39 protein-coding genes and 1 pseudogene (1 of these 40 cut by a window edge) are annotated in these 45,345 nt (G+C 46.8%); 8 read left to right on the forward strand and 32 right to left on the reverse strand.

Features of this window, described 5'->3' with window-relative positions:
• The 10 genes from dnaG to LG211_RS09535 form a co-directional block, all read right to left on the reverse strand.
• Positions 1-1,239, reverse strand: partial view of a DNA primase gene (dnaG, locus tag LG211_RS09490; protein WP_269477381.1) — the 5' portion only. 510 nt of this gene lie to the left of the window's left edge; the window shows 1,239 of its 1,749 coding nt (coding positions 1-1,239); the start codon lies at positions 1,237-1,239; its stop codon lies beyond the left edge, outside the window.
• Positions 1,240-1,326: 87 nt separating this feature from the next.
• On the reverse strand, positions 1,327-2,337 hold the full coding sequence (locus LG211_RS09495) for a deoxyguanosinetriphosphate triphosphohydrolase (protein ID WP_148395065.1): 1,011 nt from the start codon (positions 2,335-2,337) through the stop codon (positions 1,327-1,329).
• An 8-nt stretch (positions 2,338-2,345) separates the two neighbouring features.
• On the reverse strand, positions 2,346-3,338 hold the full coding sequence (locus tag LG211_RS09500; RefSeq protein WP_148395063.1) for an inorganic phosphate transporter: 993 nt from the start codon (positions 3,336-3,338) through the stop codon (positions 2,346-2,348).
• Positions 3,331-3,954 carry a DUF47 domain-containing protein gene (locus LG211_RS09505; RefSeq protein ID WP_148395061.1) on the reverse strand — a complete coding sequence of 208 codons (624 nt, stop codon included), beginning with the start codon at positions 3,952-3,954 and terminating at the stop codon, positions 3,331-3,333. The genes LG211_RS09500 and LG211_RS09505 overlap by 8 nt, the downstream gene beginning before the upstream one ends.
• Positions 3,955-4,027: 73 nt before the next feature.
• Positions 4,028-4,216, reverse strand: coding sequence for a catalase-related domain-containing protein (locus LG211_RS09510; protein WP_148395060.1), 189 nt, complete (start codon positions 4,214-4,216; stop codon positions 4,028-4,030).
• Positions 4,213-5,262, reverse strand: a complete 1,050-nt coding sequence (locus LG211_RS09515; protein ID WP_269477382.1) for a catalase — start codon at positions 5,260-5,262, stop codon at positions 4,213-4,215. The genes LG211_RS09510 and LG211_RS09515 overlap by 4 nt, the downstream gene beginning before the upstream one ends.
• A gap of 58 nt (positions 5,263-5,320) precedes the next feature.
• Positions 5,321-5,749, reverse strand: a complete 429-nt coding sequence (dut, locus tag LG211_RS09520) for a dUTP diphosphatase (RefSeq protein WP_148395056.1) — start codon at positions 5,747-5,749, stop codon at positions 5,321-5,323.
• A gap of 4 nt (positions 5,750-5,753) precedes the next feature.
• Positions 5,754-7,004, reverse strand: coding sequence for a M16 family metallopeptidase (locus LG211_RS09525; RefSeq protein ID WP_148395054.1), 1,251 nt, complete (start codon positions 7,002-7,004; stop codon positions 5,754-5,756).
• 12 nt (positions 7,005-7,016) lie between these two features.
• A complete protein-coding gene (locus LG211_RS09530; protein ID WP_148395052.1) occupies positions 7,017-7,271 on the reverse strand; it encodes a hypothetical protein in 255 nt (84 codons plus the stop codon).
• Between the two features lie 57 nt (positions 7,272-7,328).
• Entirely contained in the window at positions 7,329-8,000 is a 672-nt protein-coding gene (locus LG211_RS09535; protein ID WP_227755205.1) for a Bax inhibitor-1 family protein, read from the reverse strand.
• Positions 8,001-8,140: 140 nt separating this feature from the next.
• Between LG211_RS09535 and LG211_RS09540 the strand changes: the two genes are divergently transcribed.
• Positions 8,141-9,235 (forward strand): hypothetical protein, encoded by a 1,095-nt coding sequence (locus LG211_RS09540; RefSeq protein ID WP_227755206.1) that lies wholly within the window; start codon positions 8,141-8,143, stop codon positions 9,233-9,235.
• A 478-nt stretch (positions 9,236-9,713) separates the two neighbouring features.
• Here the strand turns inward: LG211_RS09540 and LG211_RS09545 are convergent, their stop codons facing one another.
• The 9 genes and pseudogenes from LG211_RS09545 to LG211_RS09585 form a co-directional block, all read right to left on the reverse strand.
• On the reverse strand, positions 9,714-10,466 hold the full coding sequence (locus LG211_RS09545) for a hypothetical protein (protein WP_148395048.1): 753 nt from the start codon (positions 10,464-10,466) through the stop codon (positions 9,714-9,716).
• Positions 10,459-11,013 carry an RNA polymerase sigma factor gene (locus LG211_RS09550; RefSeq protein ID WP_269477383.1) on the reverse strand — a complete coding sequence of 185 codons (555 nt, stop codon included), beginning with the start codon at positions 11,011-11,013 and terminating at the stop codon, positions 10,459-10,461. Before LG211_RS09550 ends, LG211_RS09545 begins: the two co-directional genes overlap by 8 nt.
• Positions 11,014-11,223: 210 nt before the next feature.
• Positions 11,224-11,928, reverse strand: a complete 705-nt coding sequence (locus tag LG211_RS09555; RefSeq protein ID WP_269477384.1) for a hypothetical protein — start codon at positions 11,926-11,928, stop codon at positions 11,224-11,226.
• 324 nt (positions 11,929-12,252) lie between these two features.
• A complete protein-coding gene (locus LG211_RS09560; RefSeq protein WP_148395042.1) occupies positions 12,253-12,453 on the reverse strand; it encodes a hypothetical protein in 201 nt (66 codons plus the stop codon).
• 233 nt (positions 12,454-12,686) lie between these two features.
• Complete coding sequence (locus LG211_RS09565; protein ID WP_269477385.1) at positions 12,687-14,582, reverse strand: FtsX-like permease family protein; 1,896 nt, start codon at positions 14,580-14,582, stop codon at positions 12,687-12,689.
• Positions 14,579-14,785: a hypothetical protein gene (locus LG211_RS09570; protein ID WP_269477386.1), complete on the reverse strand. Its 207-nt coding sequence runs from the start codon at positions 14,783-14,785 to the stop codon at positions 14,579-14,581. Before LG211_RS09570 ends, LG211_RS09565 begins: the two co-directional genes overlap by 4 nt.
• Positions 14,764-14,958: an ATP-binding cassette domain-containing protein gene (locus LG211_RS09575; RefSeq protein ID WP_269477387.1), complete on the reverse strand. Its 195-nt coding sequence runs from the start codon at positions 14,956-14,958 to the stop codon at positions 14,764-14,766. Before LG211_RS09575 ends, LG211_RS09570 begins: the two co-directional genes overlap by 22 nt.
• 3 nt (positions 14,959-14,961) lie before the next feature.
• Entirely contained in the window at positions 14,962-16,680 is a 1,719-nt protein-coding gene (locus LG211_RS09580; protein WP_253019648.1) for an ABC transporter permease, read from the reverse strand.
• A 1-nt stretch (position 16,681) separates the two neighbouring features.
• Positions 16,682-17,450 (reverse strand): annotated as a pseudogene (locus LG211_RS09585) (ABC transporter ATP-binding protein).
• Positions 17,451-17,744: 294 nt separating this feature from the next.
• On the opposite strand from LG211_RS09585, the gene scfA reads away from it, so the two are divergent.
• The 3 genes from scfA (at position 17,745) to rsgA (ending at position 21,327) form a co-directional block, all read left to right on the forward strand.
• Positions 17,745-17,891 (forward strand): six-cysteine ranthipeptide SCIFF, encoded by a 147-nt coding sequence (gene scfA, locus LG211_RS09590; RefSeq protein WP_148395035.1) that lies wholly within the window; start codon positions 17,745-17,747, stop codon positions 17,889-17,891.
• Positions 17,892-17,994: 103 nt separating this feature from the next.
• Positions 17,995-19,368: a thioether cross-link-forming SCIFF peptide maturase gene (scfB, locus tag LG211_RS09595; RefSeq protein ID WP_253019646.1), complete on the forward strand. Its 1,374-nt coding sequence runs from the start codon at positions 17,995-17,997 to the stop codon at positions 19,366-19,368.
• A 339-nt stretch (positions 19,369-19,707) separates the two neighbouring features.
• Positions 19,708-21,327 carry a ribosome small subunit-dependent GTPase A gene (rsgA, locus tag LG211_RS09605; protein WP_336246051.1) on the forward strand — a complete coding sequence of 540 codons (1,620 nt, stop codon included), beginning with the start codon at positions 19,708-19,710 and terminating at the stop codon, positions 21,325-21,327.
• 5 nt (positions 21,328-21,332) lie between these two features.
• On the opposite strand, the gene recQ is transcribed toward rsgA, so the two are convergent.
• Positions 21,333-23,162, reverse strand: a complete 1,830-nt coding sequence (recQ, locus tag LG211_RS09610; protein WP_148395030.1) for a DNA helicase RecQ — start codon at positions 23,160-23,162, stop codon at positions 21,333-21,335.
• Between the two features lie 145 nt (positions 23,163-23,307).
• On the opposite strand from recQ, the gene LG211_RS09615 reads away from it, so the two are divergent.
• Entirely contained in the window at positions 23,308-24,081 is a 774-nt protein-coding gene (locus LG211_RS09615) for a CehA/McbA family metallohydrolase (RefSeq protein WP_253019645.1), read from the forward strand.
• Between the two features lie 79 nt (positions 24,082-24,160).
• On the opposite strand, the gene LG211_RS09620 is transcribed toward LG211_RS09615, so the two are convergent.
• The 7 genes from LG211_RS09620 to murI form a co-directional block, all read right to left on the reverse strand.
• The gene (locus LG211_RS09620) at positions 24,161-25,084 is read right to left on the reverse strand and encodes an MBL fold metallo-hydrolase (RefSeq protein ID WP_253019644.1); all 924 of its coding nucleotides are present in this window, start codon (positions 25,082-25,084) and stop codon (positions 24,161-24,163) included.
• A gap of 30 nt (positions 25,085-25,114) precedes the next feature.
• Positions 25,115-26,017, reverse strand: a complete 903-nt coding sequence (gene rarD, locus LG211_RS09625) for an EamA family transporter RarD (protein ID WP_269477389.1) — start codon at positions 26,015-26,017, stop codon at positions 25,115-25,117.
• 326 nt (positions 26,018-26,343) lie between these two features.
• Positions 26,344-28,794 carry an ABC transporter ATP-binding protein/permease gene (locus LG211_RS09630; protein WP_253019642.1) on the reverse strand — a complete coding sequence of 817 codons (2,451 nt, stop codon included), beginning with the start codon at positions 28,792-28,794 and terminating at the stop codon, positions 26,344-26,346.
• 2 nt (positions 28,795-28,796) lie between these two features.
• The gene (locus tag LG211_RS09635) at positions 28,797-31,019 is read right to left on the reverse strand and encodes an ABC transporter ATP-binding protein/permease (RefSeq protein WP_269477390.1); all 2,223 of its coding nucleotides are present in this window, start codon (positions 31,017-31,019) and stop codon (positions 28,797-28,799) included.
• 515 nt (positions 31,020-31,534) lie between these two features.
• Positions 31,535-31,720: a hypothetical protein gene (locus LG211_RS09640; RefSeq protein WP_148395018.1), complete on the reverse strand. Its 186-nt coding sequence runs from the start codon at positions 31,718-31,720 to the stop codon at positions 31,535-31,537.
• A gap of 62 nt (positions 31,721-31,782) precedes the next feature.
• Positions 31,783-32,409, reverse strand: a complete 627-nt coding sequence (locus tag LG211_RS09645) for a hypothetical protein (RefSeq protein ID WP_227755220.1) — start codon at positions 32,407-32,409, stop codon at positions 31,783-31,785.
• Positions 32,406-33,233: a glutamate racemase gene (murI, locus tag LG211_RS09650; protein ID WP_148395014.1), complete on the reverse strand. Its 828-nt coding sequence runs from the start codon at positions 33,231-33,233 to the stop codon at positions 32,406-32,408. Before murI ends, LG211_RS09645 begins: the two co-directional genes overlap by 4 nt.
• A 195-nt stretch (positions 33,234-33,428) precedes the next feature.
• On the opposite strand from murI, the gene pepF reads away from it, so the two are divergent.
• Genes pepF through LG211_RS09665 form a run of 3 tightly spaced genes read left to right on the forward strand, consistent with a single transcriptional unit; the run spans position 33,429 to position 36,957 of the window.
• Entirely contained in the window at positions 33,429-35,228 is a 1,800-nt protein-coding gene (gene pepF / locus LG211_RS09655) for an oligoendopeptidase F (RefSeq protein ID WP_148395012.1), read from the forward strand.
• A 2-nt stretch (positions 35,229-35,230) separates the two neighbouring features.
• Positions 35,231-36,040, forward strand: coding sequence for an NAD(+)/NADH kinase (locus tag LG211_RS09660; protein ID WP_148395010.1), 810 nt, complete (start codon positions 35,231-35,233; stop codon positions 36,038-36,040).
• Positions 36,041-36,054: 14 nt separating this feature from the next.
• Positions 36,055-36,957: an RluA family pseudouridine synthase gene (locus LG211_RS09665; RefSeq protein WP_148395008.1), complete on the forward strand. Its 903-nt coding sequence runs from the start codon at positions 36,055-36,057 to the stop codon at positions 36,955-36,957.
• A 78-nt stretch (positions 36,958-37,035) separates the two neighbouring features.
• Here the strand turns inward: LG211_RS09665 and LG211_RS09670 are convergent, their stop codons facing one another.
• The 5 genes from LG211_RS09670 to LG211_RS09690 form a co-directional block, all read right to left on the reverse strand.
• Positions 37,036-38,718 (reverse strand): APC family permease, encoded by a 1,683-nt coding sequence (locus LG211_RS09670; RefSeq protein ID WP_269477391.1) that lies wholly within the window; start codon positions 38,716-38,718, stop codon positions 37,036-37,038.
• 80 nt (positions 38,719-38,798) lie between these two features.
• The gene (locus LG211_RS09675) at positions 38,799-40,172 is read right to left on the reverse strand and encodes a sigma-54-dependent transcriptional regulator (protein WP_148395004.1); all 1,374 of its coding nucleotides are present in this window, start codon (positions 40,170-40,172) and stop codon (positions 38,799-38,801) included.
• Positions 40,165-42,135 (reverse strand): ATP-binding protein, encoded by a 1,971-nt coding sequence (locus tag LG211_RS09680; RefSeq protein ID WP_148395002.1) that lies wholly within the window; start codon positions 42,133-42,135, stop codon positions 40,165-40,167. The genes LG211_RS09675 and LG211_RS09680 overlap by 8 nt, the downstream gene beginning before the upstream one ends.
• Positions 42,136-43,557, reverse strand: a complete 1,422-nt coding sequence (locus LG211_RS09685) for an APC family permease (RefSeq protein WP_148395000.1) — start codon at positions 43,555-43,557, stop codon at positions 42,136-42,138.
• Positions 43,558-43,649: 92 nt separating this feature from the next.
• Positions 43,650-45,092 (reverse strand): APC family permease, encoded by a 1,443-nt coding sequence (locus LG211_RS09690; protein WP_148394998.1) that lies wholly within the window; start codon positions 45,090-45,092, stop codon positions 43,650-43,652.
• Positions 45,093-45,345 lie beyond the last annotated feature (253 nt).

Raw genomic sequence — 45,345 nt, forward strand, 5'->3', positions numbered from 1 at the left:
TCTTATAGCACCTTCTGATATTTTTGTTTCCGCTGCCAGTTTTTTTATGTAGATATCCGCTTCCACAGGACTGAGCATCCTAAGAATCTCCGCTGCTTTTTTTAAAAAATCTACTCGGCCTTCTGTGGAATCTAAATCGTATTCCTGCCGCAGAAGGCTCAGTTTATAGTCCGCATAAGGCAGCGCCTGCGCCACCAAATCCAGAAAGGCCGCTTTCCCATTCTTCTTTACGAATTCATCGGGATCCTTTCCGTCAGAGACGTGGAGGACCTTCACCCTGCAGTTTTCCCCATACAGGATGTCCAATCCCCGCAGAGCCGCCTTTATTCCAGCCTGGTCGGCATCGTAGGAAAGAACCACATTGTCCGTATAGCGTTTGAGCATCTTGGCTTGATTTTCAGTCAATGCCGTTCCCAGCGAGGCGGATACGTTCCGCACGCCGCTTTGGTACAGAGAAATCACATCCATATAGCCTTCCACCAGAATGGCACAGTCTTCCTTGCTGATTTCCTGCCTGGTTATATTCAGGCCGTAGAGATTGTTTTTCTTCAGAAAAACCGAAGATTCCTGGGAGTTGAGATATTTGGGACTTCCATCACCCACGATCCGGCCCCCGAATCCGATCACTTTGCCGCTGGTGTTCATGATCGGGAACATCACACGGTCTCTAAACTTATCATAATATTTACCCTTAGACTGGGAAATCAATCCCAATTCCAGGAGTTTTTCTTTTTTAAATCCCAGCCCGGTCAAGTACCGATACAGACTGTCCCACTTATCATCCGCGTAGCCAATGCCGAATTTGTTGAGCATTTCCGGTGTGATCCCCCGGTTCTTCATATACGCGTAGCCTGGATTGGCGCTCTGCCTGAGGGCTTTGAAAAAGAATTTGGCCGCTTCCCTGTTGATTTGATAGGATTCTTCCTTGTTTTCATTCTTGTGAAAGCCTCTCTGTATGGTAATGCCATATTCATCGGCCAGCTTTTCGATGGCCGGTATGAATTCCAGCTGATAATACTGCTGTACAAAACTGATCACATCGCCAGTAGCTCCGCAGCCAAAGCAGGTATAAATTTGCTTTGTTTCAGATACAACAAAAGAAGGTGTCTTTTCATTGTGGAACGGACAAACACCTTTATAGTTGCTGCCCGCCTTTTTCAAGGGGACTACGCGCCCGATAACATCGACAATATTACACCTGCTTTTTATTTCGTCAACTGTATTATTTCCTGCACCCACTTTTGCTCCTCATAAAAAACTTTAATTAACATAATCTTTTTCGACAAAAGTATGCAGCTTCCTTTTTTTCCATTAAAATTTTTTTATTTATTTCCACCCTTTGGGTACAAACAAATCTGTATAGAGGTTCATTGCATAACGGTCTGTCATTCCCGCAATATGATCCTTGGTAATTTCAGCTAGTCCGAATTCGGGAATCAATTCCTGCAGATCCTTGGGCAGCTGGCCCGGATTCTCCAGATAGTATCGATAAAGCGACTCCAAAATGTTCTTTACTTTTTCAAGATCCTCATCTTTTTTAACTCGATTGTTGTGATACACATTTTCAAACATGAAATCGCGCAGCAGATTCATATGTTTGAAACAAGACTCGCTCATGGAAATATGGTCCTGATCAAAACTGCTGTTGATTAAATCTGTAACCAAGGTGTTTATTCGAGCTCGATGGGTCTCCCCCAGCACTTGAATGCAATTCTTCGGCAAATCCTCGGCTGTGATGACTCCGCTGCGAAGCGCGTCATCGATGTCATGATTAATATAGGCCACCCGGTCGCTGATTTTGACGACCTGCCCTTCCAGCGTATATGGTATGCCTGGGCCGGTATGATTAAGAATACCGTCCCGAACCTCCTGCGTAAGGTTCATGCCCCGTCGGACGCCGTTGCTTTCCAAGACATCCACCACCCTCAGGCTCTGCACATTATGACGAAAACCGCCTTCGTACAACTCATTTAAAACCTTTTCCCCATTATGTCCAAAGGGCGTATGTCCTAAATCGTGTCCCATGGCTATAGCCTCGGTTAAATCTTCATTGAGTCCCAGGCTTCTGGCAATGGTTCTGGCAATCTGCGAAACTTCAATGGTGTGAGTCAGCCTGGTACGGAAATGATCTCCTTCCGGGGCTAAAAAAACCTGAGTTTTGTGCATCAATCTGCGAAAGGACTTGGAATGGATAATTCGATCCTTGTCTCTCTGATAATCCGTTCTGATTGCGCATTTTTCCTCAGGAGTCCTGCGTCCCCTTGTTTCCGCCACTTTGGCGGCAAAAGGGGACATTATCTCATATTCACGTTTTTCAATTGCTTCTCTCGTAATCATCTGATCTCCTATATAAAGAACTGAATGATCCAAACGGAAAGACCTCCTAAAATCATGGTAATCGGCAGCGTCACCACCCAGGCGATGAAAATGTTCTGCGCGATCCCCCATTTGACGGCAGAAATTCGTTTAGCGCTGCCCACACCCATGACGGCCGTAGTGATGACCTGGGTCGTACTGATGGGCGCTCCCATGAAGGACATGCTTTCAATAACAAGAGCGGATGCTGTCTGAGCCGCAAAACCGCTGGCAGGCTGAAGTTTGGTCACACCGCCGCCCATGGTTTTCATAATTTTCCAGCCGCCTAAAGAAGTTCCCAGAGCCATCATGAAGGCACAGGCACACTTCACCCACAAAGGCACACCGCTGCCCGGATCAAGAACACCTCCTGTGATCAGCGCCAAAGTGATGATTCCCATAGTTTTCTGAGCATCGTTGTTGCCATGGGAAAAGGAAACCAGTGCTGCCGAAAAGATTTGCAGTTTGGAAAATACACGGTTGGCTTTAGCCTGAGACCAGCTGGCAAATAATCGAAAAATCAATTTCATGAATCCAAATCCGATGAGGAGGCCGATAAACGGCGATGTAAACAACGGAATAATGACTTTTTGCATGACTCCTCCCCATAGAACATGATCCGTGCCCATAGTGAACACAATTGTAGCGCCAATCAGAGAGCCGATCAGCGCATGGGATGAACTGCTGGGAATTCCTTTCCACCAGGTAAATAGGTTCCATATAATCGCGCCGATCAGCGCGCCGAAGATCACGTATTGTTCCAGCGCCACATCCACAAGGCCGCTGGATATGGTCATCGCAACCTTTTCGCTGACCATAGCTCCCACCAAATTCATGACAGCCGCCAGCATGATCGCTTTCTTAGGCGTAAGAGCCCGGGTATATACGGAAGTCGCAATGGCATTTGCCGTATCGTGGAATCCATTAATAAATTCAAAGACTAATGCACACAAAACAACGCAGGCTAAGATTCCGCTAAGCATATTTCATTACCACTCCTTCAACTATGTTTGCTACATTTTCACATGAGTCAAGGCTCGTCTCCAGCTGCTCATAAAGATGCTTCCATTTGATTAGTTCAATTGGATTCACTTCTTTTCGAAACAGCTCGGTCAGTGCTTTTCGATATAAGAGGTCTCCCTCGTTTTCGATTCGGTTCACTTCAATGATCTGTTCGTGAACCACGCTGTTTTTCTTCACTTCCGACAGGTGTTTAAAGAGAACTTCCAGTTCCCGGATCGCCTGCATTATGTACGATGCCATTGTCAGGCATTCCGGTTTGAGCTTTTTTACATCGAATACGATAAACCGGTTTGCCACTTCCTCCAAAGAATCTACGATGTCATCCATTTCTTTGGTAATGTCATAGATGTCTTCTCTGTCAAAGGGAGTGATGAAGGAAGCGTTGAGCGCCGTCAGGATTTTGTGGGCCTGCATATCGCATTCTGTTTCCAGAACTTTAATTCCGGCAACTTTATCAGCCACGTCTTCGTAATTGGAAACTAGATCTAAAAATGACTCTCCGACTTTTACAATCTTGCTTGCAAAGTCGATTAGCAGCTGAAAAAATTCGTCTTCTTTTTTCTTAACACCGATCATTTATCATTCCTCTTTTCTCTTTCGTAAATAAGTCTATGAATTTATAATAACACTGCTTCTGTGTTAAAGTAAATTAAAAAGTGAATCTTTTTCTTAAAAATTTTTCCAATTCCGGGGAGGCATTTCCGAAATGTCCCAATACGGCCTCACGAACCAATTCATCAGTGAATAGAAGGCTTTCAGCGATATTATCTGCCAACGTTTCTCTCTCTTTTTCGCTCATTGCCTCAAACTGGCGGGCAGCCTGCTCGAATTCCGTCATTTCACCCCTCCTCTCTGCCGCCATCCATCTTTATGGGCATAATCCATAATCTCCAGAAACCGTTCATTGCCAAAAGCAATTCCAGAAACCAATGTTGAAGGCGCAAAGCAAAGGTTCTCATATTTTTCTTTGGGCAAAAGTCGATCCAGAACCATCTTACCGATCTTCGTATAGGGATAAATGTCTTCCGGCCAAAAAAGTGTTGTAGAGAGAAAATCAAAATCACAGTTACAAACCTCAGAATCATTCATCATCTGAATTTCCAACTCGTAGACCGGAAAATTCCTCTCCTCGATCGCAAGAGCCAGATCTCGAAGGCAGCAGTCCGGTGAAAATCCGGCCAGAAACTCCGCCTCCTGAGCTGAAATTCCCATACGTTTCTCATTGTCCTCCTCCTCACAGAGCGGATTCCATCGATAGCGAACGTACAGCTTCTCGCCATCACCGTTGATCCACTGATAGGTATTAACGCTATACCCTTCCATATATCGATAGGATTTTATGGTTCCTCTATTGGAATAAAGCCACATAATCAAGTTAATTGCTTCCGGGTTTTCCGCAAAGAACCCCCAAAAATCCACTTCTTCTCCGCATTCCATCTGAGTAGGAGAAAGCTTTCGAATCATGGAAGGAAATTTAGACGGATCATTGATATAATAAATCGGCGTACTGCCGCAGATCAGATCATAGTCACCATCATCCGTATCAAAACGGACCGCCATTCCCCTCATGTCTCTGAGCGAATCGCTGGCGCCCAGTTCTCCCATAGCCCGTGAAAAGCGTACAATTACCGGCGTTTCCTTTTCCGGATCCTGCAAAAAAGCGGCTTGCGTATAATCGGCAAGAGACATATAAGGGCTGAATCTGCCACAGGCGGCCACGCCCTTTTGATGAATCAATCTTGGTCTTGTAGTCTTGCTATTGAGCTCACTTATTTTTTCTAATAACGAGAAGGTCCCTTGCGCAGACTCTATCCCTGCGGAGGGCTTTGCCGTTATTTCGGGAACATCTAAGGGATATTCCCGGCCTAATAAAAAATCTGTCATCATATACCACCTCAAAGTAATATATGCGACAGATTCTTTTTTTGTTTCTCCAGTGTTTTCAGACACCCGTGTGTCCAAATCCTCCCTGTCCCCGCTCCGTGTCCTCCAAGTTATCAGAAACTTTCCAGGCAACCCGCTCATATTTGGCGACTACCATTTGGGCAATCCGATCCCCGTCCTTGATTACAAAGGGATCCTTTCCCAGATTGATCAAAGCTACTTTGATCTCTCCCCGGTAATCGCTGTCGATGGTGCCGACGCCGTTGACAAGACCGATACCCCGCTTGATTGCAAGGCCGCTTCTGGCACGTATCTGCGCTTCATACCCAAAAGGCAGCTCCAGATACAGCCCGGTAGGCACCAGCGTTCTTTCACCCGGCTCCAGAGAAACCGGCTCTTTTAATGCAGCTCGCAAGTCCATTCCTGCAGAGCCATCCGTTTCATAAGCCGGTAAGTAACCCCGTTCGCTTCGAATTTTGATCTCCATCGATCTACGCCTCCATAATTGCTTTCAAATCAAACTCTTCGTTTGTAACCGCAGCGCCGCAATAGGCGCTCATATCACAGATTTTATCCGCAGCCTTTCGCATGTCGTCCATCGTTACCCGATTGAATCCCTCGATCACTTCTTCCGGTGTATGGATTTTACCACAGATCACCATATTCTTGCCTATGGAAAACATCCTCCCTGTCACATTTTCCTGCCCGAAAATATAGCTGCTTTTCATCTGTTCTTTTGCTGTTGCCAGTTCCTCTTTTGTCACACCATCACGCTTTAGTATTTCCAGCTCTTCCTTAATGCCGGCGATGGCATCCTTAATCTTATTGTGAGCAACACCCGCATAAATGTTAAAATATCCGCTGCTGCTAAAGGAGCTCGCTACGGAATAAACCGAATAAGCCAGTCCTTTTTCTTCTCTGATGTTCTGAAATAGCCGCGAACTCATGCTTCCGCCCATAATGTTGCTCAGAAGTCCCATTGCGTAATAGGCTTCGTCTTCCAAGGCTACTCCTTGGGTGGCCAAACTGATATGACTTTGTTCAATATCCTTGGTTTTCACTTTATACCCCGGGCAATAAGGCTGAAGCATATGTCGTTTTTCTTCTTTGGCAGCTCCCAGCGATCCCAGCTTGTCCTGAAACAGCGTGCATATCGCCTCCTCATCAAAGTTGCCCGCTATCGCGATCACAATACTATCTCTGGTATATTCTCTGGACATGTAGTCTACTAAAACATCCCGATCAATGTTATCCAGAGAAGCCGGTGTGCCGATAATGGAATTTCCCAGAGGGTTACCTTTGAATACCAGCTCGCAGACCGTATCATGAACATCGTCGTCGGGCGTATCCTGAATCATCTTGATCTCCTCACAGATGACACGTTTTTCCTTTTTCATCTCGTCTTTATCCATCTTGGAATTGAGCAGCATATCCAGCAGAATCCCGGCAGCTTTATCCAAATTGCTGGAAAGTGTTTTTATATAGTAGCAGGTTGCCTCCTTGCCCGTGAAGGCATTGAACTGTCCGCCGATCCGATCCACGTCAGCAGCGATTTCCTTTGCGGACCTCTTCTCCGTCCCCTTGAACATCATATGCTCAATGTAATGGGAAACACCTGCGATCTCGGCAGGTTCATCCACCGAACCTGCCCGTACCCAGGCTCCCAGCGCTACAGATTGCAGATGCGGGATCTGCTCCATAATAACGGTGGTACCACAATCAAGTTTCCTCGTTTGAATCATTCTAATAACACCCTATTTCTTTCTCTTTATTTTCTCCATGATTTCTCTTCTGTACAGATAACCGGCAATAACCAGCGCAAGAACGATCAATGCCGCCGTGCCCGCAGTCTTTCCGAACTTCAATTCAAAAAAATAAGTGATACCTAGAACTCCTGCGAACAAAATCAGCACCAGCATAAAAATAGCAAGGCTGGCTCGTTTGGCCACGCCTTGTTTTTCTTCCGCATCTTTTTCCTGTTGTGATTTCACCGGGTCTTTTTGCTTCATAACTATCCGTACCTTTTCTTCAAGTAAATTATATTGTAACACAATTATCCCGCTCTGTCACCGATTCCTGTTCAATATCGCCAGAATGCGAATAAAGATATTGATAATATCCATATATAGATCGGTTGCGCTGTCGATGGCATTGTTTACTGTCCTCTGATACCGGTTGGCTTTTGCCCAATCATATCCAATGTAGGCAGAAAAGAGCAGTACCACCGCATAGTCAAAAATAGCAAAATCGGCTTTTAAGACAAATATACAAAACAGCTCGGCAATGCACACCACAACCAGCGTGAAAAAAAGCATCCTGCCCATTCCCAGGAAAACAGCGGGAAATAGCGTTCCGGCAGCCAGCATGAGCAGCGTAACAGCCCCCGTAATGACGATGGCCTCAAAGACCAGCTGTGATCCATAGTAAGGTAGCAGAATCGTCAGCATCACTCCCAGCGGTACAACAATAAAGTTGTACCCAAGAAAACTGACGCCTGCACTGTCGCTTCGCGTCAGCGCTGCCCCCACAAACACACACACCAAATATCCGATCAGCAGTACCCACTGGTTGATTCCATCGAACACACCTCGAAACAGCACCACCATAGCCGCATTTACAGCAAAGCCGTACAAAAGCGTCAAGCCGATCAACAGATTGTACGTCCGAACGCTTATTTCCTTCTCGCCAGGAGATAATGTAAATCGAAGATTTTTATTCACCAGACTTCCTTGTGACATTCCTATACACCCCTTTTCCTTTTTGAGTATTATACCATAGTTCTTCTCTTTGCCAATAAAATTTACTCCTGTAACACAAATTTGAAAACATTCATATACTATCCAAGAATACGTTATTGTGAAATAAAGGAGGTAACCATATGAGTTGTTTCGGCAACAGGCCAGCGCCGGACCTCTACGAGAATTGCTGCAATGCAGGCAATCTTTGCAAGTTTAACGGAAAGCTCGACGATGTAGTCAGCACTCCGATCTATGCCCAAAGTGTTTACGATGCTGTACTCTTTAATCTTCAGGGGATGAAGACTGTACAGGGACAAATGTTCACTCCGAACATTCCTTGCGGGCACACCATCAGCAGAGTTGTAGATATTCGCTGTAAGAGGTTTTTTAATCCATGTAATGTAGATGATCCCAGGAATCTGAATCTGGATGTTGACACCAGCATCTCCGGCGCCACGTTTTTACAGGATAGCCAGGGGAATCCGCTGGAGGTCGTAGGACCTGACGGAACCCTTTCGGAAAAGGTACTTTACGCCGATACGAAAGAATGTGATGATAAATGCATGGGAACGCCGATCTTCGGTACTCAGAACGTAAGCATCACAGGAAACGTTTTAGTATACATCGACCTGCTGTTATGCGACAGATGCAATAATGAAAGTGTCTTTACAGTATGTGCGGAAGTAAACGTTGCGACGGCTTCCCATCCGCTGATTCTGACCAATTTCTTTGAAATCTGTATGCCAAGTACGGTGGACAGTGCATTCCTTCCCAGGTTTACTGAGTTCAGTAATGTTGCGTGCGAAACCCGTCTTGCCACCAATAATTGCGGCAGAGATTTGACTGTAGGTCCTGAAGGAGAAGTATGCGGCAACCTGATTATTGCTTTATGCGTAAGTTGTGAGAAAAAAGTAACCGTACCGGTTCAGCTGTGCGTTCTTTCCACCGGGTTCGCGGAAATTCCGGCACAGACCAATCCGATCTGCACCACCTTCCCGACCCTGTTCCCCAACAGAATCAGCCCGCAGGATACAGCGGAAAACTGCGGCGACCCATGCTGCGATCCCTGCGACCCGTGTGATCCGTGCGCTCCGCCGCCTGCCAATACGGCCTGCGGATGTGACAGCAACGGCACGCCCATCGCCAACGACTGCGGCTGTAATGAATGTGCTCCGCCCAAACCTGAACCTTGCGATTGCGATCCATGCAGACCGCAGCCGCGCCACAGAAGATAGGCAGACTGTAAAGATCGTTTTTTACAGACAAAGAGACCGTTCTCCCTTCTTGGGGGGATGGTCTCTTGTTGTTGGTTTTGTTCGCGGCCGCAGCTGCCGGATTTCAAGGTTGTAAGGCTCGGTTCACTGACCGGGCGCTGATTGACAGGTTGACGGCCGGAGGGGCAGCTGACAGATTTTCGGTGGGATGATGTGCAGCCGGACGGGCAACTGAGAGCTTTTAGGCAAAATCATCGCTGATGCGGCTAATCTTGGTCATCCGCGATGATTTTAGGCGTTTTCACCCGCAAATCAGGCATGATCCTTGGGTAAATTATCCCTTTGTTGGTGTTTTTCTCCATTCAGCGATTAAAAATTATCGTGATGCCTTTCTGTAAACCGGAATAGCGATGATTTTCCTCATGGTGGTGTTCAGTAAGCCGCCTCACACCGCTTTCTTGCATCGGAAAGAAGAAACACTGCCCTGCTCAAAGCCTGGTTATTTTGACGGTTCTACGCCCTCAATAACCTTGACATTTTCTTCATTGGAAATGGTACTTACCACCCGAATGTAAATAGATTCATCAACATAAGTGGCGGTATATTCACCATCCGTTTTTTCCACGTATATTTCTTTATCTGAGTATGGCGATTTATATTCCTCACCACTAAGGTAAATATCCGTGCTGCCATTGTAAGTATCAACAGTAACCAGTAATGTTTCTTCTCCTTTTGTAAATTCATAGAAGTTCGAAGCGATTCCTTCTGATTTAAAAAAAGTACACTTTGAAAACGTATAATCCTTTGGGATATATTGAGGGATATACAAAGTTGGCACGACATTTTTTCCCTCGTCCAACTTCTCCCAGTCCGTAACTTCCAGGGAGAGAGACCCTTGTTCATTCATAGATGGTTCTTCCTGGGGTGATATATAGTGTTTTATGTTTTGGAAAACGCCTTTTACACCATAGGATGCATCCGAATTCATAAAAACAGCCATTCCGCTGCTTGTTACTAAAATTGCAAGCAATATCGCGGCCACTTTTGCGACTTTTGATATATGCCGCTTATGTTTCTTTTCCCCTGACAAGAAATCCAGGTTCATTTCCTGTGGGTCTATGACTTTGGAACTTCCATCTTGCAAAAAAGCTAGATCAGGGGCAGGAACGTTGATATCTTCCGCATCTGGTTCATAGCTTTGCCATGCCTGCTGCATTCTTTTTTGCAGTTCTTCATGGACATCTTTACTCATCCTTGCATCCCCCTTTCTCTACCTTTTCGAATTCTTTCTTTAAACTTTCAATTCCCCTTTTGTAACGGGTTTTAACTGTATTATATTTGATCTTGCGTTTCTCAGCGATCAAGGTGAATGGGATTTCATACACTAAATGGTCCCGGATAATATCCTGATAGATGGTTTCCAGTCTCAAAAGTGCTTTTATCACATTATACTGCGATTCCTCCCTAGTGAGCTTTTCCAGGATATCAGCTTCTAAATCCTGCAGCTGTTCAATGATGTCCAAACCATCATCCGGTTGAAGGTCGATGGTGTTCTTCCTATATTTTTCTATTTTCCGAAAGTATGCGTTGATTTCATTTGCTGTGATTTTCATGACCCAGGATTTAAGCGCCTCTGTGTTTTTAAGCGTGTGCATCTTGGATATGACAATTTCCATGACATTTTGTGCGATATCCTGCGCCGCATCCTTGTCCTTTATCTTACGAAAAGCAAATCTAAAAACTTCTTCATACAATTGTATCGCTTTTGAGATCATGTCCTTTTGCTGCGTTCTGCCCATTATGTATTACCACCTTAACCATTGCAACGACGTTAATTAAGTATAACACATAAATTCAGCTGCTCTCATAACTTTCAATGGATTTTTTCCTATAACTTGCGAGCCGTGTCGAGCAAGATTGCAGAACAAAAATTGGACACTCCGCTGCCGAAGTCAATTCTGATAGAGTCCAAGGCCGGCCGTGAACGATAGTTTTATTTATCAAACCTTTTACTTCCAAGTCAAATATTTTTCGTAAATTTCTTTGCCGTCTATGTCTTTTGATCTTTGTATCATAATATACAAATGATTTACAATCGAGCAAATCTCTCTTATATAAGGAATCTCATCGACTTGGCTCAATTCATATTGAGAAACAAAAAGCCCTGGTTGTATTATACAATTTCTTTTGCTATAAAGAACATATTGAAAGAAAGGATCTTCTTGTAATGATTGAAGATTTAAATGAATTGAACCATCACTTAGGTATTCATATAATGCGATCTGATTACAATCACAAGCCTTTGCACCTGAATAAAACGTATAGATCCATTTATTTAGTCGTTGTTCATTATAGGCTTGTACAAACATTCTAATCGCATTTGGTGTTGGTTGGGATACTTGACATGCAATTTTATTTTTAAATTCGTCCACAATTACATATACCGACTTAAAACTCATCCATAATTCTTCCAGCTGCGAATCAATGCATTTATCCTCTTCCAAAGATATAAATGCGACCATATCGTTAATATTTTCCGCATCATTTGTTATCAGCAATATCTCCGACATTGCAATTTGAACGCCTATATTGTTATCGATTACTTCATACACGTTTTTGAGAGATACCTTTTTGTTGTTTTTGTTTGTTATAACAAATTCTGTATCTATGCCAGTTTCATTCATACATTCATCCAGGTCAACTTTTTTTAACATGAATTTATCCACCTCTTAATTATTTTCCATAATATCAAATCTGGCTTTGAACCGGCCAGCTGCATAATACTTGCTTACACTATATTAGATGGAGTAAGGCTAAAAAAGTTTCAAAAAAAGAATCATTTTTTGAAAAGACCAAGCAGCAAGATAACCGAAGTCAGACTGCATGCAAAGACTGATCTCTTTGATTGCAACAAAATATGCTCCTCATGATACAGATTCCACCGCTTCGGTGTTCTGTGTTCACAAGGAGCATATCCTGCTGATTTCCGGAAGTATTACCATTTTTTTCACCTGTTATTTTTCATGCCTTTCTGTGCTCTATTCTGCGGCCTCCATATATTGATCCCCATAGTCCTCCTCTTTACGAGCCTTTTCCATTTCATATTCCATCTTCTCATCTTCCGTAAGATCCATCGCTTTGTAATCGATCATTTCCGGTTCTTCTTCATCTTTTACATTTTCCAGATATTCTGGGAAATCCGCTTCGTTTTGCAGATTCATCTTTTCTTTCATATCCATGTCGTATCTCCTTTCTCAATGTTTCTTTTTATGTTTTTATTATATACCCAAAGAATAGCAGGCTCAAGCGTTATTTTTTTAATTATCAAAAAATTCAAATAAATCAAAAAGTTGCAAGAGCGCTAATGGTGTTGTCGTTTTGACCTCCCTTTTGATTTCCATTCTATCCTTTCCACTCTTTAGCAGACATCCTGATTATACCATACACGCACTGCATTTCACTCAAGATCTTTTTATAGAAAACGCCTTCGGCAATAGCCCATATAGAAACGGCACAAAAGCATCTGGACACCGATAACCAGGCTCCCGATCACAAGAACGCCAAAGAGATATCTCTGCGCTGCGCCCGAAAGAAGAAAGAGCGCACTGCCGTACAGCGCCGCTCCAAGCAGGGCGATCACCGCCGGGGTTAAAAACATCAGTTTGATTTCCTTACCCATAAACCAATCAAGGTCTCCGCTGGCTGCCCCTATTTTTTTCAGGCTCTCATATTTTTTCCGGTCCCCTTCTAAATGAATGGCAATCCTGAAATGGAGCATGACCAGCGCGGACAAATACAGCATGAAATCCATCACAGAAAACACAAACAGCATAAAAGAATTGGTCTGATTGTCCTCCGTGATTGTATCGGATTTCGTATACAAGCTGTAATGGTCAGCGTCCTCTTCTGACTCATTGGAAACAGCAAAATAAACCTTTAAAGCATCGCCCAGTCTTTGCGATTCCTTCTGCGATCTGCAGTCCAGCAGCCTGATTGACCCGGCATAGCAGCCGTCAGCCTGGCTTTTTATCCGATCGTAATCCTTTTCATGAAGCAGCATGACGCCATCCGATAAGGCCATTAGATCGCCTGTCAAAACGTCGGTCACTTCTCCAGCGGGAGCATAATAGGCGTGCTCCCCATTGGCAAGATCAACGCCAAGCCCCCGTCCTGCAGGCAGCCGGTGGGCCCTTCCGTCCTCTTTGGGGTACTGAAAGACAGTCACTGCCGTTCCTTCTTCAACCTGATAATCCTTATGAAACAGCTGATTGATCTCCTCCGCAGAAAAAATCGAATTGCTCTCAAAGAATAAAAATTCAATCTGCCGATCCTTAATGATTTTGGCATGGTTCTCTTCTGCTAGTTCATGTAAATTCTGTTCAGAAATACGATTCATGCCGTCGATGACAGGGTACGCGATCTGATAAGGGTGCATAATCTCCACGTCACGCTTTGTGATCTGGTCAGCCGCAAAGGGCCAGGCTTGAAAAAAGATGGCCAAACCTAAAAGCACCGCTGTTAACGGAATGATTTTTTTCGTGCTGCCAAAACGATGGGCAAGGTCGGTAAAGAAAAACAGATTCTTATAATAAAACCTGGGCAGCCGTGTTTTTAAAAAGTCCACTGCAGCCATAAAATGAAAGATAATCAGCAGCATACCGATCGTACCAATGGCAAAACAAATGGCCAGATTGTTATTGTGATCCGCATCATACCAGAAAAACAGGTATGCAATCACGGCCGCCTCTAAAACCCATCCCAAAAGAAAAATCAATTTACTGGAGCTCATTCCTTTTCTTGCTCTTATGGATTCCTTCAGCAGTGCCGCAATCGTTTGTCGAAAATCCGCATATGCGCCCCATGCAATGGAGCCTGCATATAGGAGGATGAACCAGCCTGCCGTTACGGCATAACTCGCCGGATTGAAACCCATATGAAGGCCGTCCACATGGAGCACGTGAATGATATAAAAATAAAATCCATATGACAGCAATCCGCCCGCAGCAAGTCCTGCCGCAAGAGATGCCGCCGCGATGAGGGCATTTTCTCCGATCATGCTCCGGTTCAAGGTCCTGGCGTCCAGCCCCAGGGACAAAAAGACAGCGTAGTCTTTCTTCAACTGTCGATTAAAGCATCCGTGGGAATAAGGAATGAAAAAGAGGGACAGCAGCGCCGCGATTGCGCTGGGAGCATAGATATCCGAGGATATGTAGGACGTTACAATTTCCGGGTTCATGAACTCCGAATTCATGAAAATGCCAGCGAAAACTTGAAATCCCGCAATCATGCAGCCGCAGCAGATGAAATACAGCAGATAGCTTTTATAATGATAGCGGAAGATCTTCCAGCGCATTTCTCCATAAGTCATGCTCCCAACCTCCTGAAGGCGGATAGCTCTCCTAAAATCTGCTGATAAAACTCATCATTCTCCGCTTCTTTTTTGATTTCTTTTATCACTTTTCCGTCTTTCAAAAACACCACTCTGCCGCAGAAACTCGCAGCAGACGCATCATGGGTCACCATAAGAATCGTCCGCTTCTGCTCCTGGTTTAGCTGGAGAAAGCAGTCCATGATATTGGCTGCGGCGGCCGAATCCAGGTTTTCCCGCAGCCAGAAGGACCCATAATCGCGACGAACTCCCCGGCTTCCACTTTAAAAGACACGCCCTTCAGCGCCTCAGTCCCTGCGGACCTGGAGCTTTGTCGGTAAACCTTTTTTAGATGTTTTACAGTCAACAAATCCATTTTTTACCCCTCATTTTCCTTCATGACACACAACAATCTTTTCCCCCAGGCAATCCTGCGGATTTCCGGTATGAGCAGCAGACACAAAAGGACCATGAATCCAATGGCCGGCAGGAGCATGACCATCGCCCCAAACCCGATATGCATCAGCGCCAAAAATCCCGCCCCGAGGACAGCGCCGATCAAGATGCCTGAAAGCAAATAGACAGCAATCTGATAAACCATGATCTTCACCACCCGCAGGGGCACGAATCCCAAAACATGAAGCATATTATAATCCGCTTCCCGGCTTTTGATCATGCTGCTTAAAGAATTGATCCAGCCGATCCCGGCAATCACCACCAGACACCAGACTGTCATAAAAAACAATCCGCCCCGCTCCCGGCCCAGCTGCTTCTCATAATCAAGACGCTGATTCAAAGTCGACCAGGTCAGCTCCGGGAACTGCTCTTTTAATTCTGACAGTTTCTCTTCCGCAGCCGCCGTATCACCTGAAATATAGAGCGTGTCCAGAAAATCAGGGCCTGGCGGAACCAGATTCGGGTTATCCTTATCAACCAGGATATCCGCCCAATACCGGTTTTGAGCAGGAAAGATTTCTTGAATCAGCAGCTCTTTTTCATGGCCGCCAGCCTCGACGGTCAGATTATCGCCGGTTTTCAAATTATGCTCTTTGGCAAAATTGGAGCTGACCAGCACTCCGCTGCCGGTTATGTCATGGGAAATCAATCCCTGCTCAAAAAGAGCGTTCAGGTCTCCCCGTTGGTAAAACACTTCCTCCCGTTCCCCTCCATCTTTTATCGTGATCTCATTTGCCATGAACATCACCGCAGTTTCAAACTGGGAGCAGCTTTTTAGTTCCTGCTCGATACGATCGACGGACTGCTCGTTAAGCCCAGAACTGTCTTCCGTTTCCATAGCCACCAGATCGGAGATGTATACCCGTTTCAAATATTCGCTTCCATTATCGGACAGCATCTGAAACATGGAAGATCCGAAAATGATCATCACGGTCAATATGGCAATTGTAGCAATAATTAAGCGAGTTTCTCTGATTTTGGGCGCCAGCAGCTGCATGGAAAAGGTAAAGTCATTGTCAAACCGAAAGGAATGCGCTTTCCTGCGGCCAGACTCGTTCTGCCCGATCTTTTGGCCGCGGATCACATCCACGGGCAGCATCTTCCCCTGCTTTACAACCAGGGATAACAGAACGGCTCTGATCAGCAGACAAATGAATATGCCTGCGGCTAAAGACCAGATAACATGAAACCGCAGCGCCCCATAATCAGAAAGGCGTGCCAGGCTGGTTAGACGAGGCAGTCCCCATTGATAAAAGCACCAGCATCCCGGCAGACTGATGGCAAAGCTGATAATCAGCAGAATATGGATCTGCCTCTCCAAAATACCCCGCACTTGCTGCTGCCCGCCGCCTAAGACCCGGAGCACTGCCATATCAGTATGATACTTTCTCAAATAGCTTCCAAAGACAGCCGCTGTAAACAGACTGCTGACACATAGCACCATCGCCGCCAGTATGGCGACAATCAGAATCAGCGATTGGGCTTCCTTTGTTCCCACCCCTTCCATCATCAGCGAATTGACAGCGAAATTGACCATAAGCATGATGGAAAAAAGAGCAAAAGTCAGGCTGAATAGGCAGGAAAGGGTCAAACTCTTGGAACGGATCAAAAGTGTTTCCGCTAAATGCTTTAACTCACGCAAATCACTCAACTCCTTTTTCGTCATCTACAGAAAGACTGCGAATCATTGTCAAAATCTCCGAAAGGTTATCCCGTCCAGGTTGATTCACATGCTCACCCCGGAGCTGGCCGTTATGGAGAAAAACGACTTGATCCGCCCTGGCAGCGACCAGCGGGTCGTGGGTGACCAGAATCATGCTCGCCTCGCTGTCCTTACAGACCCTGCACAGAAGATCCAGAACATCCTTTGCAGTCTGATAGTCCAGCGCTCCTGTCGGTTCATCCGCCAGTATAATCTTGGGATTGGTGATGATAGCCCGTCCAATGGCGGCTCGCTGCTGCTGCCCGCCGGAAAGCTGGGCCGGTTTATTCAAAAGCTTTCCCGTAAGGCCCAGCTGCTGTGCCGTTTTGCTTACTCTGAGCCTGATCGTTTGCGGATCCGCTTTCTCGACCAAGAGGGGAATGGATAAGTTTTCTTTCACAGTCAAATCCTGCATCAAATGAAATTGCTGGAAAACAAATCCAATATATCGCTTTCGATAGAGGGTGACTTCTGGCTCTTTGTAAGTAATCGGCGTCTTTTCCCCCCTGAAGAAAAACCTGCCCGCTGTCGGGAGCCTCAAGCCCTCCCAGAATATGGAGCAGAGTGCTCTTGCCCGAACCGCTGCTACCCATGACCGCCAGAATGGTCCCTTCTTTCAGATTGAGCGAAACATCCTTAAGCGCCTCCGTAGTAACGCCGCCCGCCTGGTATCGCTTGCTGATGTTTACTGTCCGCAAAATAGTTTCCATCTCGCTTCACCTTCCTCATATACACACAAAAACGGCAGACGCAAACAGGCCGTAAGAGGCCCGCTGACAGCTGCCGTATAATCGCTTAACGTTATCATAAACCATAATGCTTTCCCTTTTTATTGCTTACACAAATACACGCCCCTATTTTATCACAAAAATTCCAATTCGTCATTTGCTGTTTTGGACAGATTGGTAGTTTTCCATCCCTTTACAACCGGGAAAAAATATGTTATCATTGCTCATGTTGAACCGATTTTTACGAGTATTTTGAACAGAAAGGTGGAATTCCAAGTGAAAAGAATCAAGACATTAGTTTCTCGCGATCTTGCAAAGTCTGCTAAGACCGGAGGATGCGGCGAATGCCAGACTTCCTGCCAGTCAGCGAGCAAGACATCCTGCAGCGTTGCTAACCAGCAGTGCGAACAGTGCAAGAACTAGTACATAGCCATTCGGCCCTGCCGAATCTGTAGAACGTTGCGATATTGCTGCATTTCCTTTCGAGGCGGATGCAGCTATTTTCTTGTTACGAAAGGACAAATTTATGATCCATCCATATAAAATGAACGGCTACAACATCGTGCTGGACGCAAACAGCGGCTGCATTCACACGGTGGATGATGTGGCCTACGATATCATCCAGCTCTACGGCAAAACGCCCATCCAGGAGCTCACATCCATCATCACCCGGCGCCACGGCATCACGGAAAACGAGGTGCAGGAAGTTATCGATGATTTGGAAACCTTAAAAAAAGAAAACAAGCTCTATACAGAAGACCTGTTTGCAGGAGAAGCCGATTTATTCAAGAAACGCCAATCCGTGGTCAAGGCTCTCTGCCTCCATGTGGCCCATGGCTGCAATATGACCTGCGGCTACTGCTTTGCTGGAAAGGGCGAATACCATGGAGAAAAGGCGCTGATGAGCTATGAGGTGGGAAAACGGGCTCTGGACTGGCTGATCGAACATTCCGGTTCCCGCCGCAATCTGGAAGTAGACTTTTTCGGCGGCGAGCCTTTGCTCAATTTTGATGTGGTAAAACAGCTGGTGGCTTACGGCCGCTCCCGTGAAAAAGAATGTGAAAAGACCTTCCGCTTTACCCTTACCACCAATGGGATCCTGCTGGACGATGACGTCATCGATTTCGCGGCCAAAGAAATGAGCAACGTGGTCATCAGCCTGGACGGCAGGAAGGATGTCAACGACAACATGCGCCGTACTCTGGACGAAGGCGGCACTTATGAAGCCATTCTGCCCGCTTTCAAAAAGCTGGCGGAAAGCCGGAATCAAAAGGACTATTATGTGCGCGGCACCTATACCCATTACAACACGGATTTTGCCAGCGACGTACTGCATATGGCGGATTTGGGTTTTAAGGAGCTATCCATCGAGCCGGTGGTGGCGCCGCCGGATGCGCCTTATGCGCTGACCCAGTCCGACCTGCCGAAGCTGCTCAGCGAATATGAACGGCTGGCCTGCGAAATGCTGGAGCGCAAGCGGGAAGGCAAAGGACGGGATTTTAACTTTTATCACTATATGATCGACCTGACCGGCGGCCCATGCATCGTAAAACGAATCTCAGGCTGCGGCGTAGGAACCGAATACATGGCGGTAACCCCTTCCGGCGACTTCTATCCATGTCATCAATTTGTCGGCGACGAGAAGTTTCTGTTGGGGAACATTTACGATGGGATCACGAATCATACCGTTTGTGATGAATTCCAGGGCTGCAATGTTTATTCCCATGAAGAATGCAGCGATTGCTTCGCCAAGTTATATTGCAGCGGAGGCTGTGCGGCCAATGCCTATCATACAACGGGAAAAATCACCGGCATCTATGAAATGGGCTGCCAGCTCCATAAAAAGCGCATCGAATGCGCCATTATGCTGAAGGTCGCTGAGATGTGCGAAGAACTTTAGACTAAGCCGGAGCCGAAGGAAATCAGTTTTTTCCAGTTGACCCGGCTGCCTGGCGATGCTATGATAAAGAAAAGTAATGCAAATGAAAGGTGGTGTCTTTGTGGCTATTGTTCTGTAAGGAACACGAATTGCAGACGATTTTAGGGAAGCGGTCTTTTGATCCGTTTAGTTGTCGTGCAGAGTTTCGGACAGAGCTATGACCATATTCACACCTTGAAAATTAAGGTTTTGAATGATTTGGACATAGTCTTGAGCTATGTCTTTTTCTTTTTCCGAAATCCGTGTTCCGCCTTTTCACTCCCGCAGTTATTTTATAAATGAAGAAAAGGAGAAACGAACATGCTTCTAATTCGAAAAGAAGAACCAAAAGATTACCTGAATGTATATAAGCTCATTAAAAAAGCCTTTAAAACCGCCTCACATAGCAGCGGCGACGAGCAAAACCTGGTGGAACGGCTGCGCCGAAGTGAGGCTTTCATTCCCCAGCTTTCTCTGGTAGCAGAAGAAAACAAGCAGATCGTAGGCCATATCCTCTTTACAAAAGCGGGCCTCAGCGACATACCAGCCCTAGTCCTTGCCCCTCTATCGGTCCTGCCGGGCTGTCAGCGCCAGGGGATCGGCACGGCTCTTATTGAAGAAGGTCACCGGATTGCCAGAGAGATGGGGTATCAAATCTGCCTTTTAGTCGGCCATGAAACCTATTACCCCAAATTTGGCTACAGGCCGGCGGCCCAATGGGGAATTCATTCTCCCATTGCGGTTCCGCCGGAAAATTTTATGGCAGTACCTCTGGACGAAACACAAAAACAGGTCCCCGCTTTCATCAACGCTGTGGTCCAGTACGCGCCGGAGTTCTTCCCCCAGACACAGGAAGATACTCACAAACCGGAAAACCCGCTGGCCGAATATGGAGCTGCTCCGCGCTTCCTGGATCAAGCGGCTCTCTACCCGGAATTAACTCTGGCCCGCGTCATTTCCCAGTATCGAGAGCTGTACGGGCTCATAGGTCCCTGTGGTGAAATGCTGGCTCAAACCTCCGGGAAATTTCGATATGATAGAAGCTGTACCGCAGACTTTCCCGCTGTAGGAGATTTTGTCATGGTTGACCGCAGGGACGATCATCAGGGTTATGGAATCATTCATCACATCCTGAGCCGAAAAAGCGTCCTTACCCGCAGCGCCGCCGGCAGCAGCGGACAGAGCCAGATCATCGCCGCCAACATTGATACGGTATTCATCTGCATGTCCCTCAATCAAGACTATAACCTCAATCGTCTGGAACGATATTTATCCATTGCATCCGGCAGCGGGGCTTCATCGGTCATTCTCCTGACAAAAGCCGACCTGTGCGCGGATCAGAAAACCATCCTCAGAGAAGTAAAGGCGGCTGCCTTTGATGCTGACATTCTGGCCGTTTCCAGTCAGAATCCGGATTCCTGGCAGCAGCTAAGCGCCTATCTGCGCCCGGGCATTACCACGGCCTTTATCGGTTCATCCGGTGTGGGTAAATCTACCTTAATCAACAGATTGGCCGGACAAGAACTTCTGACAACCTCAGAAATCCGTTCCGGCGACGGCAAAGGCCGCCACACCAGTACTCGCAGAGAGCTGCTGTTATTGCCCCAGGGCGGTATGGTTATCGATACCCCGGGCATGCGTGAACTGGGAATTGATACGGCCAGCCTCTCCCTGCCCTTTGCTGATATTGAAGCTCTGAGCAGGCATTGCCGTTTCCGGGACTGTTCCCATACCAGGGAGCCGGGCTGTGCGGTCCGGCAGGCCCTGGCAGAAGGCAGTCTGGACAGACGTCACTTTGAAAATTATTGCAAGCTGAAACGGGAATCCGCTTATGACGGACTTTCCAGCAAAGAGATTGAAACCAAAAAGCTCAATATAATGTTCGAAGAAGTCGGCGGCATGAAAAAGGCGCGCGATTTTGCCAAAAAGAAACGAAGATAAGTTTCTTATCGATATGCCCGGATCACTTCCAAAAACGCCTCGCCGTACTTCTTATACTTGGACTCGCCCACACCTGAGACTTGGAGCATCTGCTCCTTGTTCTCTGGCATTACGGCGCACATCTCCTTCAGCGATTTATCGGTGAATACCACATATGGCGGTACGCTCTGGGTTCTGGCGAATTTCATGCGCAGCTCCCGCAGGGCTTGAAACAGCTCTGGATTTTTCACATCATAATCGATTTTCTTGGACTTGGCCTGCTTCTGCGCAGGTTCTCTGTCCTTGGCCACTTTCATCGTGACCGTTTCTTCCCGGGCCAAAATGGATCCGGCTTTCGGACCCAGGCGCAAAACGCTGTAGCGGTCGTCCGTCTGCACCAAATAATCGTTCAGCAGCAGGTGATCCGCCACTTGCCGCAGATAATGGACGGATTTATCCGATTCCAAGCCGTAGTAATCGTTTTCATCCAGAAAATAGCGGCGGATCTTCTCTGTGTTATTTCCATGAACCGCATCGATAATCACATTGAGGCCATACCTTTGGCCGCAGCTATCCACACATCCAATCAAACGCCTTGCGGTCCTGGTCACATCCTGCTCTTCGAACTGAGTCAGACAGTTTCCGCAATTGCCGCAGTAGCCGGGGGCCTTTTCTCCGAAATAGCTGAGAATGTAGCCTCGGAGACAATCGTTGGTATGACAATAAAAGGTCATCTTTTTCAAACGCATCCGATCCCTTTCCCGGATCAGCGCCCTTTCCTCCTCATCGATCTCCTCATTTTCATTGTCCTTTTCGATAAAAAACTGATTGGTTATGACATCCTTTCCCCCGTAAAGAAGGATGCAGTCTGCCCTTTCACCGTCACGGCCTGCCCGGCCCGCTTCCTGATAGTAACTTTCAATGTTTTTCGGCATATTATAATGAATGACGAAATTGACATTGGACTTATCGATGCCCATGCCGAAAGCATTGGTGGCAACCATGATCGGCTTTACATCATAAATAAAATCATCCTGGTTCTGACGCCGTTCCTCATCGCTCAGGCCCGCATGGTAACGTGTAACCGCCGCGCCTTCGGCCGCAAGGCGCTGGCAAACCTCTTCCACCAATTTACGGGTCAGGCAGTAGATAATGCCGCTTTTCCCAGGATGGGTATCCAGATAGTTTTTAAGAACACTGTACTTATTGCCAGGTTTTTGCACAGAGAAAAAGAGATTTTTCCGATCAAAACCAGTGGTCAGCACAGTCGGCTCCTCCAGCCTTAGAATCCGAACCACATCTTCCCGCACTTGCTTAGTTGCAGTCGCGGTAAAAGCGCTGATAATGGGCCGCTGAGAAAGGTGCTCCACAAATTCCAGGATCTTCAGATAACTGGGGCGGAAATCCTGGCCCCATTGTGAAACGCAGTGGGCCTCATCCACCGTTACCATGGCGATTTTCACCGATTGGGCAAAATCCAAAAATTCCCGGTTCATCAGCCGCTCCGGCGCAACATAAACGATTTTATAGGTACCCTGCTTCGCCAGAGCCAGCGCTTTGCGGTATTGGCCCGGTGTCAGAGAGCTGTTGAAATAGGCGCCCCTGATGCCTGCTTCTTTCAAAGCCGCCACTTGATCCTTCATCAGCGAGATCAACGGAGTTATGACCAGAGTAATCCCCTCCATCATAATTCCCGGCAGCTGATAGCAAATCGATTTGCCCGCTCCGGTGGGCATGATGCCAAAGGTGTCCTTTCCATCCAGAATGCTGCTGATCAAGGTCTCCTGCCCCTCGCGGAAGGAGTCGTAGCCAAAATATTTTTTCAACAAAATCACTGCTTCGTTTTTTATGTCCATATAGTCCCCTTGTCAATTTCCATTTTATTCCATGATACACGAATATTTCTTGCTTCGCAAGAAAAAAATAATGCAAACTTAATTGAAATTCGCAAAAAATAGGTTTATAGTTAAATTAGTTAGAAAAGAAAGCTGGTGTTGCACATTGAAATTCGATTTACATTGCCACACAAAAGAAGGCTCCATCGATTCCAAGGTTACGTTGGAGCGCTATGTCGAATTGCTGAAAGAACAGGATTTCGACGGATTTATGATTACAGACCACAATTCCTACAAAGGCTGCAGAGCCTGGGACAGAATAAAGCATCGGCCGGAATTCGCAGATTTCGTGGTTCTCCGGGGCGTTGAATACGACACCAAGGATGCCGGGCATGTGCTGGTTATCATGCCCGATAACCTCTATTTGCCAATTTTAAATATCCGCGGTATGACACTGCGGCGGCTCTTAAAAATCGTCCATCGCTTCGGCGGAATATTGGGCCCCGCCCACCCCTTTGGAGTCAGAAGCTCCAGCGCTATGTATTTTAAAAACATGAAGATGGATCTCTTCGAGCGCTTTGACTTCGTTGAAACCTTTAATACATGTGAATCTCCCAGGTCCAACGAACTGGCCCTCCAACTGGCGGAAAAATATGATCTGCCCACTTTCGGAGGTTCGGATGCCCATGAGGAACGCTATGTAGGAATGGCTGAGACCGTGACCCATGATGAAATCACGTGCAACAACGATCTGATCCATGCAGTGAAAGCAGCCCATCCCTTTTATGCCGGCGGCATTATTCGCGAGTATACGGCCAAAGCCAAATACAAGGACCATTGGACCGGAGTCTGGGGTTACAAAATCTATAACCGCGGCCTTTCCAAGCTGATTTCGCCCTATCGGAAATACCATCATATGAAACTGCCGTTCCGTTCGTAATCAAAGCCAACATTTCGCCTGCGCCTGTCCATTCCCGGATTTGTTCCGGCAGAGACAGCCCGGCGGAAGGTTGGTTTTTTTAAAGACTTTTGAGCAATGTTTTAACAATGCTTTTTGAATTAATCATGAAGGCCTCATAGGGCTGCTCCTGCTCTTTGATGGGGTCCCAATATTTGGCTGCGTAAAGCTCAAAGATTTCCGTCTCTGTTAGCCCTTCCCCAACCAGACCGCGCAAATAGGTCCGCTTGTTTTCCACTTCCTTTTCAAAAAAGTCCCAATAGGTTTCGTTAAAATCTTCCGGCAGCAGACCAAAATGAGGCAGAACGAGGAATCTGGCTCCATAAGCTTTGCACTTTTCATAGGATTCCATCGCATCCTCATAGCTTTTCAGAATCGGTGTATGTACATAATCGATCTTTTCCAATATTCCGGTGCTTTCACTGGCAAACATCATGCTCAGGGGCTCCAGCACAAAGGTCAGGGAGCAGTCCGTATGCCCTTTGGTTTCCATCACGATCAAGGTCTCATCGCCCAAAGAAATCTCATCGCCCTCCCCGATCACCACATCGACTGTCAGGCCGTCGGTGATGATTTCTTTTGTTGATCCCGGTTTATATTGATCACGGGCCGTCTGCCCCAGATCTTTCATCAGCTGCCTGGCTCCCGGCCGGATCAGGATCGATTGGGCTTTCGCTGCTCCGTATACGACAGCGTCAGGGTAAGCCTGTTTCACATAGGGCAGAGCGCCGATATGGTCGTAGTGGCTGTGGCTCAGCAAAATCAAATCCAGCGGCCGGCCATCCAGAGTCTGCCGCAGATTTTCCACCAGAGCATCGCCGCAATAAGCCATGCCGCAGTCCAGCAGCACTGTTTTTTCACTGCCGCAAATCAAGATCGCTTCTCCGCCATGCCCCGCTGTCACGCGGTGGATTCCATCGGGAAATCCAAATCGGTCATGACCATTTCCAAAGACATCTCCAAATTCTGCTTCTTGTTTTTTCATCAATTTATCATCCTCACAAATTTATTCTCATCATTGCTGGATCTCTGCGTTTTTATTCTCCCGATATTCCCCCAGTGTAAAAACAATCAGACCGACCCAGATCACGGCAAAGGCCAAAAACTGGATCAAATCAAAGGGTTCTTTGAGCAGAAAAATACCGATCACAAGCGAAATGGACGGAGAAATATACTCTAAAATTCCCAAGGTCACAAGGGGAATCTTATTGGCTGCGGCAGCGAACAACCCCAAGGGAACAGCCGTAACACATCCCACTAAAAGCAGCATGACATATTGATAGGGCTGTCCAACTCCCAGGGCTCCCCGTCCGGTCACTTCCAAATATATGACAACGGCCAGAGCTGCCGGCGATAAAAACATGGTTTCATAAAGCAGCGACAGCAGCGCAGGTACTTCCACGCTCTTTTTAATGGCCGCGTAAACCGCGAAGGTTGTTGCCAGTCCCAGCGCAATGAAGGGAACTTCCATAAAATGAAGAAGTACAATCACCACTCCGGTGCAGGCCAGAAGAAAGGCGGCCAGCTTGTGTTTAGTCAGCTTTTCCTTGAAAAAAAGGATGCCGAATACGCAAACCATCAGCGGTTCTATGTAATATCCGATGCAGGTCTGGATCACGTGGTCCGCGTTTACGGCCCAGATATACAGGCTCCAGTTGGCTGTGATCAAAACGCCGGCAATGAAATATTTCAGCTTTGCACCCTTGACTCTCAGCGGCTTTTTGATCGCTTCCATGCCGAACAGTTTTAAGGCAGCAAAAAAACAGACCACCCCTACCAGAAAAATCCGGTAGAATATGATCACAGACGATTCGATGGGCCGCAGCGCCTGCCAGTAAACAGGCAAAACGCCCCATAAAACGGAGCAGGACAAGGCACATACAAGTCCGGTCCGGTATTTCTTTTTTTCCTGATCCATAGGTCTGATCTCCCTGCAGTTTTTAAGAGGCTGGTTCAACAATCGAGGAAAACAACTCATTTGTTGAGCTAAAACACAGGCTTGTAGGCTGCCAAAATGGAAATACCCTTGTATATCAAAGCCTTTGTCAGGTATTGCAGCCTGTAGGCGTTGGAAAAGTCTCAACAACAAGCAAAAATAATACATTTTTGACCACGTCGAGTATCTTTCACTTATTCTGTACCTCTCGACGAAGCCGCACCAATCTGATCAAAATAGTATACCATTTTGAAAAAACAAAAGCAAGCGCAAGGCTTGCTTTTGCATCTTTTCGATCTCTGTTAAGATCAGTTGATATCCGTTCTGCTGAGAATTGCCGCAGGCCGCTTTCTCATGGTTCGGAATACCGGCAGCAATCCGAAAATGAGATTAAATCCGTACAGAAGAATCAAACACAGTCCCAAAACGGCCGGCGTCACCTGAAACAGGTTGGCAAATATGGCAAAACCGGTGAGCTTTTTCAATATATACGCCATAAACAGGAATCCAGGTACACTGGCCATGGTGGTGATTGCCAATATTTCTCCCAAAAACATCTTGTAAATATCGCCTTTTTTCACACCGATTGCCCGATATACGCCTACCTCTTTGACCCTGGAAAGGAAGGACGCACGGATAATGAGGAATATTTCAATAAAGGAAATCGCCAGCACCACGCCCGCCATAATCAGCGCAGAACGAACGGACGACCAGTTTTCTTTCTCATAGGCCTTCTTGCTGTCCGCGTAGATATCTTTCACATTGACCTGTTCTTCCTGGAGAGCGGTCATGGCCTCTTTTTTATCCTTGGGGCAAACCGTAATATTGGATTTCGTTTTAATCAAGTTGTACTTGATGGTATTGTTATTGACGAGCAGAAGGTCGCTGTTTTCTTTGTCCTTATAATAGCCTACCACTTTCAGCTTCTGGTCGTTGACTTTCTGCGCGATTTCTTTGTTAAGGGGCATTTCTTCTTTATTGTTTTCGTTTACGACCACCTCATAGTCCTTCGTCGGCCAGCTGCCTTTTTTCAGCTCCACTGATTTATTCTTCAGCTTGTAATCCAGCAGGCTGGTGTCGCCGCCCTCTTCTGTATCTGCCATCCCCATATCGCCGCCTTCCATGCCTTCTTCTGATTCTGCATTGGCCAGCAGATTGACAAAAATCGCCTGATCCGCATAAACGCACGGACTCTTAAGATCGATGATGCCAACGATGGTCATGTCGGCCATCTGAGGAACGGTCACCTTCTGATTCAAAAAATCCTTTGCTTTGCCGAAACCGGCCATTTGGGTCTGTTGCTCATCGATTACGGTCTTGAGGATCATTTTATCCACTGCAATTTCTTTTTTGTTTTCTGGCAAACGTCCGTAAGCCAGATTTTTCTCTGTCAGCTTCCCGGAATCGGAAAGAGAACCGCTTATGAAAGCTGAGTTGTCCTGAAGCTGGAAGTATTGATCGTAGGGCATGGTGAGGGATATTTTGGAATCCCCGGGCATGATATATTGGAATCGATCATCCTTTTCGTAGCTTCGATAACTTTTCACACTGACGTTCTTACCCACAATCGTCAGGTAAGATTTATCGGCAGTAACGAATTCATCATCAGTGACGTGGAGCACGCCGAAAATATGGCTGACCCCATAGGTAATGAACATGGCTGCGATTAAAAAGCCCAAAAGCAGAATTTTTTTCAATACCGGGTAGTTGAATACCGTTTGAAAACCGCGTTTAATCATGGTGAATGGATTGAGTATGGACGTGTATCTGCGTCTTCCCCTGGGCGCCAGTTTCTCCAGATCGAAGTTGTTTTCCAGGGACTCTTCCTTGGTCATTTCCTTATAATGTTCATCTACCAGTTCAATGCTGGAATTATCGTCGATAACCTCCAGCCGGTCCTTTCCTTCTTCGGTACGAATATAGATATTTCCGTTTCTCACCACAATATCCAGTTTGACCGGATTTTTGCTGTCATTATAAAAATCAATCTTGTACAAATCGGTGTTCAGCCGCTTGTGATCGGGGATATCTTTGAGATAGATTTTATGCTCCAGCCGGTAATCCAAATTGTTGGCGTGCTGGTTTTCTTCATCGGATACCACTTCACCGTCGCGGATACGAATGATCCTCGAAGCGTAGAAATCCGCCAGCTTTTCCTCGTGGGTCACCAGAATAACCAGTCGGTCCTGGGAAATGGAGCGGATGATGTTCATAACCTCGATGGTGTTCTTGCTGTCCAGATTACCGGTAGGCTCGTCAGCAATGATGATCGCCGGATTTTTGACGATCGCTCTGGCAATGCCCACTCTCTGTCGTTCACCGCCGGAGAGCATATCCGCGTAACGGTTACGGTACCGGTACATATCCACCTTTTCCAGAACATAGTTTACTTTTTCTTCAATCTCCTTTTTATCCTTAACGCCCACCATCTTCAGGGCGATAGCTACATTATCGAAAACCGTCATGTTGTCCACCAGGTTGTAATTCTGGAAGATATAGCCCACATTGAGGTTTCGGATCTGATCCACCTTCCCCGACCGTCTGCGGGTGATTCTTTGACCGTTGATAAAGATCCGTCCGCCGTTTACCTTATCAAGGCCGCCAATGGCGTTGAGCAGCGTGGTTTTTCCGCAGCCGCTGGGACCCAGCAGCGCCACAAGACCCGTCTGCTCCATTTCCAGAGATGTGTTATTGATAACGTGGATTTCATTCTTTTTCCGTTTATTAAAATATTTATTTACCTGTTCCAGTTTTATCATGACTACGCCTCCTCTCTAAATGAACCCATTGCCGTCTTTTTGAATAAGCTTCGGGCAAATTTGCCGGAAATCAAGTAGGACATGACAAAGAGGACCGCGTAAAGGATCACGTAGTCAGTGACTTTCAAATATTCGATCAGGGTTTTCAGATATTCAACTTGAATAACGTTGTAATTGACCAAAAGCACGACGATCAAAAACAGGACGAAGGCAATGTTGACGATAGCAAAAAGTTCGATATCCAGAATTCTGCGGATATTCTTTTTCGCCAGTCCCAGCATTCTGAGGATGCTGAAATAGGACACCCGGGACCGAAGAATCAGGCGGATGACAAAATAGGAAATAAAGAATACCGCCACCAGTAAAATGACCGCGATCGGCACCTGAACGATCGACGTTAGATCTTCCGACATATTGTATATGGTATCTTTAATAGCCAGCGTCTCGTAACCCATCTTTTTTAGAGCGGAAACCGTGCTGTCAATTTCTTTTGTATCCTTGACGTAGACCGTACTCTGATAATTCCCACCCTGGAAAAGCTTATTATAATCGGTTTTATTGATGTAGATGGCGCCGTCATTGTCTTCAAAATCCTTGAGATCAGTCTTGGCCGTGAAGTTCTTTTTATTGTAAGTATCCTTTATCTTTAATTTAATTGATTTGTTGTAAAAAATATTTCTAGCGGCAATGGTGATTTCCTGATCCACCGCTTTGCCCTTTTCATAGAATCCGTTGAATTCTTCCGAGACAAGGCACGTACCCTTTTCCACCTTGCTGCTGGCCATTGGCCGGTAAAGCATGCCTCCGCCCTCATATTGGAGGGCATTGCCGCCCGCCGTTGTCGTGACCTTGCTTCTGTAACCGTAAGTTTCTCGTAATAGCTTTTCAATACGGCTGTCCTGCATATAAATATTGCCGCTGTAAAAGAACATATTATCGGCAGGTTCTTCATAAGAAACCCCGACCACTTTTACTTTCATGGTGGTTTCTGTCGGCGTTGCGACGGTAAAAGTATGGTCGAGTATTTCCGCTACATTGTCTGCTTGCAAATAATAATCCTCTGAGGAACCTGCTATGATGACCTCGTTTTCTTTTTCCGGCATTCTGCCTTCTGCAATCTTTCCTTTGAAATCGTTCATGGATCTGGGGAACGCATCGTAATAAAAGTCGCCGCTTTCAATGTAAATGGTATTGTCCAGCAGGATATCTTCATGGATTACGGATTTTACGTTGGCCGTTGTCTGCAGCTGCTGATAATCAGCGTCTGTGAATGGCTTTCCGTCCGCCTTTTTGAGAATGATTCGATCCTGGCTGTAGTTTTGGAAAAAGTCGTTGTAGCCCATCTTTGCCGCTTCGTCATCGCTCTGTTTAAAGGTCGTGTATTCAGAGGTGACCGCAAGCACAACAAAAAGAAATACAACTAACAGAAGTAAAAACTTGGGAATAATGTTAAAGGTATTGCGCAGTCCCAGCCTTACCTTGCTCCCTGCGGAAAGATTTCCTACCGCCGGTTCCGCCTGCTGGCTCTGGGGCTGGGCGCTGTGGCGCGGTGTGATTTGTTCGTCTTCCACCACCTTTCCGTCATGCATCTTGATCTTTCGGGTTGCGTATGACGCGAACTGATCGTAGTTGTGGGTAACGACGATGACCAGTTTGTCCTTTGAGATTTCGCTAAGAAGCTGGACAATCCCTTCCGCTGATTTGCTGTCCAGGTTTCCCGTGGGCTCATCGGCCACCACCACGGAGGTGTCCTTGGCAAGCGCTCTGGCGATGGAAACTCTCTGTTTCTGTCCCCCTGAGAGCTTGGAGACTTTTGTTTTTGTATATTCGGTGAGTCCTACCCGCTCGATAATCGCTGGGACCTTCTCTTTGATCTGGCTCTTTTTATACCCGTTGATCCGCAGAATCAACTCCACGTTCTGATAGACGGTATAGCTGTTGATCAGATTGAAATTCTGGAAGATGTTGCCGATATATTTTTTTCGGTACTCTTCAAAATCAGCGGCCAGATAATGACTGGTTTCGCGGCCGTTTATGTAAAGCTCCCCTTCTTCGTAGGAGTCCAGACCGGAAATTACATTGAGCAGAGTCGTCTTGCCGCTTCCCGACTCGCCTGTGATCACAACGAATTCTCCTACTTCAAATTCAAGATTCACCTTGGAAAATCCGCTGGCGATCATGCCTTTGCTGTAGTAAAATTTCGATACGTTTTTTAATCGGATCAAAAAATTCACCAACCTTTCTTTTATTCATACACAGAGCTACACTATTCTATTACTTTACCACAATGCACCAGTCTTGTCACTGGTTCTTTTTTGTTGCCGGTACTAATTTCACGCGAAATATCTCGTTTTCATTATGGTAAACCACTGAGCCGCTATTATGCACAGCTGCCACCTCATTTCAGATTTCTAAAAAGGCAGTAATTCGGTCACGTCCCCATGAGGGGGCGAAGAAGGGGCGGATCTGGCACTGGCGGACGGCGCGACCCGGATTTTCCTCAACACTCAAGGGGCCAACCCTGCGCAAGTGACTCCGGAGGCGATCGCAGAATACTTGCTGAAGAATGCAGCACAAGTGAAACGGATCTATCAATATATGGAAGAACATCGCCAGCTGGACACAAAAGCGATTCACGAAAAATTGCTGGCAAGTGATCACGATTAAATCCGATGATCGGCAGTATCCCAACAAAAAGAGACTGGGCACCTGCGCCCAGTCTCTTTTTTACCTGCCTGACTTAGAACAATCCGCCGAACAGACCGCCTCTGCCGTGTCCGTTGTTATTGTTGCAAAACAGTAAGTACAATACAATCAAAATCCAAATGATATTGCTGCCGTTGTTGTTATCACAGCAGCATTCTTCAAAGCATTTTTCTTTGCAGTCCCGCAAACATTCCCGTTCGCAGCATTCTCTTTCATCCATAAAAAAACCTCCATAATACAAATTGTTTAATTCATACTATGCAGGTTTGACGCAAACTGTGATTAATGGAGTTTGTCAGGAGAAAAAACATAGTCTGTATATTTCAGTTCCGGGTCTTCCTGATCTTGTTCCGTCTCTTCTTCCAGCTCCTGGGCGGCTTCTTCCGCCGCCAGATCCGCAAAGGACATGGTATACTGATCCATCTCAAAATTTAAAGCTTCATCAAAGATATATTCGAACTCTTCTCCGCCCAGCTTTTCAATACGGGATAAGGTCAAAGCATCCCGAAGCGGCATCCCCTTCTCACGGCTGCCGCTTTCGCCGATTTCCCGCACCCATACCGCTGAGTCCAGCGAGTACCAGTTGCGAAAACGGCAGAATTCATCTGATAAAAGCACCAGATCCTGTTCCTCCTCGATATTGCGCGACATGCCGATCAGCGCCATTTTTACCGACTCCAGGAGCGTATACATCTCAACGGAATCCTCCGGTACAGCCTTGAGCATTTCTTCAAAGTAATTCTCCATGAGCTCTGCCAAAATCTCCATCTCTATCCCTTCAAACAACTGATAAACAGCCTCCGGCAGAATTTCCGCATCCGCCTCTACCAGATCCGCCAGGTTTTCAAAATACTCGAATTCGTCCGCGCTCTCCAGCTCCAGGAATTCTAACAAAGTCTCAAAATTCATTTCTTCTCCTCCACTGACTCCAGTTCAAGATTTTTAAACTTTACCTTTATATCTTCATCATGGAAAATTCGGTCGATCATATTGACAAAATTCTCGGAAAGGTCGCTGGCATAAAATACGTTCTCAAAGTCAAAGTCCCCCGCCAGCATATCCCGCTCTCTCAGGATCCTCTCAATGCTGTGGATGATCTCTTCCGAAGGATTTATGATTCGAAGAGATGGATAAAGCCTTTTAATATTAGAACGAATCAGCGGGTAATGGGTACATCCCAGCACCACCGTATCCAGTCTGTTTTCCAGAATGAAGTCGTCCAGATAATATTTTATGGTCAAGTCCATGATATCGTTTTGGATGATACCTTCTTCGATCAAAGGTACAAAAGCCGGGCATGGCGTTTCATAAATATCCAGCTCGTCATTAAGTCTGTGTACCTGCTCTTTATAGGCGCCGCTTTGGATCGTTACCTTTGTCCCGATGATCCCAATCTTATTCATGGTGGAACAGCTCTTGGAGATGGTCTCAGCCGCCGGACGGATAATTCCCACCACCGGTACATCCGGGTACCGCTGCTGCAAGTCGAAAAGACAGGTAGCGCTGACCGTATTGCAGGCAATGACGATCATCTTTACGTTATTTCTGACAAGAAAGTCTGCAATTTGCAGAGAAAAACTTTTAATGGTCGAAGTTGCCTTTGACCCGTAAGGCGTCCTGGCCGTATCTCCGAAATAGATAATCCTTTCCTTGGGAAACGTTTTCATTAAGTTGGGGATACAAGTCAGGCCCCCAAGCCCTGAATCAAAAAAACCTATCGGTCGATTGTCCATCCTGGTGATTTTCCTTTCCTTTTTGTGGTATAATAAATCCATTATGTATAATACGCTTTATTATACGACAAAGTCAAGCGACTCGCAATGCGCACCCGGGTATTTTTTATCGACACGGGCGCTGAGGTAAAGAAAAGAGCGAAGAAATATATTCGCAGAAGCAAATAAACAGAACCAAAAAGGAGGCAAATGGATATGAGTGACAAATCATTGAAAACCAGAGATCAGATCGATCAAAGATACAAATGGAACATCGAGGACATGTTTCCCGATGAAACGGCCATTGACGCCACGATTGAAGAAGTTTTGGCCCAAACCAAGGACTATGGCCGTTTTGCCGGTCATCTGACGGAAAACGCGGCTATGCTGCTGGAAGCTTTTCGCGCGAGGGACGCCATCTGGCAAAAGCTGGAGAAGGTCTTTGTCTATGCCAGAATGCGCCGCGACGAGGACAATCGGGAAACCAAATATCAGGCAATGACGGATAAATGCCAGACCATCATCGCACAGGTATCGGCTTCCATGTCCTTTTTCACTCCGGAACTTTTAGATGCTCCGGAGGATACTCTTCTTTCTTATATTGAAGAGGAAGCCGGTCTAAAACAGTATGAGTTCGTCATCCGCGATGTGCTGCGGGAAAAGGAGCACGTCCTCACCAAGGCGGAAGAAAACATTCTTGCCCAAATGGGCGAAATTACCGGCGCCACCAACGACATCTTCACGATGCTCAACAATGCCGATATAAAGTTCGGGACCATTACAGACGAGGATGGCGATCAAGTGGAGCTGACCCACGGCAATTATATCACGTTCATGGAAAGCCATAACCGCAGCGTCAGAAAAGAAGCTTATGAGCATATGTACGCAGCTTACAAATCCATGATTAACACCATTGCCTCAGCCTATAACTACAATACCAAAACCGATGTCATCAGCGCGCGCATCCGCAAATACGGCTCTGCCCGCCAGGCCGCCCTTTCCGGCGACAATATCCCGGAGGAGGTCTACGACAATCTGATTAAAGTTGTAAACGAATATCTGCCCACGGTTCACCGTTATATGGAGATCCGCAAAAAACTGCTGGGTGTGGATCATCTGCAAATGTATGATATCTACGTTCCGCTGGTGGAGCTTCCAAAGAAAAAAATCTCTTATGAACAGGCTCTGGATATGATGCGTGAAGGTCTGGCGCCTTTGGGAAGAGAATATATTGAGAGAATGAACAAAGGGATCGAAGCCGGCTGGATCGATGTCTATGAAAACGAAGGAAAGACCAGCGGCGCATACAGCTTTGGAAGCTATGACAGCATGCCCTATATTCTGCTTAACTACACGGATACTTTGAAAGATGTTTTTACCATCGTTCACGAAATGGGACATTCCATGCACTCCAGCTACACTAGAGAGGCTCAGCCTTATATCTATGGCAGTCACTCTATCTTCACGGCAGAAGTAGCATCCACAGTCAACGAATCCCTGTTAATGCGCCATTTGCTGGATCAGGAACAGGATCCCCAAATGCGTAAATATCTGTTGAATCTGTATATTGAAGAATTCCGTACCACCCTTTTCCGTCAGACCATGTTCGCTGAATTTGAACATTTAACCCATAAGGCCATTGAAGACGGACAGGTATTGACCGCTCAGTGGATGTGTGAAGAATACCAGAAGCTCAATGATAAATACTTTGGCCCGGCTGTGGGAAAAGATGATACCATTCGTTATGAGTGGGCCAGGATTCCGCATTTTTACAATGCCTTCTACGTTTACAAGTACGCCACCGGTTATTCGGCGGCAGCCGCCATATCCGGCAAGATTCTGGACGAGGGCGCTCCTGCAAAAGATGCCTATATCGAATTTTTAAAGACTGGTGAAAGTAACTATCCTATCGAGCTGCTCAAGCTGGCGGGCGTGGATATGAGCACGCCAGAACCTATTAAACAGGCTATGAAGACTTTCGAAAGTCTGGTAGATGAATTTGAAAAACTGGTATAGCCATGAGAAACATCAACGTATTTACAAATGGCACCAGCCTGTCACAAGAGACAAAAGAAGTCCTGGTTCAAAAGTTTGAAGAAAACGGATTCACTGTTCGGGAAGAGTACGCCCCGGACAGTGAACTAATCGTATGTATCGGCGGAGATGGAGCCTTTCTCCAGGCCGTACATACTTACGATTTTCCAGAAAGTCCTTTTATCGGGATCAATACCGGCCATCTGGGATTCTTTCAGGAAGTGGCTCCCGAAAATCCTCGAAAGTTGGATGCTTTTATCCGCGACTACAAAGCCGGAAAATATGCCCTGCAGCCCTTGAATACGGTGCAGGCCGCCGTCACCACTCAGGATGGAAGCAAAGAAATCCACCGGGGTTTGAACGAAATTGTTATCCGTGGGAATCACTCCTATTCGGTTCATCTGAATATTTCCATCGGCGGCAGTCCCATCGAAAAATTCAGCGGCGATGGAATTCTGGTAGCCACCTCTGCCGGCAGCACAGCTTATAATTATTCCTTGGGCGGTTCAATCGTCGATCCGAGAATCAAGCTGCTTCAAGTGACTCCCATCGCTCCCATGAACACGACTGCGTACCGTTCCTTTACTTCCAGCATTTTACTGCCTTCAGAGCTTTCTTTAGGGGTTGTGCCGGAAAGCTCCAAGAGCAACCGCATCTTTCTGATGAACGATGGGATTGAGCATGAATATACCGATGTAAAGGAGATTAAAGTGGAGTTTTCCGATACCATCATCAATCTGCTGCGCTTTGAATCTTACGATTTTTGGGACAAGGTTAAAACCAAGTTTTTATAGTAGTTAGGAGAAACATGGACCAATTCAGATATATTCTTACTGAAGAAGATAAAGACATCCTGGATGTCAAAGGCGTACTGCGCCGCAAATTCGATTTTTCCGCCCGCATGCGGACCAAGATCAAGCGGGACAAGCTGGTTTATCTCAATGGCAAACAGACAGATGGCTGGCTGCCGGTAAAGACCGGAGACGTGGTTTCCATCCGGCTCCCCCAGGAAACCAGCGACTTTACCCCAGAGGACATTCCCATCACTGTTGTCTACGAGGATGACAGTCTGCTGGTCATTAACAAACAGCCGGGCATGGTCGTCCACCCTACCAAGGGACACGTCACCCATACTCTGGCCAACGGCATTATGAAATACATGATAGACAGCGGCCAGAATTACAAAATACGCTTTATGAACAGGCTGGATATGGATACCTCCGGCCTGGTAGCCGTAGCCAAAAACGCCCACTGTCAGGCCAGCTTTATGAAGCAGAGCCAGGCCGGTCTGGTGGAAAAACGCTATCTAGCCATCGTCAAGGGGTTAATCCCTTCCGATGCCGGAACCATCGATCTTCCCATCGGCCAGCCGGATCCGGAACGGGTGGAGCGGGCCGTAACAAAGGACGGCGCGCCTTCTGTGACCCACTACAAAGTAGCCGAACGGTTCAATTCAGGATATTCTTTGGTGGAACTGGCCCTGGAAACGGGCCGCACCCACCAGATACGGGTTCATTTGGCCCACATCGGCTACCCCATTGTCAGCGATCACTTATATGGAGAAACCAACCCCTTTCTCATCGAACGTCAGGCGCTGCACGCTTTTCAGCTTTCCCTGTCCCATCCGGTCACAGGAGAGCCGCTTTCTTGTGAAGCCGCCCTTCCCCAGGATATGCAGCAGCTCTTGGACCAATTACGGGGAAAGAAATAGGCTCAGTCCAAAAAAGGGCGCGACATTTATCCATCGTGCCCTTTTTATTACATCATATTTAATTTATCTTCTGAATCCTCAGTCCAGCCTGTCTTTCTTTGGTTCCAGCTTGATGCTCAAAAGACCCAGAACCACGCCGATTACTGCAAATACAATCGATGCGATTCCAATAGCGCTGAGCATGGCATCGAAATTGCCGAGGAACCCATTACCGTAGGTCTCCTGATAATATTCAGGCCCCCACTCACCTTCATACCATCTGAGCCAAGGACCTGCCAAACCGCCCATAACTGCAAATCCCAGGAACATCCCGCACATCTTTCTCAAATCGCCCACAGCCAATCTGGTCTTTGGATTGATCGGAAATCGCTGCGGATCCTTTTTGGCCAGGCCGCCGTACATCCATTTCCAAATCACGTACAGAACCGGACCGGAAACAATGCCGATCATCCCGCCGATAAAGTAGTCAGTACCATTGAGGAAGAACAGCGCAATCGCAATAAAGATAGGTACGATACAAATCAAACATAGGAAACCATATCCGCCCGGAATACGGAACACGTATTCTTCTTTCGGAATCCGCTTTCTAAGGATCATCGCAGACAGGTAAACCATGATGTAAGATGCTACCAGCATAAATACATCCACGATAACAACCTGGGCAAAACCAAAGTTAATGAGAATCAAATTGACAATGCCAACCGATAAGACCGCTACCCATGGAACACCATGTTTCTTGTCGCATTTAACCATAATCGGCGGGGCCAGATAATCATCGGCCAGCGCAAAGAATCCGCGGGAACCGGAAGCAATATAGGTATTGAAAATTGAACAGTTTGCCACAACTGCTACGATTACGAAGAACACGCCGAATGCCGGCCCCCAGAAATGAGCGGCAACATCTGCGTATCCCACCGTTCCCGGCTCTGTGCCCCACTGTTCCCAAAGTCCCAAAGAACCGAGAGCTGCTGCCGTCGGAAGAATATAGGTCGCCATGATCAGAGACACTGTAATGATTGTAGCCTTTGGAATAACTTGTGGATTGGCTACCTCCCCCGCAATCGTGGACATGGATTCATAACCAGAGTACATCCACATGCCCATAGCCAGGCCGCCTCCGATATAAGCCACCCAATCGGCAAATGGAATTCCTTTGGCTCCTGTGATTTCTCCGTCTGCCGTAAACGGCATGAATGGATTGTGGTCCATATTGGTAAACCCGCAAACAGCAATCATAGCAAAAGCTACAATAACAAAGATCGCCAGAACGGTGCTGACAATGCCCACATCCTTGATACCTCGAATATTAACCCAGATAAAGATTGCAATAACAACGATTTTGACGATCATTTCCGCCGTATGGGAAAGGTTCCACTGCCCGGCAATATAACCGCCTACTAAAATAACGTACAGGGAATTGTCAATATAGATGGAAACCGTTCTCCACCATCCTGCCTGAAACCCCCAAAATTCTCCCAGAGCTTCCTGCACCCACTTGTAATAACCGCCTTCCTGCGGCCGAACAGAACCCAATTCTGCAGCAACCAGACCGAATGGAAGCCCCCAGACAAAGGGGAGCACCATCAGCATGACTAAAGTCAAGCCGGGACCGGAAGCAGGAATCATTTCTTCTATTCCATAGCAACCCGCAGCTACCAGGCAGAAGATCATGAATACCACCGTCGATGTCTTGATATCATGTTTTTTTAACCCATGTTCACCGACATCTACCATGGTCGAACTTTTTTTCAGTTCACTCATGCTATCGCCTCCTTAACTTATAAAATTAGTGCGCATCGATTAGGTTCTTCTATTATAATTCAAATTCAGAATATTTGCAATTATTTCAAATCATATTCTACCAATTTATTAAAAAGCTGCCGCCTGGATATGTCGAGGATTTCCGCCACCTTATTCATATCTTTGGGATACCGTTCCAAAAGACCTGTGATATACTCCTTTTCCACCTTGCTGCGATAGTCTCTCAATGAAACGGTATAATCGATCTCACTTACCGCAGCGGCCGGCCGGTAATTTTGATTTTTAACCACGTCGGACGGCAGATATGCTTCCAAAATCTCACCCCGTTCCGACAGAACCACAAGCCGTTCAATTATATTCTTCAGCTCTCGCACATTGCCCGGGTAATGATAGCCGTTGAGAAGCTGACTGACTCTGGGTTCGATATCCGTGATCACCTTATTCATTTCCCGCTGGTACTTGTCGAAAAAGTATTCGATGAATAGCGGAATATCTTCCGGACGGTCCCGCAGCGGCGGAAGTTCCAGCACAATGGTACTGATCCGGTAGAACAAATCGTCCCGGAAACAACCGTCGCTCATATCCTGCTGCAGGTTATGGTTGGTGGCCGTAATCAGACGAAAATCCACATTGATGGGCGTGCTGCTGCCCAAACGATAGATTTGCTTGTTTTCAATGGCCTTCAAAAGCTTTGCCTGCAAATTGATGGAAACGCCGCCGATCTCATCTAAAAATAGCGTGCCATCGTTGGACGCTTCAAAGAGTCCGATTCTCCGCTTATCCGCTCCTGTAAACGCACCCTTCTCATGACCGAACAGCTCGGATTCTAGAATGGACTCAGACAGCGCTTGACAGTTTAATTCCATAAAGTTAGCGTCGCAGCGTTTGCTCTTCTGATGAATGAAGGAGGCCAGCACCTCCTTGCCAGCACCCGATTCTCCCAAGATTAAAATATTGGATTCGCTCTGAGCAGCTCGTTCTGCCAGCTCCAGCATCTGTCGGTACTTTTTATTTTGGCTCTCCAGCATGAAGCGGCCGCTGACCTTCTCTTTGAGAATAGCGTTGTCCCGGCGGATTTTCTTGGTATCGCGAATCTTGCGAATCTCCAGGAAAAGCTCTTCCGGATCCCTTCCTTTGGTTACATAGGTGTAAGCACCTGCTTTCATGGCATCGACTGCTTTTTCAATCGTTCCATGGGCGGTCAGCATAATTACTTCCGTATCATACTCCCGTTTTTTAATCTCTTCCAGCAGCTGGCGGCCGTCCATCACCGGCATGCACAAGTCGGTGATTACTAAATCAAAGGGCTTTTTCTCCAGTTTTTTCACAGCCTCCTGCCCATTGCTGCAGGTGTCCACCTTGTATCCCTTGCCCGTCAGAATCATTTTCAGTACATCGCAATAGTCTTGTTCGTCATCCACAACTAAAATATTAAAATTATTTCCCTTACTCAAGTTTATCCTCCTCCATTCTGATAGGAAGAATCACCTTAAAGGTGGTGCCTTCTCCCACTATACTCGTAACTTTGATCTCGCCGTTCATCTTCTGAATTTCATTATATACGATGTAAAGGCCCAGACCGTTTCCTTTGGTCATGCTCTTGGTGGTGAAGAACGGATTGAAGATATCTTCCATGATCCCTTCCTCGATCCCAGTGCCCGTATCCCGCACTTCCACATAGAACTCGTCTTCTGTTCGGTAAACTACGATCGTCAGCCGCCCCATCTCTTCCATGGCGTCGACCGCATTGGAAATTAAATTGATAAAGATCATATCAAAGGACTCCACAGCCATTTTTACTTGAAAGTCTTCGCCGCATCGGACTGTAATATCGATTTGTTTTTTCTTCAGCATGCCTCTGTTGAGAGAAATCACCGAATTAATATGCTTTTTTATGTATACTTCTTGAACCTGCTTCTTGGATATGCGGGAAAAGTTCAACAAGTTATCGATAATGTTTCCAGCTGTTTTCGCGGATTTTTCGATCACCTGCACGGCCTGTTCCTGCGCCTCCTCATCGTTCATAGTTTTGAGGACATAACAGTAATTGCGGATAATGCCCAACGGGTTTCGGATCTCATGAGCCACGCCTGCAGCCAGCTGCCCCACCGCAATCATTTTATTATCCTGCAGCATCTGGCGCTCAGCCATCCGTTCCCTGGTCACGTCACTGGCCATAAAAAGCAGTTTCTCGGCCTCACCTTTGGGGTTTAGAATCGGGAAAATATTCACCTCCAGAATTCGATTTTTTAGTGTAATCTCTCTGGAAGTCCCTCTTCTTGTATCCCGTGTATCAAAAAGCATCGTTTCCAGAATATCAGTCAATTCGGGAGACAATTCCAGGGCCTCGGCAATGGTGCTTCCCATCACCTGCCGATTAATGTAATTGAGAAAAGCTTTATTGATATCCAAAATCGCCCCTTCAGGCGTCAGCTCCGCCATATAATAGGACACGCCGTTGAACGTGGTCTGCATCTCCTGCTTGCTGGCGGTCAGCTGATTCATCCGCTCTGTCAATTCGTTATATAAATTTTTATTAGATTGATAATAAAAGAAGAAGGCGCAGAACACTGCCGCAAAGACGATGATTAAAAGCGCCGCCGCGTCTTTATATCTGCCTTCCTTCACAAAAGCGTCGCCCAGCCCGTACCAATGCTCCTGGGCGCGCCCCATCAGCACCCGGGTGTCCGCCTCCTGAATGCATTGGTTCAATATGCTGTAAAGAACCCCGTCCTCTTTATCCGTCATGATACAGACGTTGTTTTTGTAAAGGTTGGCATACATATCCACATATTTGCCGGTAAGCTCCCGGCTGGAAAGTGCCGCTATGATCCCAGGCTGATCTCCCAGAATACAGTCTGCATTGGTCTCTTGAGCCAGCTTAACCGCTTGATCAGTCCCTTCGACCTCTGTCAGCTCGATTGCTTTGCCGTCATAGGAAAGGGTTCGTTTTTCTTCATCTGTAAATTGCCCTTTGATGCATATTCCTTGAAGAATTTTCTTGGCAGAGCTGGATTCTTGATTGATAAACATGGTGCCCGTCACCTGAAAGAGCGGTGCGGTAAAACTAATTTCGTCCAGCTGCCTTCTAAGAACATCATCCACAACAACGATCCGGGCATCAGCCTCTTTCTCATCCTGTTCAACCAATTTAATCCGCAGTCCGGAGGGCTCTGCAATGGATTGTATGTATTCCTCCAAAAACCCTTTCTGCAGATAGTCCAACTCTTTAGAAACCGTCAAGATAACCTTCTTTTTTTCCGTAACAAAGCGTAGCTCTGATTGATTGAGCGCCAGATTGTTTTCTTTGTCCGGCGAAATTCGATAGGAATCGGAAACAGCGGAATAAAGAACCATGGCCAGAATAGCTGCCAGGAGAATGATGATGAAAAGGACTTCTTTATTTCTTTTTTTCATCTAGTTTTTCCTCCTTGCCAGCTTTTCGCCAAAGATGAGAATATCCCTTTCCAGTCTGCTGATTTTTCCAAATTCGCCCTTTGCCAAGGCTGCCATAATCAGGCCCAGGACCATCCATACTCCAAGCAGCACCATTTCATCCATGGAGTTGGCTTTGGTAAGAGTGTCTTGTACATAAATAATGAAATACAGGCCGGAGATCACGGTCATAGCAATTCCCAGCGGAATACCGCATTTTACCCGAAAGGGTCTTGCTAGCTGCGGCTCTTTCATTCTCAAGACCAGGAAAGAAAGACATACCCACCAATATCCAAAAAGGGAGCAGAAAGCGCTGATGTCCACAAACCAAATTAAGGCATCCCGGCCCAAAAGGGGCGCCGCGATACAGACGCAGCCCACCAGGATGGTAGCGGTCCACGGGGTCTTGTATTTGGGGTGAACCCAGCCAAAGACCTCCGGCAGCATCTTCGCCCTTCCCATGGCAAAGATCAGTCTGGTGGCTCCCATAAAAAATCCGTTCCAAGAAGTCAGCACCCCCAGCACGCCGCCAAAGATAAGAATGGTACCCAAAGTCTGGTCCCCGTAAGCATAGGAAATTACATCCGCTGCCGGTATGGTTCCTGACATGCGGATCTCCACCGGCGCTGATAAGGCCAATCCTATGATAATGATCATATAATAAACCACGCTGAAAATAATGCACACCAGGACCATCTTTCCAATGCCTCTTGGTGAAATGTTCATCTCTTCCGCAGACTGAGGAATGACGTCAAATCCGATCAGCATAGCAGGGATCATCAGAAACACATAGATAAATCCGTCCAGAGAACGGAACTTATCGCCGATGTTATCGATGCTGCCAAAGGTAATGCCGCCGAAGAGGAGCATCAAGGCCACAATAATGACAGCCGCAGTAGCCATGACCTGAAAGATAATCGCCGGTCTTGAGGCGAAGAGATTGAGAAGAAGCATGACTACAGCGCCTGCCATACCGATGATTGCCCAGGAAAAATGCACCGTGTATCCGGCGATATCCCATAAAGGCAAAAATTGTCCCACCGGAAACATCGCATCCAAAGCCGTCGCCAAGGCGATACCTTCCCAGGCTGCGACGCCCAAATAGGCCAAAGCCATGACCCATCCCACCATCCAGGCAACTTTTGCTCCCATCGCACGGTACACATAAACCACTTCTCCGCCAGCCAGGGGCAGCGCGGAAGTAAGCTCTCCATAGGCGGCCCCCACGCCCATAATAATCAAAGCACCGATGATAAATGCGATGATCGTCCCCCAGAATCCGGCCTGTGTCAGCCAGGTGGTAGCCAGCATGACCCAGCTCCATCCCACCATGGTGCCGAAACCGATGGCCAGAATGTCCGTCCGGCCCAAAACTCTGCTCAAGCTGTTGCGATTGTTCTCCATAAGCTCTCCGTATCACTACAATTAAATAAGGCAGCGGGCATTTTGCCCACTACCCTATTATACTTAATATTTCCGGTTATTGAAAGGAATAACTAGAATCTCTTGTAATCGTCGCCAAACATCTGATATTCGATTTCAGCTTTAGAAACCTTGCCGTTAGCCGAACACTTGTTGATGATGAACAGAACCACACCAAGTACGATCCAGCCGCCTACCAGCGCCCACTCGATTCCAGTCAGCGGAGTCGGGCTGTAGATCGGCAGATAGAGGGATGCCATGAACAGCGCTACTGCTACAGCTACGATACCTACCAGTGTTCCGCCCTTAATCTGGAACGGACGATCCAGCTGCGGCTCCTTCTTTCTGATAATGAGGAAGGAAAGGGATACCATAAAGTAAGCTACAACTGTACCAAAGGCCGCTGCGTCTACAAACCATACCAGCGCGCTCTTTCCCAGAAGCGGCGACAGAATTGTGATTACGCCTACCAGCAGTACTGCAGCTGTCGGGGAACCGTATTTGGGATGAACTCTTCCAAAGATAGCCGGAAGCATGTGAGCTCTTGCCATGGAGAAGATAACTCTCGATGCTCCTACGATAAATCCATTCCAAGAGGTCAGAATACCGCACATAGCCGCGATGATCATCAGTTTACCGAATACCGGGTGTCCCAGAGCATAAGCAAAGCAGTTGGCAACTGGAACCGCGTTAGGGTCATTTACAAACCCGGTCCGGATCGCTTCCGGTGCGGAAAGGGCAACACCCAGAATCATGATCATGTACCATGCTGCCGCCATGCTGATGGCGATAATCATAACTTTACCGATTTTATTGAGGGGCATATTCATTTCTTCCGCTGCCTGCGGGATAACGTCGAATCCAACGAACATGGCAGGTACGGCCAGAACTACGGCTACAAAACCGCTTCCATCTGTGAAAGTAGGTATCATATTGCTGACATCGCCTTTGATCGCGCCTGTGCAGAAGAATGCGATACCGCCGATGGCCATGGCGATGGTGGCTGTTGTCTGGAAAACAGCCGACGCTTTGGCGCCTCTGTAGTTGATGAAGGTCATGATAACCGCGCCTATACTCCCGATCAGCAGGAACATTCCCGTTACATCAGAACCCTGTACCGTATAGAGGGTTCCCAAATCCGGCAGAACTCCGCCGAAGAGGAATCCCAGCGCGTTGGAAAGGGCAGGACCTTCCCAGGCTGCTACGCCCAGATAAGCCAGGGTGATCATCCATCCAGTAAACCAAGATGCATTGTAGCCCATGGCTCTGTACGAGAATACCAGCTCGCCGCCTGCAAGAGGCAGCGCCGGTGTCAGCTCCGCATAGGTCAAACCTACGAATATGGCCATCACGCCGCCCAGTGCGAATGCCAGTATTGCGCCTACAACGCCGCCGTTGTGCACCCAGGATCCGGCCAGCATAATCCAGCCCCATCCGATCATTGTTCCGAAAGCCAGTGCCAGAACGTCCTTCATATTGAGGGACTTCTGGAGTTCTTGTCTTCCTCCTTGACTCATAATTACTCTCTCCTTTGTTCAAATACATAAAATTATATAATTGCCGAAAACGCATCCGCCGATAGCCCGGCGGACCGTTTCCAAAAATAAAACCTGGTTGATGTCTTTTTCTTGTTACGCGGACAATGGTAATTCGAAAAAACGGTTACCAATTAATTGGTGATTATAAACATTCTTTGATTGCTTCTTCGTAAATCTCAAGACCAGCATCGATCTGAGCGTCGGTTACGCACAGCGGGCACAGGAAACGGAT

Source organism: Hominibacterium faecale, assembly GCF_020734085.1.
GTDB lineage: Bacteria > Bacillota > Clostridia > Peptostreptococcales > Anaerovoracaceae > Hominibacterium > Hominibacterium faecale.

What these genes read in the sequence shown, in the direction of transcription:
- LG211_RS09495 (WP_148395065.1), bottom strand. Translation starts at nt 2,337, where the DNA reads ATGATTACGAGAGAAGCAATTGAAAAACGTGAATATGAGATAATGTCC.
- LG211_RS09500 (WP_148395063.1), bottom strand. Translation starts at nt 3,338, where the DNA reads ATGCTTAGCGGAATCTTAGCCTGCGTTGTTTTGTGTGCATTAGTCTTT.
- LG211_RS09505 (WP_148395061.1), bottom strand. Translation starts at nt 3,954, where the DNA reads ATGATCGGTGTTAAGAAAAAAGAAGACGAATTTTTTCAGCTGCTAATC.
- LG211_RS09510 (WP_148395060.1), bottom strand. Translation starts at nt 4,216, where the DNA reads ATGACGGAATTCGAGCAGGCTGCCCGCCAGTTTGAGGCAATGAGCGAA.
- LG211_RS09515 (WP_269477382.1), bottom strand. Translation starts at nt 5,262, where the DNA reads ATGACAGATTTTTTATTAGGCCGGGAATATCCCTTAGATGTTCCCGAA.
- dut (WP_148395056.1), bottom strand. Translation starts at nt 5,749, where the DNA reads ATGGAGATCAAAATTCGAAGCGAACGGGGTTACTTACCGGCTTATGAA.
- LG211_RS09525 (WP_148395054.1), bottom strand. Translation starts at nt 7,004, where the DNA reads ATGATTCAAACGAGGAAACTTGATTGTGGTACCACCGTTATTATGGAG.
- LG211_RS09530 (WP_148395052.1), bottom strand. Translation starts at nt 7,271, where the DNA reads ATGAAGCAAAAAGACCCGGTGAAATCACAACAGGAAAAAGATGCGGAA.
- LG211_RS09535 (WP_227755205.1), bottom strand. Translation starts at nt 8,000, where the DNA reads ATGTCACAAGGAAGTCTGGTGAATAAAAATCTTCGATTTACATTATCT.
- LG211_RS09540 (WP_227755206.1), top strand. Translation starts at nt 8,141, where the DNA reads ATGAGTTGTTTCGGCAACAGGCCAGCGCCGGACCTCTACGAGAATTGC.
- LG211_RS09545 (WP_148395048.1), bottom strand. Translation starts at nt 10,466, where the DNA reads ATGAGTAAAGATGTCCATGAAGAACTGCAAAAAAGAATGCAGCAGGCA.
- LG211_RS09550 (WP_269477383.1), bottom strand. Translation starts at nt 11,013, where the DNA reads ATGGGCAGAACGCAGCAAAAGGACATGATCTCAAAAGCGATACAATTG.
- LG211_RS09555 (WP_269477384.1), bottom strand. Translation starts at nt 11,928, where the DNA reads ATGTTAAAAAAAGTTGACCTGGATGAATGTATGAATGAAACTGGCATA.
- LG211_RS09560 (WP_148395042.1), bottom strand. Translation starts at nt 12,453, where the DNA reads ATGGATATGAAAGAAAAGATGAATCTGCAAAACGAAGCGGATTTCCCA.
- LG211_RS09565 (WP_269477385.1), bottom strand. Translation starts at nt 14,582, where the DNA reads ATGACTTATGGAGAAATGCGCTGGAAGATCTTCCGCTATCATTATAAA.
- LG211_RS09570 (WP_269477386.1), bottom strand. Translation starts at nt 14,785, where the DNA reads ATGGACTGCTTTCTCCAGCTAAACCAGGAGCAGAAGCGGACGATTCTT.
- LG211_RS09575 (WP_269477387.1), bottom strand. Translation starts at nt 14,958, where the DNA reads ATGGATTTGTTGACTGTAAAACATCTAAAAAAGGTTTACCGACAAAGC.
- scfB (WP_253019646.1), top strand. Translation starts at nt 17,995, where the DNA reads ATGATCCATCCATATAAAATGAACGGCTACAACATCGTGCTGGACGCA.
- rsgA (WP_336246051.1), top strand. Translation starts at nt 19,708, where the DNA reads ATGCTTCTAATTCGAAAAGAAGAACCAAAAGATTACCTGAATGTATAT.
- recQ (WP_148395030.1), bottom strand. Translation starts at nt 23,162, where the DNA reads ATGGACATAAAAAACGAAGCAGTGATTTTGTTGAAAAAATATTTTGGC.
- LG211_RS09620 (WP_253019644.1), bottom strand. Translation starts at nt 25,084, where the DNA reads ATGAAAAAACAAGAAGCAGAATTTGGAGATGTCTTTGGAAATGGTCAT.
- rarD (WP_269477389.1), bottom strand. Translation starts at nt 26,017, where the DNA reads ATGGATCAGGAAAAAAAGAAATACCGGACCGGACTTGTATGTGCCTTG.
- LG211_RS09630 (WP_253019642.1), bottom strand. Translation starts at nt 28,794, where the DNA reads ATGATAAAACTGGAACAGGTAAATAAATATTTTAATAAACGGAAAAAG.
- LG211_RS09640 (WP_148395018.1), bottom strand. Translation starts at nt 31,720, where the DNA reads ATGGATGAAAGAGAATGCTGCGAACGGGAATGTTTGCGGGACTGCAAA.
- LG211_RS09645 (WP_227755220.1), bottom strand. Translation starts at nt 32,409, where the DNA reads ATGAATTTTGAGACTTTGTTAGAATTCCTGGAGCTGGAGAGCGCGGAC.
- murI (WP_148395014.1), bottom strand. Translation starts at nt 33,233, where the DNA reads ATGGACAATCGACCGATAGGTTTTTTTGATTCAGGGCTTGGGGGCCTG.
- pepF (WP_148395012.1), top strand. Translation starts at nt 33,429, where the DNA reads ATGAGTGACAAATCATTGAAAACCAGAGATCAGATCGATCAAAGATAC.
- LG211_RS09660 (WP_148395010.1), top strand. Translation starts at nt 35,231, where the DNA reads ATGAGAAACATCAACGTATTTACAAATGGCACCAGCCTGTCACAAGAG.
- LG211_RS09665 (WP_148395008.1), top strand. Translation starts at nt 36,055, where the DNA reads ATGGACCAATTCAGATATATTCTTACTGAAGAAGATAAAGACATCCTG.
- LG211_RS09670 (WP_269477391.1), bottom strand. Translation starts at nt 38,718, where the DNA reads ATGAGTGAACTGAAAAAAAGTTCGACCATGGTAGATGTCGGTGAACAT.
- LG211_RS09680 (WP_148395002.1), bottom strand. Translation starts at nt 42,135, where the DNA reads ATGAAAAAAAGAAATAAAGAAGTCCTTTTCATCATCATTCTCCTGGCA.
- LG211_RS09685 (WP_148395000.1), bottom strand. Translation starts at nt 43,557, where the DNA reads ATGGAGAACAATCGCAACAGCTTGAGCAGAGTTTTGGGCCGGACGGAC.
- LG211_RS09690 (WP_148394998.1), bottom strand. Translation starts at nt 45,092, where the DNA reads ATGAGTCAAGGAGGAAGACAAGAACTCCAGAAGTCCCTCAATATGAAG.